Here is a 56,192-nt window from a genome sequence, read left to right on the forward strand (position 1 = left end):
ACCAGCAACAGGGCACGGACCTGACCAGTTTCGTCATTGGCGGGCTGCTCGGTTTCGCCCTTGCGCTGCTCAGCTACTTCGCCTTGCAGGCCGGCAGTCGGGTGTTTTCCTGGAGGCGTTTCTTCACCGTCAGCGAAGCCTTGCTGTTGCTGCTCGGCGCCGCCCTGCTGATGGCCGGGCTCGACCGTTTCAGCGGTCAGCTGATGGGCATGGATGTGCCGGAAGTGCTCTACACGGTCTTCGGCGATCCGCTGTGGGACACCTCTTCCGTCCTCGATGATGGCGGCACGCTGGGCAGCACCATCGCCGGACTGACGGGTTACCGCGCAATGCCTTCGCTGGCGTCGGTGATCCTCATGGCCCTGTATTGGCTGGCCGTCTGGGCCTGGTTGCGACCCAGTCCGGAGGCTCGCCTGGAGGCCCGCACCGCATGATCGTCCATACCCCGTGGCTGGCGCGTATCGGTGATCTGCTGCGCCAGCATGCCAAGACCATCCGCCTGATCCAGTGGCTGGTGGTCGGTTTCTATCTGGTCCTGCTGCTGATACCGGCGGTGCTGTCGCTGCCGCCTTCCGAGGCGCGCATGCTCGACAACATCACCGTGTTCGCCCAGTTCCTGTTCTGGGGCCTGTGGTGGCCGTTCGTGTTGCTGTCGATGGTCATCTTCGGCCGGCTCTGGTGCGGGCTGCTTTGCCCGGAAGGCGCGCTCAGCGAATGGATCAGCTGGCGCGGACTGAACAAGGGCACCCCGAAATGGATTCGCTGGAGTGGCTGGCCCACCATCGCCTTCGTCTTGACCACCGTCTACGGTCAGTTGATCAGCGTCTACGACTACGGTCGTGCCGCGGCGCTGATTCTTGGCGGCTCGACGGTCGCGGCAATGCTGGTCGGGTTCTTCTACGGTCGCGGCAAGCGCGTCTGGTGTCGGCACCTGTGCCCGGTCAGCGGCGTATTCGGTCTGCTCGCACGCCTTGCACCGCTGCATTACAAGGTCGATGAACAACGTTGGCAGGCCAACGAAGGCCCACGGTTGGCTACGCCCAATTGCGCCCCGCTGATCGACATCCGACGCATGCAAGGCAACAGCGAATGCCACGCCTGCGGCCGCTGCAGTGGTCAGCGGGGCGCGGTCGCGCTTGCCGCGCGGTCACCGAATCAGGAAATCCTCATCGTCGGCGAGCAACCGCAGCATGGGCATTGGGACAGCACGCTGTTGCTGTTCGGCATGATCGGCCTGGCGATGGGCGCTTTCCAATGGACGGTCAGCCCGTGGTTCATCGCGCTCAAGCAAACCGCTGCCGAATGGCTGGTCGACCGCGACATCTTCTGGCCGCTCCAGGCCAATGCGCCCTGGTGGCTACTGACCCATTATCCGCAAGCCAACGACGCCTTCACCTGGCTCGATGGTGCGGCCATCCTCACCTACATCGGGGCGTGCTCGCTGCTGATTGGCGGTGCCCTGTGGTTGCTGCTGCGCGTAGCGGTGCGGCTGATGAACCGGGCCGAACGCGTATTTCACCACCTGGCGCTGAGCCTGACTCCGCTGGCCGGGGCCGGGCTGTTCCTCGGTTTGTCAGCGACGACGGTCAAGCTGCTGCGCTACGAAGGGTTCGTGCTCGCCTGGGCGCAACCGGTCCGCGCGCTCTTGCTGGCCGGTGCCATCGCCTGGAGTCTTCACCTGGCCTGGCGGGTCATCAGCCGTCACGGTGCCAATGGTCTACGCCGGGTATTGGCATTCAGTTGCGTGGGGGCGGCAACCGCGGTAGTCGGTTACGGCTGGTTCCTGCAGTTCTGGGGCTGGAGTTGACTCGTTCGTTACCGAGGATGGGCTGAAGCCCACCAGCTCGGATAGCGCCTGGTGGGCTGCAGCGCAACGGCCCCTGCCCTTGCGCAACCCCGGCTCGGCACCGTTCCGGTGATGGGCTCAACCGCGCAGAACGAAAGAGGGAAACAGTCGACCGAGCCGATCCCAGAGTTTCTGCTGATCGTACGGTGGGCGGCTTTCGGCGAGGGTTTCGTCGCACATCGTCGCGGTGCGTACGTACTGAACGGCGAAACGCTCGACACCCAGTGCCCGCAGGCGTTGTGCCAGATCCCATAGCTGCTCGGCATCGAACAGCTGCCAATGCACGGTGGTTCGGCACTCATGCTCGACGCCGCAGGCCAGCAGCGCTTCGAGGCTCTTCCAGTTGGCCGCCCCGCTGCCTTCGACGCCAGTGATCAGCGTGCTTCGCTCGGGCGCCGCCTTGACATCGAAGCCGACCCAGTCCACCAGCGGCAGGACCTGGCGGAACAGCCTGGGCTTGATTCCCGCGCTGTGCAGACCAACCTTGAAACCCATCGCGCGGACGTCGGCGATCGCCTCGGGTAGCGCCAGTTGCAAGGTCGGCTCCCCACCACTGAAGACCACGGCTTCGAGCAGGCCGATACGCTCCCGGAGAAACGCGAGGATATCGCTCCACCCCCTCTCCTGCTCGCTGCGTGCCGGGATCAGCTGTGGGTTGTGGCAGTACCGACAACGCCAGCCACAGCCCTGGCAGAACAATACGCACGCCAGGTGATCGGGGAAGTCCAGGGTGGTCAGAGGGACCAGCCCGCCGACCCGTAGCCCTGCAGTCACACCACCGCTGCCTGTGCCGCCGCTTCGGTGAAGTGCCGGCGCTCGCGATGTTCGGACTGCTTTCCAGGATTGAATGCCGCGACCGGGCGGTGGTAGCCCATGACGCGGGTCCAGATCTCGCAGCGCTGGCGTTGAGCTTCCGGCAGTCGATTGGTCGGGTTCATGTGTATTGACTCCTTGGGTGGGTAAGGCGTGCTGGACGCCAGGGTGCTGGCGAGCCGTGTGAGGTCGATGTGCCAATGATCGCCGGTGCGCACGCGGCTACATTGATTCGGCGCAGCAAGGTTGCTGTTTGCCGAGCAATTGCTCGTCGCACTTCGGACAGAATTCATGTTCACCGCTCAAGTAGCCGTGCACCGGGCAGATGGAAAAAGTCGGGGTGACGGTCAGGTAGGGCAACCGAAAGCGCTCGAGCGCCGTGCGCACCAGGCGCTTGCAGGCCTGCGCAGAGGAAATCCGCTCGGCCATGTACAGATGCAGCACCGTGCCGCCTGTGTATCGGGTCTGCAGCTCGTCCTGAAGCATCAGCGCCTCGAAGGGGTCATCGGTGAAGCCCACCGGCAATTGCGATGAGTTGGTGTAATACGGCGCCTGTGCCGAACCCGCCTGGAGGATGTCCGGAAAACGCTTGCGGTCTTCCTTGGCGAATCGGTAGGTGGTGCCCTCGGCCGGTGTCGCTTCCAGGTTGTACAGGTGCCCGGTTTGCTCCTGGAAACGCACCAGCGCTGCCCGTACATGGTCAAGCAGATCGATGGCCAGCGCGCGCCCCGCCGTGGTGTGCAGCCCTTCGGCGTCCTCGGTGAAGTTGCGCACCATCTCGTGCAAACCGTTTACCCCGATGGTGGAAAAGTGATTGCGCAGGGTGCCGAGGTAGCGTTTGGTATAAGGGTAAAGTCCGGCATCCATATGGTGCTGAATGACCTTGCGCTTGACCTCCAGGCTGCGCATGGCCATGTCCAGCAATGCGTCCAGATGCGCATATAGCCCGCTGCGATCGCTCTGGTGGAGATAGCCCAGACGCGCGCAGTTGATGGTCACAACCCCCAACGATCCCGTCTGCTCTGCGGAGCCGAACAAGCCGCCGCCACGCTTGAGCAGTTCGCGCACGTCCAGTTGCAGCCGACAGCACATCGAACGCACCTGATTGGGCTGCATGTCGGAGTTGAGAAAATTCTGGAAGTACGGCAACCCGTAACGAGCGGTCATTTCGAACAGCCGATCGGCATTCTCACTGTCCCAGGGAAAGTCATGCGTGATGTTGTAGGTGGGGATCGGGAACGTAAATACACGACCGAGTCCGTCGCCGGCCTGCATCACCTCGATGTAGGCACGGTTGATCAATTCCATCTCGGCCTGCAGATCGCCGTAGGCGAAGGGCATCTCCTGGCCGCCGATACGGGGAACCTGCTCGCGCAGATCATCCGGGCAGACCCAGTCGAACGTCAGGTTGGTGAAGGGCGTCTGGGTGCCCCAGCGCGACGGCACGTTGAGGTTGTAAATGAACTCCTGGATCGCCTGACGGATCTGCGCAAACGTCAGCTTGTCCTTGCGCACGAAGGGCGCCAGATACGTATCGAATGAGCTGAATGCCTGGGCACCGGCCCACTCGTTCTGCAAGGTGCCGAGAAAATTGACCATCTGCCCCAGCGCACTCGAGAGATGTTTCGGCGCCCCCGCCTCGACCCGCCCGGCGACGCCGTTGAACCCCTCGTTGAGCAAGGTGCGTAACGACCAACCGGCACAGTACCCGGCCAGCATGTCCAGATCGTGGATATGCAGATCGCCCTCGCGATGCGCGGTACCGATTTCCCGGCTGTACACCTCGTCCAGCCAGTAGTTGGCAGTGACCTTGCCGGAGACGTTGAGAATCAATCCGCCCAGCGAATAACCCTGGTTGGCGTTGGCTCGCACGCGCCAGTCTTCGCGGGTCAGGTACTCGTTCATCGAAGCGGCGACATCGAGCATCGTCTTGCGATCGCGACGCAACCGGCCATGCTGCTCGCGATAGACGATATAGGCACGCGCCGTCGCGTAATACCCCGACTCCATCAATACGCGCTCGACCGCATCCTGCACCCGCTCCACTTCAACCACCGGTACGGGCAAGCGCGCCAGGACCTCAGCAGCCAGTACAGCGGCCGTGGCGCCATCGAACGCCTCGGTGGCCCGGCCAGCCGCCTCGATTGCCGAGCCGATCTTGGCGAGCTCGAACGCCACCAGACGCCCATCGCGCTTATGCAGCGAGACGGGGCGATTTACTTCCTCATGCGCGGACATCACGACACCACCATATGTAGATAAAATTCCAAGCTAAACCACAATATGGTGTAAATGTAGGGCCTGACCGAGCAAACTGAATTGACCGTTGTCAATTCGGCTCCGGTGTCATTTCAGCGCCAGGCTGCCTTCAGCCGCGACGCTCGCGCTTGTTCGTAATCAAGGAAGGCCCCTCGCCCCGGCTTCTAGCATGCAGCTTCGAACAATCCCGGACGCATCCCGGCGGAGGCCCCATGCTTACCGAAACCTCCCTTGTTGCCGCGCTTCGCCGCCATCATCTGTTCAGCCGACTGCCCGAACCGGCGATGCAGGAGGTCTGCGCATCGGCCAACCTCAAACGGTTGCCCGCGGGCGCATCGCTGTTCCACCAGGGAGACAGGGCGGAACGGTTCTATTTTCTGTTCAGCGGCCAGGTGAAGCTGCACCGCGTGGTCAGCGACGGCCAGGAGAAGCTGGTGGAGGTGATCCGTGGCGGCGAATCCTTCGCCGAAGCGCTGCTGTTCACTGGCGCGCCGAACTATCCGGTCAGCGCCAGCGCGTTGAAGGCCAGCCTCGTCGCCAGCCTGCATGGCCCGCATTACCGGCGCATGCTCGAACAGCACCCAAGCATCTGCCTGGACATTCTCGCCACGCTGAGTATCCGCCTGCACCAGCGGATGAACGAGATCGACACCCTGACGCTGGCCAACGCCAGCCACCGCGTGGTGCGTTTTCTCTACCAGTCGCAGGAGGACGACAGCGGCGTGGTCACCCTCGATATCCCCAAGCGGCTGATCGCCTCCAAGCTGGGTATCCAACCGGAAACGTTTTCCCGCATCCTCCATCGGCTGATCGAGTCGGGAATGATCAACGTGCATCGCCGCCGCATCGAAATACTCGACAGCCAGGGCCTGGCCACCTACCGGGATTGACCTGCGGCGAATTGTCCCAGCTCTTGATGATCGTCAAGGGCCGTCAGGGATCTGGACGGGATACTGCGCAGACCTGTCGGATAAGGAGAACAGCATGCCGACGCCTCGCCTGCCCCTGGTGTATTCCTGCTCGGGCTGCTCCAACGTTGCGCAGTTGGCCAATACGCTCGCGGTGCGCCTCGATCGCGCCGGTCTGGCTGAGATGTCCTGCATTGCCGGTATCGGCGGGCGGGTCGGCTCGTTGGTCAACAAGGCCAACTCGGGTCGACCGATCCTGGCGAACGACGGCTGCCCGCTGCATTGCGCCCGCGCCTGCCTGGCCCAGCACGCGGTGACCGCCGATGTGCACATCACTCTCAGCCGCTACGGTTTGCGCAAGCGCTACCGTGAAGACTGCTCCGGGGCCGAAGCCGATGCGCTGTTCGAAGACATGTGCAACATCCTCGCCAGCGATCGCATGAGACGGCAAGACCGGCCGCATTCGGTGTAGCGCCGCGCGCCCATGCCTGATCAGGCATTGGCCATCCGTTCAGTGCCGGCTTGTGCGACTTCCTCTCCGGCGCTGCGCAACAGCTTCCACAACCAAGGCGGCAACAGGTCCGGGTCAAGGCTGTCGATCAGGTTCTTGATCGCCAGCCCCAGCTCGGTATCGCCCTCGATTACCAGCCGACGACGGAAGAACAAGGTGTCCGGATCTTCCTGGCGACTGGCAAGTAACAAAAACTCCCGCCAGTTGCCTTTGATGGTCACCTCCACCGGCGCCTGCTCGGCGATACGCAATCGCTGGCGATCGCAGGTCAGGGACCAGGCAAGCTTGAGGTCGACCACTTCCAGGCGCATCCAGTGCCCCTCGAGCGCTTCGAAGGCGCCCTCGGCCAGGGGCTCGGCAAACACCTGTCCGAGACTGCGCTCAAGGGCGATGCGCTGCAGCAGGAACGGCGTTCGTGCAGCCAGCGGTAGCAGGTGCTCACCCAGTTTCAACAGCCGCGCACGAGGCTTCAGCATAAGCCGGCCTCCTCTGCGCGCCGCATGCCCGGTTCGCCGTGCCAGTACCCGTTGCAGCCTTCGACGGCGAGCGGTGGCAAGCCACCCTTGCGAACCGTATCGAATGCAGCGATCACCTCGCCCATCCCCGACGCCCGTGGGCTCAAGCGCAGCAAGTCGGCGCCGCTTTCGACCAGCGCCGGGTAGTCCGCCAGCAGGTTGCTGACCGAGGCGGACAGGGTCTGGATGCCGTTGAGGGTAAACAGAGCCTCGCCTTCCTGGCTCAGCAGCGCGATACCTTCGGGATAGTGCTGACAGCAGAACTGGCAATCGTCTTTCGGCCGGTTTTCAGCACGCGCGGTAAAACAGCGCGCCGAATAGGCCAGCGGCAGGTGGCCATAGGCGAACACCTCGATTTCCGGCATCGCGACATCGAGCCGCGACAGCTGCGCGCGCGCGTCCCGGAGCATCGCTCCAGACATTTCAACCGGCGGTACCCAGCGCTGCATACCGCTGCGGACCAGTTCGGCCAGGGCGTAGCCGTTGTAAAGGTTAAGTGCCGGTCCTGCAACGAAGGGTAGGCGCCGCTCGGACAGGTAGTGCACCGCGCCCATGTCGTTGGCTTCCACCAGCAGCTCGCCGTTGTCGCACAGGCGGCGCAAACCCGACAGCTCCGATGCGGCCTCGACCAGCGTCAGGCCGCAGAGCACGGGCTGCGCCGCCGATTGCTGGGCCAGCTCGCGCGCCAGTCCGATCCAATCGTCCAGGCTCAGGTCACGGCGTTTGGAGCAGACGGTCTCCCCCAGGTAAATGACATCCAGCGGCTGGCTGGCCATGTCGGCATAAAAGTCCAGCGTACGCTGGCGATCCCAGTAGAACAGCACGGGGCCGAGGCTGAGTTTCATGGGTTGGCTCCTCGCGGAAAGATTCACTGCCACGCTCGGTGATAAGCGCCGAGCGTCGTTTGCGAGCCCTCGGAGAGCCCACCCAGCACCTCGCGCCAGCCGGGCTGGACTACGTAATGCTGCGGCGCCTGCAGATAGGCATCGAGCGCTGCGCGCCAGACCCGGGTCACCTGCTCGACATAAGCGGGGCTGCGCTGGCGGCCTTCGATCTTCATCGCGGTGACGCCGATGCTTGCCAGTTCCGGAATCAGCGCAAGGGTGTTCAGGCTGGTGGGCTCTTCCAGTGCATGGAAGCGTTTGCCGTTGACCATGAAGCGCCCCTTGCAGAGGGTCGGGTAGCCCGCGGATTCGCCCTCGGCGTAGCGATCGATGAGCACACCGTTCAAGCGCGAGGTGAGGCCTTCCGGCTCTTCGCTCCAGCGCACCGCCTTGGCAGGCGAGCAGACCCCGCACAGGTTCGGTGACTCGCCGGTGAGGTAGGACGATAGATGGCAGCGTCCTTCGGCCATGATGCACAGGCTGCCGAAGGCGAAGACTTCGATCGGTACCGGGCTGCTGGCGGCGACCTGCTTGACCTGCCTGAGCGACAGGACCCGAGGCAATACCGCGCGCTTGATGCCGTAGCGCTGGTGGTAGAACGCCAAGGCTGCGGCATTGGTCGCCGAGCCCTGGACGGACAGGTGCAGCGTGAGCTGAGGATGGCGCTTGGCCGCATAGCCCAGCACGCCGGGGTCTGCGGCAATCAACGCATCGACGCCCATGTCGGCCGCCCGGTCCACTGCTCGCTGCCAGCGCGACCAGCCCTCCGGCTGGGCATAGGTATTGACGGCCACATAGAGTTGACGGCCTTTCTCGCGGATCAGTTGCAGACCCTTGTCCAGCTGTTTGTCATCCAGATTCAGGCCGGCGAAATGACGGGCGTTGGTGTCGTCCCGAAAACCGACATAGATGGCATCGGCGCCCTGCTGGACGGCGGCCTTTAGCGCGGGCAGGCTACCTGCCGGGCAGACCAAGTGCATGGCAACTCCCTAGACGTGCGGTTCATGCTCGCCGGGCCAGCGGCGCGGCGCCCGTCCCGGTCGGACGAGAGGCGGCAGTCTAGGTAGCCGACCCGAGGTCGGCATTGATGAAGGTCAAGGGCGGGAGCAGCGCGTCACCGGCACGCTCGATGAGCCTGGATAGACGGGCATCGCCTGTCGCTCACGACCTGCGGCGTGCTGTCATATGCCCTCGTCTCCCTCGAACTCTTCCGTCGCACGCGCCACCATCTGCCGCCACGAGCCGGACTCTTCGGCCAGCAGGCGCATCGCCTTGAGGCTGGCGACGAATGCCTGCTGATAATGTTGCGGGTCGTTCTCGCTGGCCGCGCGTTCGGCATGGGCCAGCGCCTCGGTCAGCAGCGCGTCGAACTGGTCATGGTCCAGGGCCATGGAAATCTCCTCGTTGGGTAGTGGTCTGCAGCTTAGACCACCCCACAGCCGGTACGACTCGTACCGATTGGCGGCAAAGAGCGACCGCCCGCTTGCCACCTGCGTTGCAGACGAGGCGCCCACCGCACGGGTTACTTGAGCCTCAGGCGCCTCGCCAGCTTGTGCAGGTTGCTGGCGTCGACATCCAGTAACCGCGCCGCCTGCGCCCAGTTTTCGCCACTGGCCTGCAACGCACGGATGATCGCCTGCCGCTGAGCGTCATCGACCACTTCGCGCAGCGAGACGATCCCAGCTTCGGTCGGCAACGGCTGCGGTTCGGCAAGGGGAGCGAGCGAGGCGCCCTGCACGCTGTCCAGGTCGAGCAGATCGGGTTCGAGGGTGAGAATCTCACTGCGCGAGGCACCACGGCTGAGCAATCGCAACGCCGCGCGGCTGATGACATGCTCCAGTTCCCGTACGTTGCCGGGCCAGCCATATCCCAACAGCGCCCGTTCCGCCGCCGGCGACAACCGCATGCTGCGCAGGCCCAATCGGGCGCGGTTCAGTTCAAGGAAGTAGCCGGCCAGGATCAACACATCATTGCCGCGTTCGCGCAGCGGTGGAATCGGCGCCGGGTAGACCGACAGGCGGTGATAGAGATCGGCTCGGAAATGCCCATCGCGCACGCTTTCCCGCAGGTTGCGATTGGTCGCGGCGATGATCCGCACGTCGACCTGCCGCGGCTTGTCTGCTCCGAGCCGCTGAATCTCGCCGTTCTGCAGGGTGCGGAGCAGCTTGGCCTGGACCACCAGCGGCAGCTCCCCGACCTCGTCCAGCACCAGGGTGCCGCCATTGGCCGCATCGAAACGACCGGGCCGGTCCGTCGTGGCACCAGAAAAAGCCCCCTTGACGTGGCCGAACAGCTCACTTTCGGCCAACGACTCGGGCAATGCCGCACAATTGACCAGCACCAGCGGCTTGTTCCGGCGCCGAGAATGACGGTGCAGCCAGCGCGCGAACAGCTCCTTGCCCACGCCGGTTTCGCCTAGCAGTAGCACCGGCAACTCGGAATCGGCGACCACCTCCAACTCCCTCAGCAACTCGGCAACGACCTGGCTCTGGCCGAGAATCTCACTGTCGCCCGGCACCTGCATGGGCTCCAGCGCATCGCTGCGAGCCAGGCGCAAGCCACGATTTTCATGCTCCAGCCGAGTGGTGCGAATCGCCGCCTCGATCACCAACGTATAGCGCTGCAAATCGCGTCGCGCCTCGTCATCGAAGGTGCCGGCATGCAGTGCATCGAGGGTCAGCGCGCCCCAAAGCTTGCCTTCCACGTACAGGCTGACGCCCATGCAATCGTGTACCGGCAAGGGTTCGCCGGCGTGCGCGTCGAGCAATCCATCGTAGGGATCGGGAAGCCGACTATCGGGCTCGAACCAGGTGGGATCGCGTTGCGACAGGATCGCAGCGAGCCGCGGGTGCTGAGCTACCACGAAGCGCCGGCCGAGCACCTCCTGCACCAGCCCCACGGCCGCCAACGGGCGCAGCGTGCCTTCGTCGAGACGCAGCAGCACCACCGCGCCGCAGCGAAAACGCTGGTGCAGGGTATGCACGAGACGCTGCAGGCGAACCGCATTGGGCAGCTCGGTAATAAGGTCGGCCAGCAATGTTTCTTCCAGCATGGTATCTCATACCCTTTGGGTTTTATTTACCCTAAACCAACCGGGTAAGTTCTACCATCTGTAATTTTAATCCTTTTATAATCAATGACTTGTGTATGGCATACGGCTTGCGTTGTGCTCATCAACCTGAACCGTGGAAGCCCTTGCCATGACCACCGCGCTTACCGAGCAAACCCTGGGCAATCTCGCCTGCCTCATCCCCGGGGCCACCCGTGTGTTTCGCCATCACAAGCTGGACTTCTGCTGCGGCGGCAATACCTCGCTGCGCGAGGCGGCCCGGCAGCGCAACCTTGACCTCAAGGCCCTGGCGGATGAACTCGCGGCGCTCAGCCGCGACCCGGCGGCCGAGCCGGACTGGCGAAACGCGCCGATAGGCACGCTGATCGAACACATCCTCAAGCGCTTCCACGAGCGTCATCGCGAGCAGCTCCCTGAACTGATCCGCCTGGCCAACCGCGTCGAGCAGGTGCATGGCAAGACAGAGGGCTGCCCGGCGGGGCTCGCCGAGCATCTCTGGCGAATGCAGCAGGAACTGGAAAGCCACATGCTCAAGGAAGAACAGATCCTGTTTCCCCTGCTGCGTCGCGACATGGCGCTGCCGCAGACCCAGGGGCCCATCGCGATGATGCGCTACGAGCATGACCAGCACGGTGCCGCGCTGGAGCGCCTGGCCGAGCTGACCGATGACATCACCGTGCCGGCGGGCGCATGCAACACCTGGCGCGCCCTCTATCGGGGCCTCGAGGAGCTGCGCGACGACCTGATGCAGCACATTCACCTGGAGAACAACATCCTGTTCCTCAGCGCGTCCGCTCGGCCCAGCGGCAGCGAACCGGATCGACCCGGCGCACCGCTCGCGCGGTAATGGAGAGGACATGAAAGGGATCATCCAACCCTTGGCGTGGGGCTTGGCCGTGGCGTTGATCCTGGCGCTGGCCAGCGGCGTGGCACTGGAGTTGGCCGTCGGCAACCCGGCGGCGAACGCGCACGCCCAGACGCGCTCCCCTGATGCGGTTTCGCCGCCGAACCGCGACACCGGCGCGCATCAATACGTCAGCGCCCATCGCGGGCTAGCCTGATACAACCTCGGCGGTGCGCGGCGACCGATCGCTCAAGCGGGCCGCCCGAGCGCGATCATTATTAGAACAGGATGCTTTGCATGATACTGCACCGCGTACACAACCAGATTCTTCGCAGTCACCATCTGTTCGAGCCGTTGAGCGACGAACAGATGGACCAACTGATGAGTGCGAGCCAGTTGCTCAACCTCGACAAGGGCGACAACTTGTTCCACCAGGGCGAACCGGCCCACTCGTTCTATTTCGTGATATCCGGCGCGGTCAAGATCTACCGGCTGACCCCGGACGGGCAGGAAAAAGTCTTCGAGGTGATCGGCAACCGGCAGACCTTCGCCGAAGCGATGATGCTCATGGACACACCCAATTACGTCGCTTCGGCGCAGGCCGTCTGCCCAACCCAGGTCTACCGGTTTGCCAACGCGGCCTACATGCGCCTGCTCGAAGCGAACCAGAAGCTGTCCTTCGCACTGCTCGGCAAGCTGAGCGTACGCCTGCACCAGCGCATCAATGAAATCGAGACATTGTCGTTGAAGAATGCCACCCACCGCGTGGTGCGCTATCTGATGACCCAACTGGCGCGCCTGAAGGATGAAGGCAACAGCTTCGAACTGCCGATGGCCAAGCAGCTGATCGCCGGCCACCTGTCGATCCAGCCGGAGACCTTCTCCAGAATCATCCGCCGCTTGATCGACGAAGGCATCATCACCCAGGAAGGCCGGCAGATCGTTATTCTCGATCGCCAGCGCCTCGAACAGTTCGAATGATCGCCAGGCGGATGACGACCGTGCGGCGCCGTGGCCGACCCGCCCGGCCGTGCGGCTTTTCCCGTGGTTGATTGCGGTCAACCAGAATCGGTCACAGGCCATGGCAAGCTGCCGCTGATGCAAGAGGACATCGCAATGCCCAAGTGCCTGTACTGCCAGCAACCCCATCCGCCGCAACAATCCGAATGCAGCCAATGTGGCATGCCCCTTCCGGCCTACGCCGACGGTGCACCGGAGCGACGACAGCGCCGATTCGTCTGGTTCTGCACCGGGCTTGCCGTCTTCTGCGCGGTGATGATCGTCTGGCTGCCGCGCCATCTGTTCTAGGGATGGTGGGCTTAAGACCCCTGCGAAATTGGCCGATGTCATCACCTGCGACGCGCGCTGGTCCGGCCTCACGCAGGCCCGCGGGGGATCACGCATCACCGAGTCACCGGGCAAGTTCCGATGGGTGCAAAGCGCGACGGCCGCCCTACGCCTGGGTCAACTGCTTGTATAGCTGTGGCAGACGGAACGGAAGCTGTCGCGGGTCTTCGATCAAGGTGTAGCCGTTGGCGCCAAACATGTACGGCAGGTAGTCGCCCGCCTCCCGGTCGATGGTGATGCAGAACGGCAACACGCCCTGTCGCCGCGCTTCGAGCACGGCTTCACGGGTGTCTTCGACGCCGTAGCGACCTTCGTACAAATCGAGGTCGTTGGGCTTGCCGTCGGTGACCAGCAACAACAGTTTGCGCCGATGCTTAACGTTGCCGAGCAGTCCGGTGGCCTGACGAATCGCGGCGCCCATGCGGGTGTAGTAGCCCGGTTTGAGCGCCTGGATGCGGCCACGCGTGTCATTACCGTAACGCTCGCCGAACGTTTTGAGTTCCTGCATGCGCACCTGATGCCGACGCAGCGACGAGAAGCCATACAGCGCGAAATCGTCACCCACCGCCGACAAGGCCTCGCCGAACAGCAGCAGGCTGTCGCAAATGACGTCGATGACTTTGTGCTCGTCGTCCAGGTGCGCATCGGTCGACATCGAAAGATCGGCCAGCAGCAGGCAGCCCAGGTCGCGACGAGTCTGTCGCTGCTCCATGAACAAGCCGCGCTCGGCGCATTGGCCATGCTGCCGCTCGACGTAGAAATCGAGCCATGCCTGCATGTCCAGCTCCGCGCCCTGCGGCTGTCCGCGCAGCCATTGTCGGTCGTTGCGCAGGTGTTCGAACTGACGCCGCAGCTTGCGTGCCAGCGGGGCTAACCGCAGCGGCAGGCCCATCGGCTCGCAGCCGCGCGGCATCATCATCTGCAAGCTGACAAAATCGGCTTGCATACGCTGCTTGCGGTAATCCCACTCCGGCAGCTTTATGCCGTCGCCGAGCGGAATATCGTCGACGTCCGAGGGTGGCAGGTCGAGGTGGAGCTTGAGGCCGCCGCCCTTCTGCATGCGCTGACGCGACATGGCGATTTCATCGAGGTCTTCGGCGACGCGCGAGGCGTCCTCGTTCTCGCTGTCATCGCCCTGGCGATCCAGTTCGACGTGCTCGGACCAGCTGAACAGGTTTTCCAGACGGAACAGCATCAGGCCGCCCTTTTTGGTGCTGTCCTCGACGCGCCTGGCGCGCTTGCGCATGCCGTTGTGCTCGGCAGGTGGCGCCTGCAGGCGGTTGTCTTGGTCCTCTTCGGTCAGCTCGGTTGCCTGCGGTGCGCCGAGACGTTCGCCCGGATACAACCACATGGGCAGCGGCCAGGGCGCTACTTCGCTGCGCGGAAACTGCCAGACGCTGCCCGGTTCGCGCAGCGCCTGGCAGATGGCCCGCTCCAGCGCCCCCTCGGCGCTCGGCAGCGTAGCCGGGTCCGGTCGTAGTTGCAGATGCGCGTCGACCAGCCGTGCGTAACGTGGCCGCATGGCGGGAAAGCGCTGCAGGATGGCCTGGGTCCAGCGCTGGTTGTCCCGCGCCCAGTGGCGCATCTCGCCCGCTTGCGCCGCGAGCAGCGCCAGCCAGCGATAGAGGTCCTGATTGAGCGAAACTTCGGGATAGACCGCGAGCCGCTGCGGCAGACGCAGGGTGCTCGCGTCGCACCAGGCGACTGGCAACTGCTTGCAGGTGCCAGCGACCTGTTGCAGCAGGTTGCGCCGCAGCATCAGATCACGCGCATTGGCGGCCTCGACACCGATGCCGCTGGCACCGCCCATGGCCCGGAACAGCACCGACAACGACCGCTGCATGCTCTGTAGATCGACGCTCGCCTCGGGGAAATCGGGACTGGCGCGACGCGTGATGAAACGGTGCCAGATGCTGCCGACCCACTCTTCCACTTCGACGGTAAAGGCCATAGCAATCACTCCGTGGCGCAGTGCGTAAACGATAACGGCCCGCACGCGTCAGCCGGGCCGTTTGCAGGTCGCGATGGCACTCAGGCCGCAGCGGCGGTGGCAGGCACATCCATCGGCACCCGGCCACGCTGCCTGAAGCTGTACAGATAGCAGACCAGGCCGATCAGGAAGAACACTCCGGCAATCAGCCGCAGCCAGAAGAAGACGGCCAACTGATCCGCGGTATTCATGAACGACATGGCCGCACCGTCTGCCGGGATGCGTTGCAACCAGACCTGAACCACCCCGGCGCCAGTGAGGAACAGGGTGATCGCGACCATCGACAGGGTCATCAGCCAGAAGCCCCAGATCTCGATGCGCTGAGCCCGAGCATCCGGCGCTTCACCCAGGCCCCGCAGGCGTGGCATGGCGTAGCTGATCAGGGTCATCACGATCATGGCGTAGGCGCCGTAGAACGCCAGGTGACCATGCGCGGCAGTCAGTTGCGAGCCGTGGGTGTAGTAGTTCACCGGCGCCAGGGTGTGCAGGAAGCCCCACACGCCGGCCCCCAGGAACGCGGTCACGGTGGTACCGATGGCCCACAGCGATGCGGCCTTGTTCGGATGCTGCCGACGGCGACGGTTCACCATGTTCAGCGAGAACAGCACCATGGCGAAGAACGGCAGCGGTTCGAGGGCCGAGAAAATCGAGCCCAGCCACAACCAGACCTCGGGAGCACCAATCCAGAAAAAGTGGTGACCGGTACCGATGATGCCGGTGATCAGCGCCATGGCGATGATCACGTACAACCATTTCTCGATCACCTCACGGTCGACGCCGGTGATCTTGATCAGGACGAAGGCCAGCATCGAGCCCATGATCAGTTCCCACACACCTTCCACCCACAAGTGCACCACGAACCACCAGTAATACTTGTCGCGCGCCAGGTTCTCCGGGTTGTAGAACGAGAACAGGAAGAACACGGCCAAGCCGATCAGGCCGGTCATCATCACCATGCTGATAGCGGTCTTGCGGCCTTTGAGCAGCGTCATGCCGATGTTGTAGAGGAAGCCCAGGGCGACCACCACGATACCGATCTTGGTAATCGTAGGCTGTTCGAGGAACTCCCGGCCCATGGTCGGCAGCAGGTCGTTGCCGGTCATCGCGGCCAGCCCGGCGTAAGGGATGAACAGGTAGCCGAGGATGGTCAGCACGCCCGCGGCGGCGAACACCCAGAACAGGACGATGGCGAGCTTGGGGCTGTGCAGTTCGCGGTCCGCTTCCTCGGGAATGAGGTAATAAGCCGCGCCCATGAAGCCGAACAGCAGCCAGACGATCAGCAGGTTGGTGTGGACCATTCGCGCCACGTTGAATGGCAGCAACGGGAACAGGAAATCACCGATGACATACTGCAGGCCCATGATCAGGCCGAACAGGATCTGCCCGACGAACAGCATCAGCGCAAACACGAAGTAGGGTTTTGCGACAGCCTGCGATTGGAATTTGAGATGCGGATTCAGAATGCTCATCGCTCAGCCCTCCTTGTTTGGCGGCCAGTTGTTGGTGTCGATCTTCGAGGTCCACTTGAGGAACTGCGCAAGATCGTCGACTTGCTGCTCGCTCAGGTTGAATTGCGGCATCGCGCGGCGGCCTGGAACGCCGAGCGGCTGTGCTTTCATCCATGCCTGCAGGAAGGGCTTGAAGGCTGCATCCTCGCCACGGCGAAGGAAGACGTTGCCCAGTTCCGGCGCGAAGTAGGCGCCCTCCCCGAGCAGGCTGTGGCAGCCGATGCAGTTGTTGTTTTCCCAGACCGCTTTGCCTCGCACCACCGATTCGGTCAGTTCCGATTCGTTGGATCGTTCTGGAAAGGTCTGTTCTGTGTGGTAGGTCAGGCCCAGGAATACCAGGAAGAAGAAAACGCTTCCCCCGAAGTAAATGTTCCTGGCCATCCCCTTGGTAAAGGTGTCGGACATGGTCGCCTCCTCATGGCGTTGGCGTGGCCAGTTTAAGAAGGCAGCTATCGAAACCTGCTTGATAGCAATCAAGAAAAACCTGAACGAAACACTCGGTCTTTAGCGGGATCGATCGGGAGCTGTTCGGTCTCGGGCGGGCGCCCGGGAATGGCAGGGCGCTGCGTGTCGCCGGTGCCGGCTTGCCTGCGCCAGAAGGGCTAGGGACCGCGCGGTCCAGCGGTTACCCCAGCAGCGCCAGCAGGATGCCGCTGGCCATCGCCAACGGCCAGCCGAGCAGCAGCAGGCGCCACGCCGGCGGCGCATGGCGCAGCTCCATGAATCCATCGGAGATCAACCACGCCTTGACCAGCGCAACCGCCAATACCCCAGCGGCGATCCGCAACGTCGAGCCGGCGCTGCCCAGCACCACGGTTAGGGTGCTCAGCGCGGCCAGCCCGAGCCAGCAGAGAATCAGCACATTCGAAGCGGACATCCCGGACCTCGTCAATCGATTACGTAGACCAGCGGGAACAACAGCACCCAGACCATATCGACCATGTGCCAGTAGAGGACCCCGGACTCGAGGCCGGCGCAGTCGCCCGCGCGATAGGCGCAACGCCGGCAGCGCTCGGCCATCCAGCCCAGGATGACCATGCCTAGCAGAACGTGAAGGAAATGAAAGCCGGTGAGAATCCAGTACAGCGTATAAAAGGTGTTGTACTCGAGCCCCAGCCCCCGTTCGGCAAGGTGGCTGTACTCATTCAGTTTGAGCACCACGTAGACGCATGATGTCACCAGCGCGGCCAACAACAGGGCGGCCCCGCGTCGTGGTTGCGCGTTGCGCACCTGCTCCACCGCCAGGGCGGCGAGCAACCCGGAGGTCAGCAGGCTCAGGGTCAACGCCAGGCCAATGGAGCGGTCCAGTGCCGCGCGGCTTTCGCGAAACGACTCGGGTTCGAGCCTCTGGGTGACGGCGAACGCCAGGATCAGGAGCGCGAAGACAGTCAGCTCGGCCAGGATGAAGAACCACATCGCCAGGTCGCCCGGCAAACGCCGGCCCGCCGGCTCCAGGCGCTCATGCGAAGTGGACATCGACCACGTCCATCAGGGCGGCGACGGTTTGCGGATCATCCGAAAGCGGCTCGGCGAGACACGCCATGCAGGCCTCGCGTGGGTTCATGCCGGAGCCGATCATGCGCGCCGTGAAAATCAGCAATCGCGTCGAGGCGACTTCCTCCAGATCATGCTGCTCGAGGCGCCGCAGCGCCTGCCCGAGCTTGACCACCTGCGCCGCCAGTGCGGCATCCACCCGAGCCTCGTTGACAACGATACGCTGCTCCTCAGCCGCTGACGGATAGTCGAAACGCATGGCGACGAAGCGCTGCCGCGTGCTGGGCTTCATGCCTTTGAGCAGGTTCTGGTATCCCGGGTTGTAGCTCACCACCAGCATGAATCCCGGCGGCGCCTTGAGCGATTCGCCGGTGCGCTCGATAAACAGCTCGCGACGATCATCAGCCAGCGGATGCAGCACGACGGCGGTGTCCTGGCGCGCTTCCACCACCTCATCGAGATAACAGATGCCGCCTTCGCGAACCGCACGGGTCAGCGGCCCGTCCTGCCACCAGGTGCCCTGCGCACCGATCAGGTGACGGCCAACCAGGTCCGCTGCACTGAGATCGTCGTGGCAGGCCACGGTATACAGCGGCAGGCCGAGCCGGTGCGCCATGTGCTGCACGAAGCGGGTCTTGCCACAGCCGGTCGGGCCCTTGATCAGCACCGGCATACCGTGGCGCCAGGCCTGCTCGAAAAGCGCGTGCTCGTTGGCTTGCGGTTGATAGAACGGTGCATCCGTCATGCCGGCAAGGGTCTCAGGCGCGTTCATGGCAATACCTCACTGCGGCGGTTGGTTAAATATTGGCCAACAAACTAACCGTCACTTCGCGGCCCCTCAAGCCGTCCGCCAGCGAAGCTTGATTACGGTCAAGCCCGCTCGAATCCAGGTCGTTCTGAAGCCGCCATAAGCGTTCCGCGCCCCCCTGCGCCCGCCTCGCCGGGCACCGCTTCGCTTCCCTTGGCGCATACCGCCCCGCGACACGGCGTCACGCCAAGGGGACTCTTGATTGCCATCAAGCGCGTTCGCCAAAGGCCTATCTAGGATGCGAATCGCATACAGCAAGACCCGGGAACTGCCACATCGCCGTCATCAGCAGGAACCGCACGAAGCGGTCAGAGGAGAAAAGAGTATGAGCAAACCACTATTGGCGGGCTTCATCGCCGGCTTTTCGCTGCTCGGCCTGGCCGTTGCCCAGGCGGCCGTGAACCCGGAAAACGCCGATGCCGCGTACAAGGGCCAGGCCTCCGCGATCGACCCGGCGAGCGCCCAGGTCGTCCATACCCCTGGCGCACCGGACCTGAGCGCCGCAGAGTTCGAGCACGCCAAGGAGATCTACTTCCAGCGTTGCGCCGGCTGCCACGGCGTCCTGCGCAAAGGCGCAACCGGTAAGCCGTTGACCTCCGATATCACCCAGGAACGCGGGCAGGCCTACCTCGAGGCACTGATCACCTACGGTTCGCCCGCCGGCATGCCCAACTGGGGCACCTCCAATGCGCTGACGCCGGAGCAGATCACCCTGATGGCCAAGTTCATCCAGCACACCCCGCCGACACCGCCTGAATGGGGGATGGCCGAGATGAAGGATTCCTGGAAGGTGCTGGTCCCGCCACAGGATCGTCCCAGCAAGCAGATGAACGCGCTGGACTTGCCGAACCTGTTCTCCGTCACCCTGCGTGACGACGGCAAGATCGCGTTGATCGACGGCACCACCAAGAAAATCGTCAAGACCATCGACACCGGTTATGCGGTGCACATATCGCGCATGTCCGCCTCGGGTCGCTACCTGCTGGTGATCGGTCGCGACGCCAAGATCGATATGATCGATCTCTGGGGCAAGGAGCCGACCAAAGTCGCTGAAATCAAAGTCGGCATCGAAGCCCGGTCGGTGGAAACCTCGAAGTTCAAAGGCTACGAGGACAAGTACGTCATCGCCGGCGATTACTGGCCGCCGCAGTTCACCATCATGGACGGCGAGACGCTCGAGCCGCTGCAGATCGTCTCCACCCGGGGCATGACCGTCGATACCCAGCAATACCATCCCGAGCCGCGCGTGGCGGCGATCATCGCCTCCCACGAACACCCCGAGTTCATCGTCAACGTCAAGGAAACCGGCAAGGTCATGCTGGTCAACTATGAAGACATCGAGAACCTGACCACCACCGTCATCGGCACGGCGCCTTTTCTCCATGACGGTGGCTGGGACGTCAGCCATCGCTACTTCATGACGGCGGCGAACAACTCGAACAAAGTGGCGGTAATCGACTCCAAACAACGCAGGATGGCCGCGCTGGTGGACGTCGGCAAGACGCCCCATCCGGGCCGTGGCGCCAACTTCATCCATCCGACCTACGGCCCGGTGTGGGCAACCAGCCACCTGGGCGACGAAACCATCTCGCTGATCGGCACCGATCCGGACAAACATCCCGATAGCGCCTGGAAAGTGGTCGAGACCCTGAAAGGGCAAGGAGGTGGCTCGCTGTTCATCAAGACCCACCCGAAATCCAGGCATCTGTACCTGGACACCACCTTCCATCCGGACGCAGCGATCAGCCAGTCGGTGGCCGTGTTCGATATACAAAACCTGGCCGGCGGCTACAAGGTACTGCCGATCGGTGAGTGGTCCGGCCTGGACGGTGGCGCCAAACGCGTCGTGCAGCCGGAGTACAACCAGGCCGGGGACGAGGTGTGGTTTTCGGTGTGGAACGGTCAGGATGAAGCGTCCGCGATCGTCGTGGTCGATGACAAAACGCTAAAGCTGAAAAAGGTGATCAAAGACAAAAGATTGATTACCCCAACCGGTAAATTTAACGTCTACAACACTCAGCACGACGTGTACTGAGTGCCCTATCGGGGGAGCGCAGACTCCTCCACTTAGCCTTGAGGAAGTAACTCATGAAGAAAGTTCTGATCCCTCTGCTCGCCCTTGGCGGCGCGATGGTCCTGCAGCCCGCCGTGGCACAGGATGGTGAAACGCTGTTCAAGAGCAAGCCCTGCGCGGCCTGCCATAGCATCGACGCCAAGCTGGTTGGCCCGGCATTCAAGGAAGTCGCCGCCAAGTACGCCGATCAGGACGGCGCCGCCGAGCTGCTGGCCGGCCATATCAAGAACGGCAGCCAGGGCGTCTGGGGGCCGATCCCGATGCCACCAAACCCGGTCACCGAGGAAGAAGCCAAGATCCTCGCCGAGTGGGTTCTGAGCCAGAAATAACAACCAGGAGGACATCGTGATCCAGTCCCGACAGGCAGTATTCGGTTTGGGGCTCGCCCTGGTGTCCCTCCTCCCCGGTTTCTCAGCCCTGGCCGACGTCCCTACAGCCGAACGCCAGGCTCAACTCGAACATCTGCTGGCGCAGGATTGCGGCTCCTGCCACGGCCTGCGCATGACCGGCGGCCTCGGCCCCGCGCTGACACAGGACGCCCTCGCCAACAAACCCCGTGACAACCTGATTGCCACCGTGACCCACGGCAGGCCCGGCACCGCCATGCCTGGCTGGAATGCCCTGCTCGACGAACAGGACGTCGCCTGGCTCGTCGATCTACTCCTGGAAGGATATCCAAAACCATGATTCGTCCTCTGCTGATACTCGCCGCAGCCAGCATTCTCGCTGCCTGCGCGCAGCAACCACTGCGCGGCACGGGTGATCTGGGCGTGGTGGTCGAGCGCACCAGCGGCAGTCTGCAGATCATCGAGAGCAGCACAATGACGCGCCTGGGGCGTGTCGATGGGCTAGGCGATCTGTCTCATGCCTCGGTGGTGTTCTCCCGCGATCAGCGTTACGCCTACGTGTTCGGTCGCGACGGCGGGCTGAGCAAGATCGACCTGCTCGAACAGCGCATCGATCGGCGCGTGATCCAGGCCGGCAACAGCATCGGCGGCGCGATCAGCCAGGACGGCAGCCTGATCGCCGTTGGCAACTACGAGCCGGGCGGGGTCAAGGTCTTCGATGCTCGCACGCTCGAGCCAGTCGCCGATATTCCCGCCACCGCGCTGCCCGACGGCAGCCGCAACTCGCGCGTCGTGGGCGTCATCGACGCACCGGGGCAGCGGTTCATCTACAGCCTGTTCGACACCAACGAAACCTGGCTGCTGGACTTCAGCGCAAGCCGTACGCCCAAGGTCACCCGCTTCGAAAATATCGGCAAGCAACCCTACGACGCGCTGCTGACGCCCGATGGCCGCTATTACGTAGCCGGCCTGTTCGGCGAGGATGGCATGGCCAAGATAGACCTCTGGCACACGCGGCGCGGGGTCGAGCGCATTCTCGACGGCTATGGCAGGGGTCAGCAGAAGCTGCCTGTATACAAGATGCCGCATCTCGAAGGCTGGGCCGTCGCGGGCAACCAGACCTTCGTCCCGGCCGTGGGCCAGCACCGGGTGTTGGTGATGGATTCGCAGAGCTGGAAGCAGACCGATGCCATCGATGTCGCCGGCCAGCCTGTGTTCGTCATGGCGCGCCCGGATGCGCGGCAGGTCTGGGTCAACTTCGCTCACCCCGACAACGGTAAGGTGCAGGTGATCGACAGCGAGACGCATGAAATCATCGCCGAGCTGAAGCCCGGCCCCGCCGTGCTGCACATGGAGTTCACCGCTCGCGGCGATCAGCTCTGGCTTTCGGTGCGCGACGGGAATGAAATCCAGGTCTGGGACCCGTACAGCCTCCAACTGCTCAAGCGCCTGCCAGCCGAAAGCCCCAGCGGGATATTCTTCAGCAGCCGCGCGCACGAGACGGGGCTTTGATATGCAGATCGACGCACTCAGCCGCCGCCTGATCGACCGTTTTCAGCACGGCATGCCGCTGTGCAGCGAGCCCTACCGTGCGATGGCCGAGGCGCTGGACTGCAGCGAAGAAGACATTCTCGCCAGGCTTCGTCACCTGGACCGAATCGGCGGCCTGTCGCGCATCGGCCCGGTGTTCGAACACAGCCGCGCCGGCGCCAGCACGTTGGTGGCGCTGGCCGTGCCGCTGCATCGTCTGGAATCCGTGGCGACACAGATCAGCCGCTACCCCGAGGTGAACCACAACTACCATCGCGAGCATCCCTATAACCTCTGGTTCGTACTCACCGGGCCCGATCGCGCGCACCTGGACCATCTGCTGGCGGAGATCGAAGCGCAAACCGGCCTCAGGCCGCTGGACCTGCCGATGCGGTGTGCCTACCGCATCGACCTTGGCTTTCCCATTGGAGAAGCACCATGACCCTCGCCCTCAACGAGACGCAGGCTCTGCAGTTGCGTCGGCTGCTCGAAGCGGGCCTGCCGCTGGCCGCACGCCCGTATCGTGAACTGGCCGAACGCCTTGGCGCCAGCGAAGAAGCGGTGCTCGCGCAGGTCCGATGCTGGAACGAGAACGGCCTGTTCCGCCGTGTCGGACTGGTTCTCAAACATCGTGCCCTCGGATTCCGCGCAAACGCCATGCTGGTGATGGACGTTGCCGACGATCAGGTCGACGAGGTCGGCCATCGGCTGGGACAGGCGGCAGGTATCAACCTTTGTTACCAGCGCCCGCGTCGTCTGCCGGACTGGCGCTACAACCTGTTCTGCATGGTGCACGGCCGGGAGCGCGAGCAGGTATGCAGCCTGATCGAGCGCCTGCTGGCCGACCACGGATTGAGCGCCGTCCCCCATCGACTATTGTTCAGCACCCACGCGTTCAAACAGTGCGGGGGCCGCTACGCCCCGCCTGCCCACAGTGAGGCTGTCCATGGATGAGTTCGATCGCCGCCTCATCGACCGCCTGCAACACGGCCTGCCGTTGGTCCGTCACCCCTGGAAGACCGTCGCGCAAGAACTCGACGCCGACCCGCAACACCTGCGCGAGCGGGTGCAGGCCATGCTGGACGACGGCACGCTGACGCGCTTCGGGCCGATGTTCGATATCGAACGTCTCGGTGGCGCCTTCACACTCGCGGCACTGGCGGTTCCTGAAGAACGTTTCGACGCAGTCGCCGCCCAGCTCGCCGACATGCCCGAAGTCGCGCACAACTATCGCCGCGCGCATACCTGGAACATGTGGTTCGTGCTCGCTTGCGCAACCCCGCAGGGCATTGCCGACAGCCTCGCCCGTATCGAATCGCAGACCGGTCTGACGGTGCTCGACCTGCCGAAGGAGGAAACCTACCATGTCGGACTGCACTTCCCGCTTTGATCCAGATGCGCTGTCCAGGCGCCTGGTCCGCCTCACCGAAGCCGGCCTGCCGCTGGTGGACGATCCCTGGGCCTGGCTGGCCGAACGGCTGGGGCTGAGCGTGGACGCGACGCTCGAGCTGCTTCAGCAAATGCAGGCCGAAGGCGCCATCCGTCGCATCGCCGCCGTGCCGAACCACTATCGTCTGGGATATCGCCACAACGGCATGACCGTCTGGGATGTCGAGGACAGCGAGATGGCCCGTCTTGGCGCGCGGGTCGGCAACCAACCCTTCGTCAGCCACTGCTATCGACGGCCTCGCAGGGACGACTGGCGCTACAACCTGTTCGCCATGGTGCATGGCCGGAGCGCCGAGGAAATCGACACCTACCGCACGGCGATCCGTCAGTTGCTCGGCGACGCCTGTCGCGCCGAGGACATGCTGGTCAGCAGCCGCATTCTGAAAAAAACCGGCCTGCGCATGGCCGTGTCCCGCTGAGCCTGGGGCGACTGTGAGGCGGGCCCGTCCATCGGTCATCGCCGCACTGCTGCCCGGTCGACGCCTTCGTCCACTACGCGGTCGGTAACCCCATCCGGCCGGTCTGAGGCGCTTGAGCCGAACCAGGCCTGGCGCGCCTTTAATTGTTTCCAATCAAGGATTTCCCCGTGCCGCTCGGAGATGCTCCGCCCATCGACGCACGCGATACGCATGCGGGCCGACGAGGCCGTGTCGCCACGAGGAGAGACGCTCATGTTGAGAATCAGCCACTATCTGCGCGCCCTGGTGCAACCGACACAGCCGGTGCCCGGTGCGCGCAGCCCAGGCGGCACGCGCCCACCGGTGGTGATCTGGAATCTGCTGCGGCGCTGCAACCTGACCTGCCGACACTGCTACGCAACCTCCGCTGACAGTGCGTTCCGCGATGAGTTGACCACCGTCGAAGCCTTGAAGGTCATCGATGATCTACACGACGCCGGCGTTCGCGTGCTGATCCTGTCGGGTGGTGAGCCGTTGCTGCGCGAAGACCTTTTCGAGCTGGCTGGATACGCCCGTCGGCGTGGCTTTTTCGTCGCATTGTCGAGCAACGGCACGCTGATCGACGCACACAACATCGAGCGTATCGCTGCCGCACAGTTCGATTATGTCGGCATCAGCATCGACGGACTGGAAGCCGTGCACGACGACTGGCGCCAGCTCAAGGGCAGCTTCCGCGCCTCGATGCAGGCCATCGACCTGTGCCGCCGCTGGCACATCCGCGTCGGCCTGCGCACCACCCTGACCCAAGCCAACCATGCGCAGCTGCCCGCGCTGCTGGCACTGATGCGCGAACACGACGTACAGAAGTTCTATCTCTCGCACCTCAATTACAGCGGTCGCGGCAGGCGCAGCCGCAAGGCCGACGCGCATCACCAGATGACACGCGACGCCATGTACCAGCTGTTCGAGCGAGCCTGGGACGATGTGCAGAGCGGTCGCGAAACCGATTTCGTCAGCGGCAACAACGACGCCGATGCGGTGCTCATGCTGCAGTGGGCGCAAGCACGGCTGCCGCGCCATCGCGAGCACCTGGAAATCATGCTGCGGGCCTGGGGTGGTAATGCATCGGGAAACGGCATCGCCAATATCGACAACATCGGCGATGTCCATCCGGATACCTACTGGTGGCAACACACCGTAGGCAATGTCCGACGGCTGCCGTTTCGCCAGCTGTGGCTGGAGCAGCCCGATCCGTTACTGGTCAGGTTGCGGCAACACCCACGCGCCCTTGGCGGCCGCTGCGCCGCATGCCGCTGGCTGCCGATCTGCAACGGCAATACCCGCACCCGCGCCTGGGCGCAGGGCAACCTCTGGGGCGAAGACCCCGGCTGCTACCTCAGCGACCAAGAGATCGGCCTGTCGCCTGCGCAGCGCATTTCCTGCGTGGCGATCTGAATACCACGACAGCACTCATAAACGCCCGGTCACGCCACGGCGCAAACGCAGCCAGATGAGTTTTCAGGAGTCAGCATGGATCAGCCCACCCCTTTCCCCGCGCCCCTCGTTGCCACACTCGGTCCCGGCGAAGTCGCCCTTGTCGGCGCCGGCCCCGGCGACCCCGGCTTGCTCACGCTGCGCGCATGGAGCCTGCTGCAACAGGCCGACGCGGTGGTCTACGACCGTTTGGTCAGCGACGACCTGTTGCAACTGTTGCCCGCGCGCTGTGCGCGGCACTACGTTGGCAAGACCAGCGGCTACCACAGCCTGCCGCAGCCCCGGATCAATCAGCTGTTGGTGGATCTGGCGAAGCAGCGTCTGCGAGTGGTGCGCCTCAAGGGTGGCGATCCTTTCATCTTCGGACGGGGCGCCGAGGAACTCGAATACTTGCTCAGGCATGGCATCGACGGCCAGGTCGTTCCGGGCGTCACGGCCGCGGCCGGTTGCAGTGCCTACGCCGGCATCGCGCTGACCCATCGGGACCTGGCCCATTCCTGCCAGTTCATCACCGGCCATCTACAGCAAGACGGCGCCTTGCAGCTGCCCTGGGCGAGCCTGGTCGAAGGCAAGCAGACCCTGGTCTTCTATATGGGTCTGGCCAGTCTCGGCGAAATCTCCCGCAACCTGATCGCGGCCGGTCTGCCGTTCGACACGCCGGCTGCGCTGATCGGCAACGGTACGCGGCAGGACCAGCAAGTGGTGCGCTGCACCTTGAAACAACTGCCGACGATGGCCCAACAACAGCAGCTGAAGCCACCGACCTTGACCGTGATCGGCCAGGTGGTCGGGCTCTTCGCGGACCGCACCATCGAGTTTCCGGCCCGTCTGCGGGCCCACATCGATGCCCGTCCGGCCGCAAGGGAGGCGCTATGCGACTGATTCCGTTCGCACTGCTGGTGCTCTGCGGCGCGGCCCAGGCCACGCCCGAAGCGATATCGCCGGTGCAGGCTGGCGCGCTCTATGAGCAGCATTGTCAAAGCTGCCATGGCTTGAACCGTCTGGGTGGCGCCGGGCCTGCGTTGCTGCCGGAAAGCCTCAGCCGAATCAAGCCGGACGAGGCGCGTGCGGTCATTCGCGACGGCCGCCCGGCGAGCCAGATGGCCGCCTTCGGCGACCGCCTGGATGATGCCGAGATCGATGGACTGGCCCGCTATCTCTATCGACCAGCCGCAACTCCGCCGATCTGGACCGACGCCGATATCCGTGCCAGCCACCGCCTGTTTGCCGATCTCGGGTCGCTGCCCGACACCCCACAGCATGGGGCCGACCCCCTCAACCTGTTCGTGGTAGTCGAGGCCGGCAACCACCATGTACGGATACTGGACGGCGACCGTTTCGAGGAACTGGCCAACTTCCCGTCGCACTTCGCCCTGCACGGCGGCCCGAAATTCTCCCCCGATGGCCGCTTTGTCTACTTCGCCTCGCGCGACGGCTGGATCAGCCTCTACGACCTGCACAACCTGACCCTGATCGCACACGTTCGCGCAGGGCTGAACACTCGCAACCTGGCGGTGAGCAACGACGGTCGCTGGGTACTTGTGGGCAACTATCTGCCGGGCAACCTGGTACTGCTGGACGCCCATGACCTGTCGCTGGTCAAACACATCCCGGCCATCGCTGCCGACGGCACGCCTTCGCGCGTCAGTGCCGTGTACACCGCGCCCCCGCGCGGCAGTTTCGTGGTCGCGCTCAAGGATGTGCAGGAAGCCTGGGAACTGTCCTACGCGGGCGAGCCGGACTTCAAGCCGCGACGGATCATCGCCAGGGACTTTCTCGATGATTTTTCCTTCACCCCGGACTATCGCTACCTGTTGGCCACTTCGCGCAAAGCCCACGGCGGCCAGGTGATCGATCTGGACAGTGGCGAGGCCGTCACCGACATTCCGCTGCCCGGCATGCCGCACCTCGGTTCGGGCATCTACTGGAAGCGCAACGGCCAATGGGTCTTCGCCACACCCAACGTGGCCAGGGGCGTGATCTCGGTGCTGGACCTGCACAGCTGGACGCTGATCAAGGAAATCCCGACCGAAGGGCCGGGATTCTTCATGCGCAGCCATGCGAACTCGGCCTATGCCTGGACGGACGTCTTTTTCGGTCCGAACAACGACGCCGTGCACCTGATCGACAAGCAGACCCTGGCGGTCGCCCATACCCTCAGACCCATGCCGGGCAAGAACGCGGCGCATGTCGAGTTCACTCACGATGGCCGCTATCTGTTGCTGAGCGTCTGGGATACGGACGGCGCACTGATCGTTTATGACGCGAGCAGCCTCGAAGAAATCAAGCGCATCCCGATGAACAAACCGTCGGGCAAGTACAACGTCGGCAACAAGATCGAGTTCGCCGAGGGTACATCGCACTAGTCGAAACGACCGGACGCTCACGCGGGCAATGCCCCGCTACCCTCCGTACGGACTCTCGGCTTCCGTTACTGATGTCAACCTGCTTTCATATCAATCCCTTTGATATGAGCATCCTCGCATGGACATCGATCTCGCCCGTACCTTTCTTGAGATCATCCGCAGCGGCAGCTTCATCGCCACTGCCGAGCGGTTGCACATCACCCAGACGGCGGTGACCGCCCGAGTTCGCAGTCTCGAGACGCAGCTCGGTTGCAGGCTGTTCGTGCGCAACCGAGCCGGCGCCCGACTGACCAGCGACGGCGAACGCTTCGTCGCCTATGCCACGCAACTGGTGCAGACCTGGGAGACGGCCCGGCGCGACCTGCCGCTACCGCGTGGCTACGACACACTGTTGTCGCTCGGCGCCGAAGTGAGCCTGTGCAACCCGCTGATGCTCGCCTGGGTCCAGCGCCTGCGCCAGATGATGCCTGACCACGCGCTTCGCAACGAAGTGGCCAGCGGGAGCGAACTGCAAAAGCAGCTCGACCTCGGTGCGCTGGACGCGGCGCTGGTGCATCAGCCCGAATACTGGCCGGGCCTGCAGGTCGAACAACTGCTGGAGGAAAAGCTGATCCAGGTGGCGCATGCCAGCAATCCGGAACCTTACCTCTACGTCGACTGGGGCCCTGCGTTCCGCCAACAGCATGACCTTGCACTGCCTGGCCATATCCGAGCGGCGTTATCGTTCAGCCTGGGGCCGCTGGCGTTGCAGTATCTGGTGCAGTGCGGCGGTCGCGGTTACTTCCGCACGCGTGTCGTGCAGCGCTACCTGGACGAAGGTGTTCTCAAGCGCGTCGAGCAGGCGCCGGAGTTCAGCTACCCGATCTACCTGGTCTACTCGCGCGCGGCACAGTCACCGGCGCTGTTTCGCGCCATCGAACTGCTGCGCGAGGTGGCCGAAGACGACTACGACTGGTCGCGCTGGACGTACGAAATCTGAGCGCCGCACAGCGACCCACCGTCAATCGGGCAAATGCTTGAGCCAGTTTCGATAGAGCGCGGCGATCAGATCGGTCTGGGTGATCATGCCCAAGAGCCGCTGCCGTGTGTCGACCACCGGCAAGCAGTGCAGACCGCGGTCCGACAGCAGGAATACCAGATCGACCATGTGCGTGTCCTCGGCCACCGAGACCACCGGCGCGCTCATGATCATGCGCAGCTGGACGCCGCGCAGGAATCTCAGTTGACCGAAGTTGATCCGGCCAGAGGTCGGGCGGAAATGCTTGAGCAGGTCAACCAGAGTCACGATGCCCAACAATTCGTGAGTATCGGGCTGCAGCACCGGCAAGGCATGCAGCCGATGCTCGCGCAGGGTCCGCCAGGCGCGCTGTATGCTGCACTCGGCAGTGCCCCAGTAGAGATCGCGGGACATGATATCGGCGGCGGTGATCTTGCCCATGCTTCGCCGCAACGCGTGCTTCTCGGTCTGCTTGATCAGCTGTGCGAGGTCGTCACGGGTGACGTCCACGTACTCGCCGAAATCCGCCAGGGCCCGCTCGATATCGTCCTCGCTGAAGCTCATCCGCTCGCTGGGCAGGGAATCCAGGGTGTGGTGCGGATTGCCTTTCGCTGCGCGAGGCTTCGGATAGGCATGGCCACTGAGGTTGTTGTATATCAACGCCACCGAAACCAGCAGCAGCGAATTGAACGCGACCGGGTAGAGCAGTTGGAAACCATAGGCATGCAGCTCCGGGCTGCCCACCACCGCGACCAAAGCCAGCGCCGCGCCAGGCGGGTGCAGACAACGCAGGCCAAACAGACCGAAGATCGCCAGGGCTCCCGCCAGCCCGGCGGCGGTCGCCACAGGCAGGTCGCTGGCACCGAACGCAACACCGATCGCCGTCGCCAAAAGGCTGCCAGCGATCACCGACCACGGCTGGGCGAAGGGGCTCGACGAGGCGACGAACAGCAGCACGGCGGTCGCAGCCGCCGGCGCCGCCAACGGCAGACTGATCGAAACGCCGAAAAGCCAGGCGCCGGCAGGCAATACCAGCAACAACGCCAGCCCGATGCCAAACGCGGCACGCAGCCATTCGCCGGGGCGCGCTGACAACGGCGCGGGCCCAAAGGATCGGCACCAGTCGATGAGACGTTCGTGCATGCTTCTCGCGTGTGGTTGGGCTGATTGGATGCCCGGCAGTGCCGGGTGATACATCCAGGCGAGGCCATTTCAGCAGAGTGGGAGCGGCCCATGCACCGAACAGGCGCATCGGAATGAAACGCGCACATTGTCGGTGCATCCAACACCCCGCCGCCAATGAATCGTATTGATCTTTAACTGCACTATTTTTGTTATCAACCGGTGTTCAGGTGGCGGTCGTGGCGCCTATCCCTCGCGCTCCGTGTGCTGCGCTCGTAGTGCCGCTTGCAGCTCGGCAAATCGTTGGCCTCGCGAATCAGTGGAGGGTATAGCCGTTGTCGACGACCCAATCCTGGCCGTAAACGCCTCGAGCCCCCTGCGACAATTGATGCAGGATCACATCGGCCACCGCGGCCGACTCGAGAAAATGGCCGGGCAGCAGGCGTTGGCTGACGCCTTCGGCGACCTGCTCGAGCTGCTCGTCGGCCAGCCCGAGGTGGCCCCAGATGGCTGTCGCGGTCGGTCCCGGCGAGACCACGTTGATGCGCACCCCCAGCGGTGCGAACTCCACGGCCAGCGTCCGCGCCTGCGCCACCAACGCAGCCTTGCTGGCAATATAGGCGGCCAGGCCAGGAAAGGTACGGCGCGTCAGGAAAGTCCCGACGAACACCACCGAAGCCTGTCTGGCCAGCTCGGTTCGCAGGGCGCCCAGCGTGTTCAGCGCACCGGCGCCATTGACCGCCCACTGGCGGTCGAAACACGCCATGTCCAGACTGTCTCCCAGCTCGGCAATACCGGCGTTCGGTACCAGATAATGCACCGGCCCCAGTTCGGCGGCGCGACGACTCAGCAGCCGCAGGTCGTCCGAGGACGTCACATCGCCGGCCAGCCAGTGCAGCCGTTCGGGATAGGCGTCCAGCAGCGCGTGCAGACCTCCCGGACTGCGTGACATGGCCAGCACCCGAGCCCCTTGCCACAACAGCGACGTGCACAGCGCCAGGCCAATACCGGAGCTGGCCCCGGTCAGGACGGCCAGGCGGTCCTTGAATTCACTCTTCATCATCTTCTCCGATGCCGGCATTCGCCGGGCGCAGGCTGCCCGTCCCCGGAATGGGCAGGCAGCGGTTGTTCAAAGGATGAGCACAGGCGACGATGGTGACGCGACGCGGTCAGCCAGGATGGCCGTCGACCCGTGCAGTCAGCAGCATCGGTGCATAGCGCCAGGCGTACAGGGCGAAGGCCAGCGTCCAGCAGATTGCCGCGAGCCAAAGGCCGGTCAGCGGCCACAGTCCGGAAAGGAACACCCGCGACGCCGCGCCGAGGTTGAACAGCACGAATGCCCCGACCATGCCCGTGGGCAACTGCAGCGGCCGACCGGTGTGGCCGAGGGTGACGCGGGCGATCATCGCCAGTATCAAGCCGCTCATCGAGCCCACCGATAGGGCGTGCAACGCAGGGCTCGAACTGTCCAGCAAGCCGACGTTCCACAGCCCCAGCCCCGTCGCGGCGACCACCAGCCAGAGCATCGCCAGGTGCAGCGACCAGAGAAGCGGAACGCGCCAGATACCCGCGTCGTACCAACGCGCCAGCCGCAGCAGGTGCCCCGCTGCGATGGCGAAAAACAGCGCGCCTAGAAGCCAGTCCCGCTGCAATGCGGGGCCCGTGGCGTAGAGCATGGCTACCAGGCCGGTGGCGATCAGCAGGGCCACGTCAAGCCATAGCCAGGGTTTCACCGCCTCGGTGCGACCGAGGCCGCGTTGGGTGAAAAAGGGAATAACCCGTCCGCCGATGATGGCCATCAAGGCCGCCACCAGCCACAATCCGGCCAGCACACCCTGGCGCTGCAAGCCGTCGTCGCCCCACGCGATCGCGCAGAGCACTACCGCGTCGGCGCCGATCATCAGGGTGAGCACGACGATGATCGGGTAATTGCGCGTCTGCCTGGCGCGCCACAGCATGCGCGCCATCAACCCTGTCACACCGAGCAGGAAAAGCAGGTCCGCCGCGGCCAGCAACCCGATCGGCGCGCCCATCAACCAGCCCAGACGCGCCGCCAGCCAGAGTCCCGCAAGCGCTGCCAGCGAGTTGCCAGAGACGCCAGGCTGGCCCGTCCAGGTCTGTCCGGCGGTGAGCAGGAAACCGGCGACGATTGCCATGGCGAAACCGAACAGCATTTCATGGCGGTGCCATGACAGCCAGCCGCCGGTGGGCTGAAAACCGGGCCACAGCCCCGTCCACGCGGCGACCCAGAGCGGTATCGCGAACATGGCGAAGAGGCAGCCGACGAGGAAAAACGGGCGAAACGCGAGCCGCCAGAGGGGTGGAATGCTGAGGGCTTTTCGCCGATCGATGACGTGCACGAGGCCTCCTGACACTTCTTGCGCGACGGCCAGCAAGGCGGTAAGCCGCTGGGCCGAAGATCCTGGCTCCAAGGTGCCTGGAGCCAGGGTTACGTTCTACAGGGTAGAAGCCGCTCACGGACTTGATTGCAATCAGCTTTTCAAGGAGCCGGGCGGCCGCATACATTCGGTCCAGCGGGGGCGGTTATTTCAGTTCCTGCTTGGCCGCATCGCTCGATGCCGTGCCTTCACGGTCGTTCATCGAGTTGCGAAAGCCGCTGATCGCGCCACCCAGGTCCGAGCCAAGCCCGCGCAGGCGTTTGGTGCCGAACAGCATGACCACGATCAGCAGCACGATCAGGAGCTGCCAGATGCTGATTCCCATCATTTCAGTGACCTCGAGTAGTCGTTGCCGATCAGTGACCGACGTGAGCCTGATGACCGGACGTGCCATGCGGCATTCCCGACGTTTGCTGGAGCACCGATGAGTCAATGTCCTCGAAGCGCAGCACCCGGCCACCGTGCATGGCCGCCAGGGCCTTGGCCGCGGACTCGTCGGCGAACGTCGCCAGGACCGCGCCCATCGCGCCCTTGAGTGGCGTGCCGGCGACATAGTAGGCCGCGGTTGCGTCGATCAGGTAGTGATCATCTGGACCTTCCCAGGTGCTGCGCCCCATGTCATGCACGTAAAGCCTGGCATCGAGCATGCGGTTCTCCGGCTGCAGCCACCATCCGAGAAGCTCCGCCGTCGAGCAGAACTTCCTCACCGAGCCGTGCTGCACCGCCTGCCCCTTCGGTCCAGGGAAATCGCCAATCGCCATGCCGCAGACGTGACACTCGTCGCTGGCGTGAAACGCGACCGGTTCGAGCACCTGTCCGGGCTGCTGGGTTTCGTTGCAGCCGGCCAACCCAAGCAACACGATGGAAACCAGGACCTTGGCCGCCCGGATATTTAACGCACTCATCATTGCAGTTCCTTTAACCGAGTCATCAGACGAGCCGACGGCGGAACACGCCATAGGCCAACAGCAGCGATACGCCGACCCACAACAGCAGGCACAGCCAGAGCGCGGCGGCTTTTACCGGCAACGCACTGCCCAGCGACAAAACGCCCATGGCGCTGCCCTCTTCGAAGCCGGACAGGTTGATCAGCCGGTAGATGTCCGCCGGGTTGAGCAGCAGCAACCAGGGCAGCACGTCGGGGCTGAACCTGCCCTCGCTGAACACCAGCAACGCCAGCAGAACCAGGTCGAATACCAGCACGAACAGGAACCAGACACCCAGGGCCAGCCCGGCGGCGCTGGACTTCTCGCTGACCCTGCTGCTCAGCACGTAGGCCATGGCCAGGAACACCCAGCCAAGCAAGGTCGACGAGACCATGAAGCGGCCAAAGGCCCAAACCAACAGCCCAAGCTCGACGTCGTCTACCAGCACGGCGATGGCCAGCAGGGCGCAGCCGAAGCCGATCAGTACCGCCAGGGCGAGGATCAGGCCATGGCCAACGAACTTGCCCAGCAGGATTTGCCCACGCCCAAGCGGGTAGGTCAGCAGCAGCATCAGGGTCCCGCCCTCGTCCTCGCCGACGATCGCATCGTAGGCCAGCAGCAGCGCGATCAGCGGCATCAGAAAGGTGGCCAGGCTCGCCAGGCTCGCGATGGTCGCCGGGATCGAGGTGAAACCCAGTTGACCGGAGGCTGCGGCTCCGAGCCAGGCGATGCCCACCGCGAGGCCCGCGAACAGCAGGCTGATGGCAAGCAGCCAACGGTTGCGCAGACCGTCGCTGAGCTCCTTGCGGGCGATGTACCAGACTGGGTTCATAACGTGCCCTCCGTCGCGCGCGCACTGTCTGCGCGCGTCATGTAGTAGCGATACAGGTCTTCGAGCGACGGCTGATGGATCTCGATGTCGTCCGGCCCGCCTTCGCCGAGCAGTTGGCGCAGCAGCGGCAGCTTGTGGCCGTTGACGGCTGAAACCTCTACGCTGCGCTCGCCCAGCGCGCGGGCGCTATGGCCCTCCGCGTCCCAGCGCCGCAGCCAGCCGGCACCGTCTGCGATACCACTGGCGCGGATGCGCACCGGCAGCCCCGCCTCGACCCGCAATTGCGTCAGGCTGCCGACTGCCTGCAATTGGCCCTTGGCCAGAATCGCCGCGCGATTGATATGAGCCTCGACGCCAGGCAGCACGTGCGAGCAGAGAATGACGCTGGTGCCGCGCTGGCGCAGACGGTCGATCACCTGATAGAGGTCACTCGTGGCAATGGGGTCCAGGCCTACGGTCGGCTCGTCGAGCAACAACAGCCTCGGCTCACCGAGCAGCGCCTGCGCCAGCCCGAGCCGCTGGCGCATGCCCTTTGAATAGGTTTTCAGCCGGCGCTCGGCCGCGTGACCGAGACCGACCTGTTCGAGCAGCTCATCGACCTGCTTCAGCGGTGCACGCTTCAGGCGCGCGAAATGGCGTAGCGTTTCGCGGCCGCTGAGCTGTGGATAAAAGGTCACGTTCTCGGGCAGATAGCCGAGCTGCCGTCGCACGGCCGGGTCGGTGGGCTGCGCACCCAGCACCTGGACCGAACCTTCGCTCGGGGCGAGCAGGCCGAGAATCAGCTTCATGCTGGTGGTCTTGCCAGCACCGTTGTGGCCGAACAGGCCAAGCACTTCGCCTTCTGCGACGCTCAGGCTCACATCGTGCAATACGGTCAAAGGCCCGTAGCGCTGGTGCACACCGTGGATCTCGACTGCGCTCATGGCGTTGCCTCCTGCTGTGTGCGAATCAGGGATGGAAGGGCTGGCCGCATCAGCGGATAGCTGTCCTGCACGCCCGGCGACTTGACCACCGGGAAGGCACGCTGGACCCAGCGCAGCAGTTCGATGCTCGGGCTGTTCATCAGCAGTCGCACCTGCGGATAGAGCCAGAGCAGGCGGTCGACGTTGTCGTTGGGCTCATAGGCGACATCGCCAACGCCGTCGCCGTTGCGGTCCCAGCCGAGGTAGTCGCTCCAGTAATTGCCGCGGCCTTCGAACGACCATTGCTGGGTGCGGCTGGCGACGTATTTGACCTGTTGACGATTGCCGATGAAGGCATTGCCGGCGATGCGGTTGTCTTCGGAGCCGGCGGTGAGGTGAATACCCAGCGCGCTGTTTTCGAAACGGTTGCCTTCGATGATGTTGAACAGCGAGTTGTAGATGAACAGCGCCTTGCCCTCGGCGCCAGCGATCATGCTGTCGCCGGTCGAGCCGCTGCGCACATCGCTGACCCGGTTGTCGCGGATGGTCGAATAGGTGATGTAGTTCATTAGGATGCCGTAGTTCTCGTCCTGCTCGGAACGATTGCCGATCACGGTCAGCTTGCGGCTCTGCATCAGCGCATAGCCGGTACGAGTGCGCCGGGTGAGATTGCCGATCACGGCGTTATCGTTGGCGAACATGTAGTGCACGCCGTAACGCACGTCCTCGAGCACGTTGCCCTCGAGGTGATTGCCGTTGGAGGTATCGATGTAGATGCCGTCGCGCGCGTGGCGCACCTGATTGGCGACGATGCGCGCGCCGCTCACGGCATAGAGGTGAATGCCATTGCCACGGTCCTGCGAGCGTACCCGTGTGTCGCCCTCGATCCGGTTGCCAAGCAGGCTGGCATCGCGCGAGCCATCGACCCAGATGCCGAAGCCTGCGCCGTACAGCTGGTTGTCGCGGATCACCACCCGTTGCGCCTTCGGCCGGATGAAGATGCCCGCGTTCATCGCGGTGAGGTCGCGCCCCCAGTCGCGCAACGTGCAACCTTCGACGATCACGTCGGAGGCCTCGATCGACAAGCCGTTGCCCTCGCCTTGCGCCTGCAGCACGGCACCGGGCGCGCAGGACAGCCGGATCGGCTGGCCGATACTGAACTGCCCGCGGTGTTCGCCCGCAGGCAGCCGCCAATGCTGCTCGCCCAACCGCTCCAGCGGCAGTGTGGTTATGGGTTGCGGTGCCGCCAGGGCCGCACCGCCAGACAGGGCCAGCGACACAGCGGCCAGCAACCGAAGTCCGGGTGTCGCCTGATATCCGAGCACTGCGTTATTCCTCTTCATTTTCCAGGCAGGTGGCGTATCGGCCCGTCCATGGACCCGGCGCCTGGTGCGGCGACACTTCGCGGTATCCACGCGCCTGCGGGAAGCGCGTGGACGCCGCCCCAGGCGTTACGCAGGCTCGACCAGCATGCGGCCGACCATCTCCATGTGCAGCGCGTGGCAGAACCAGCTGCAGTAGTACCAATGCAGGCCGGGCTTGTCGGCGATGAAGGTGATGGACGAGGTCTGCTGCGGGCTGATCTCCATGCTTGCGCCGTGGTTGGTCATGACGAAACCGTGGGACACGTCTTCGATCTGATCGATGTTGGTGATCACCACGGTGACTTCATCGCCTTGCCTGACGGTGAATTCGGTCATGCCATAGGTGGGTGCCATCGAGGTCATGTACACGCGTACCTTGTCGCCCTCGCGGATGACCTTGTTGTCGGTCTCCAGGTTGACGCCGTCTTTCTTCGCCATTTCCACGGTCGGGGCAAAGAACGGATCGTTACGGTCCCAGACTTTCCGCGGCCTGATCTGATCGCGGCGGGCCAGGATGCAGTCGTGCGGTTCGGCGTAGGTCGGACCGTCGTGCACCAGCTTCATCTGTTCGCCGGAGATGTCGATCAGTTGGTCGTTTTCCGGGTGCAGCGGGCCGGTCGGCAGGAAGCGATCCTTGGAGAACTTGCACAGTGCCACCAGCCACTTGCCATCGGCTTCGCTGGTTTCGGTCAGCGATGCATGCAAATGGCCCGGCTGGTACTGCACGTCGAGCTTCTGTTTGATGTAGTTGACCTTTTCGCCGTTATAGGCGCGCACCGCGTCGGCCATGTTCCACTTGACCACCTGGCTGTCGATGAACAGCGTGGTGTAGGCGTTACCGCGACCGTCGAAGGTGGTATGCAGCGGGCCCAGGCCCAGTTCCGGCTCGGCCGCGACCACCTCGCGCGGATCCTTCAGTTTGCCGTCGAAGAGCTCGTCGAGCTTGGCGATCTCGATCATGGTGACTGTCGGCGACAGCTTGCCGGCAGCGATGAAGTACTTGCCGTCGGATGACGTGTTGCAGCCATGCGGATTCTTCGGCACAGGGATGTAGCGGGTGAACGCCGAGCCGGCGCGACCGTCGACCACCGGCACCTTGGAGTCGCCTAGGGTGCTGAACTGGCCTGCCTTGATAGCCGCCTCGATGCGCGGGATGTTGAACACCACGACCCAGTCGCGCTCGTTGCGCATCATGCCGCCCAGGTCGTAGGCTTTCTCCGAGTTGTAGCAGGTGGATGCGGCGTACGTGCCGGTGTAGTCGGCATCGGTGTTGTCCAGGTTGCCGTCGACGATGACCTGGAAGGCCATTTCCATCTTCTCGGCATCGATGACGTTGAACAGGGTGTAGCTGTTCTCCGATTGCAGGTCGAAGGAGCTGCCGTCATTGGGGTGCGGGATCACGAATTCAGCGTTGGCGAACACGTACCGGGTGTGCGGCACCTTTTGCAGACGCAAGCCGTGGATGGCCTGGACGTTCGGCACCGTGAGCATCTTGTCGCACTTCATGATGTCCAGGCGGATCCGCGCGACGCGGCTGTTGGCCTTGTCGTTGATGAACAGGTATTTGCCGTCGTACTTGCCGTCGGTCATGGAGATGTGCGGGTGGTGGCAGTCACCGTTCAGGAACTTTGCGCTCTCGCCCATGATATGGCGGCTTTCGTTGGTCAGTCCCCATCCGGTGGCCGAGTCGACGTTGAACACCGGAATGCGCATCAGCTCGCGCATGGACGGCACGCCCACGACGCGCACCTCGCCCTGGTGCCCGCCACTCCAGAAGCCGTAGTAATCGTCCAGTTCACCTGGCGCCACGTGGATCTTCTGCTGCGCATCCTTGACCGCCGCCGCCCAGGTTTCACGGCTCATCACCGCACCGCCGAATGCGGTCGCGGCCACTGCGGCCCCGGTCAATGCGCTGGCGCCGAGGAAGCCGCGGCGACTCAGGCCGCTTTTATCGAGTGCTTTCCGGTTGCTGGTTTCTTTGTCGCTCATGTGATTGCTCCTTGGGACAACATCAGTCGGGTCAAACGATCGGTTGCGAGCCTTCGCGGTCAGGCGCATCGCTGTGAGGTATCTGCGCCACGGGAATCAGCGATGGGCCGGCCGGCGCTTTTCGGCGCTTGGCGCGTTTGTTCTGCAGAATCAGCGGCGGGCATTTGCCGTCGTTGTGGTAGGTCATCTGGCAATCCAGGCAGTAGTGGCACTCGTTGGCATTGATGTGCCCATCCGGATGGATGGCCTGGATCTCGCACTCCCTGGCGCAGAGCTGGCACGGGTCGCCGCACGCCTTGCGCCGCTTGAGCCAGTCGAACAGGCGGAACTTGCTGGGGATCGCCAGCGCGGCGCCCAGCGGGCAGATGTAGCGGCAGTACAGCTTGCGGGTGAAGAGGTTGATCACCAGGAGCGCCACGGCGTAGGCGACGAACCACCACTGGCGGTCGAACTTGAGCGTGATGGCCGTCTTGAACGGCTCCACTTCGGCTGCTTGTTCGGCCATCGTCATGGATTCCAGGGAAATACCGAACAGCACCAGCAGTACGATGTATTTGATCGCCCATAGCCGCTCGTGCACGGCGAAGGGCAGTTCGTATTGCGGAATTTTCAGCCTGCGCGCCGCTTCGTTGATCAACTCCTGCAGCGCGCCGAACGGGCACAGCCAGCCGCAGAAAACCCCGCGCCCCCAAAGCAGGATGCTCGCGGCGGTAAATACCCAGAGGATGAAAATCACCGGATCGGTGAGGAACAGTTCCCAGCGAAAATCCTGGATCAGCGCGTGGACGAACGTCAGCACATTGACCACCGACAGCTGCCCCAGCGCATACCAGCCGATGAACACCACGGTGAAGACCAGGTAGCCACGACGCAGCCAGTGCAGGAAGCGCGGGCGGCGGGTGAAGGTGTCCTGCAGGAACAGGATGACGGTCAGCAGCAACAGTGCCGCCAGAATCACACCGATCTGGAAAGACTTCTGATACCAGACGTTGACCCAAAGCGGCCGGTTGGCTTCTTCGGCAGCGGCCAGCTCCTCGGCGGTCGGCTGCGGCCGCTCGAGGTACTGTTCCGGCATCTGATAGGCCAGTTCGAAACTGGTGAACATGCCGCTGATCGGCCCGGTCTGACGGCGTACCAGCAGCTCCAGCGTCCACGGCGAGCCAGGATCGAAGGCCGCATGCGCACGCACGATGAACACCGCCATTTCGCTGAAGTCCGGCATGCCTTCGGCGTAAACGTCGTCCAGACGCTGGAAATCCATGTCGCGGAAGCTGATGACGTTGCCGGACTGGCGCAGTTGTACCCGATCGAAAATACCTCCGCGGACATAACCCGACCCCTTGAAGGAGTAGTCGCCGCTGGCCATGACAGCGATGGCGTGCTCGCCCGGCTTCAGCGCCTGCCGGAGATAGCGGTACTGGTTGTCGCCCAGCAGCGTGCGGCCAATGGTTGGCGGGTCGAGGTGGGTGACATACAGATCGATGAAGGTCTCGTCGACTTGCCCGGGCGCAGCCTGGTCGACGCTTTCGGCTTCGGTGCCCTTGAAGGCCTGGTCGATGGCCCCCCTGGTCAGGTGCAGACGACGGATCGCGCCATTGCCGGTCAGCTCGCTCCAATTGGCAGGCTCGTAATAATCCTCGCGCACGGTGGCAGGCTTGCGCGCCAGACCGACGGTGCCATCTACCAGGCCCAGCGACAGCGCGACTTCATGGGCGGCACGCATGACCACCTCGTTGACCACCATCACCGTGACCGTGGCGCCGGTAACCGCATCGATGGTCACGGCGCGGTCGTCACTGGAGCGGCCGACCACGACCCGCTGATCGACCCGGATACCGCCGTACCGGGCGGTGAACGCGTGCAGCTTCTCTTCCGGGATGCCAATCAGCAGGATCGGCTCATGGTGCTCGAGCACATAGGCGTCGACGATCACACCCTGCGGATCGAGCAATACCTGCAGGTTGATCGGCTTACCGGAATAAGCCGGGATGTCCACCACGTCGATCGTCTGGAAGGCATAACCGAGTACATCCCGGCCCCTGGTCAGCGTCCGAACCCGGTAATCGCCCTCAGGCGCCGAACGCTCGGCATCGGGGAAGAACCGCTCGATGCGTTGCTGCGCGACGGCGTATTCCTCGGCCCGCAGCGTGACGAAGCTCAACATCAGCGCCAACAGCAGGACGAAGCCAAGCTCCCACGCACGCCTGGCGCCAACCGCGAGAGAGAGACGGGACTTCATGAGCTACCCACTTCAACGACTGAATGTGGGGCGATGGTAGGGAGCGGCCCTGGGCTACTCCTTGATGGCAATCAAGCTTGGCCGGCGGCGGTTATTTCGTTGAGCCCTGTCAATGATTCAGGGGGCGGAGCGCCGGTCCAGGCATCACCTGCACCGGCCTCGGCACGAGCACCGGACTCAGCGACGACCTGGCGGGGTGAGATACGCCGCGGTGGCGCCACGGGTGGCTTCGCTGGCCTTGATTTCCATGCGTGCGATGCTGCGCAGGTGTACCTGATCCGGTCCGTCGGCGAAGCGCAGGGAACGGCCGCCGGTCCACATGTCCGCCAGCGGCGTGTCCGGGGTCAGCCCCATGGCACCGTAGACCTGCATGGCACGGTCGATGATGCGCGTCTGCATGCCCGGCACCAGCGCCTTGATCATCGCGATTTCCTTGCGCGCCGCCTTGGCACCGACTTCGTCGATCATCCAGGCAGTCTTGAGCACCAGCAGGCGCGCCTGTTCGATCTCGATACGCGATTCGGCGATCCAGTCACCGATGTTGGCGTACTGCTGCAGGTATTTGCCGAATGTCTTGCGCTCCTGGCACCGCTCGACCATCAGCTCCAGCGCCAATTCGGCCATGCCGATCGAGCGCATGCAGTGGTGAATCCGCCCCGGTCCAAGCCGGGCCTGGGCCATCATGAACCCCTCCCCCTCGCGCCCCAGCAGATGGCTGGCCGGGACCCTTACGTTGCGCAACAGCAGTTCGCAATGGCCTTCGGGGGCAAGGTGATTCATCACTGGAATGTTGCGTACCCGCTCCACTCCGGGGGTGTCGAACGGGACCAGGATCATGCTTTGCTGATGATGGGTATCGGCATCCGGGTCGGTCTTGCCCATCACGATCAGCAGTTTGCAGTTCGGATGCGAAGCGTTGGTGATGAACCACTTGCGACCGTTGATCACGTAGTCGTCACCGTCGCGGCGAATCAGCGTCTGGATGTTGGTCGCATCGGACGAGGGAACGTCCGGTTCGGTCATGGCGAACGCCGAACGGATGCGACCTTCGAGCAGAGGGGTCAGCCAGCGCTCGCGCTGCGCCGGGGTGGCGAACAGGTGCAGCAATTCCATGTTGCCGGTGTCCGGGGCGTTGCAGTTGAACACCTCCGATGCCCAGTGCACCCGCCCCATGATTTCGGCCAGCGGGGCATATTCCAGATTGCTCAGTCCCATACCCGGCTCATCATCGCCGAGCGAGGGCAGGAACAGGTTCCAGAGGCCTTCGGAGCGCGCCAGCGCTTTAAGGTCCTCCATGAACGACACCGGGTATCGACCCGCATTGACCTCTTCGTGCCAGGCACCGATACGCGGGACGATGTACTGGTCCATGAATACGCGAAGCTGCTGGCGCAAGGCTTCGACGCGCGGGCTGTAGGCAAAGTGCATGGCAAAAACCTCGGCTGCTCGGAGGGCGGGATGCGCCCACGATAGCCCTGCGAGCAGGCTCTGCAAACGAGGCTCAGAGCGCTGAATCAGCCCTCATCACCAGGCCGCCAAAACCCGGCGACATTGATCCCGGTCATCGCCAGCCGGACGCCGATGCACTAGCGACCCTGTGAGAGACGAGCGCCGGGAACAGGCGTGCTGCCGTCACCCATGGATGTAGAACATCCCCTTGGCCAGCAACACGATGCCGATCATCTGGGCGAAGATCGCCCAGTGGATGCGCCGGTAGCGAGCGGGTGTCATGCGCCCGCTGCGCAACAGCATGGCGACCAGGCCGAAGGTCAGGAACACGCCGACCGCCAGGCCAATCTTCAACCAGAGCAGGGTCGCGAAACTGCTGCCCAACGGACTGGCCAGTGCCTGACGGTGATACCAGGCAAGACCGATGCCCGCCCCGTAGACGAACAGCACGACCCCGTGCAGCACCACACGCAGCCGAGCCCCGACGGCCCGGTCGACCCGCTGCATCAGCTCCGGTTCGATCTGCTGGCGCACGCGAGCGAGCACCACTACCTCGACGAACAGGGTGCCAATGAAAAAGATGGCCGCCAACAAGTGGATAACATGCAACAGCGGATAGCTCATCGCGACTCCCTCGGTTGTCCCGGCAGGCAGCCTAACAGGGCCACCCGCGCCTTGAACCGCTACGGTCAGTGATTCAGCGCAGTCAGGCTGGCGCCTTCACGTCGCACCTGTTGCCCGACGACGAGCCCGCTCGCCGAGGTTCGCACGCGCGACCGGGAGCCCTCCTCGGTTTCGACGGTATACAAGGTGTGCTCCAGGCCCGCCGCCTTCTGCACACCCTGGCCGACGAAATAGCCCATGCCGCCCCCAACCAGGGCGCCGACGGGCCCGCCGGCCGCCGCTCCCAGCATGAACCCGGTGAGACCGCCAAAGCCGCCACCTACCGCTCGGTCCTGGCGAACCTGCACCACCTCATCGGCATTGACCGCCGTGCTTGCCAGCAGCATTGCGCCTGTCATCCAAGCGACTAGATTGTTCATGTGAAGCTCCTTGAAGGGTTGTGATTTCCCATTAGCCCAATCAGGAAGCGTGCCGACTTTTTATCTTTTATAAACAGTAACTTGAGCACTCAAAGGTTATTTTAACCCTCTTGGAGCAGGTTTTTATCACCGTCGTAACGGTAATTTATACCCTGATAGCGTTTGCCTCATGACAGCGGAGCCAGCCAAGCATGATTGCCTGCAAACGAGCCTATGAGCCGAGCGAAGCCAGCGACGGTTATCGCGTGTTGGTCGATCGCATCTGGCCAAGAAATCTCTGCAAGGAGGCGTTGCCGCTGGATGGCTGGCCGAAGGACCTGGCGCCTTCGACCGCGCTGCGCCGGATCTTCAAGGCTGGCGAGCTGGGCTTCGACGCCTTTCGCGAGCGATACCGCAGGGAACTGGCCAACCACCCGGAGCACTGGTGGCCGCTCTTGGATATCGCCGCCCAGGGGCCGCTGACGCTGATCTACGCGGCTCGCGACCCGCAGCAGAACAATGCGCGGGTATTGGCCGAATGGCTGCAAGAGGAGCTGGAGCGGCATGGCGCCCCAGCATCGCCAACATGTTATGCCGGCGAGCGGATCACCTGAGCGCTAGTGCTTGCGGTTGACCGTCAGCGCGGCACGAATCACATCGGCACCGATATCGGCCTCGTAGGACTGCCAGACCGGCATCATCTTCTCGCGCCACGCCTGGCGCTGCTCAGGCGTCAGGGTGATCAGTTTGCTGCTGCCACTGGCCAGGATCCGCTCACGGTCGCGCTGGTTGAGCGCCGCGGCTTCCTGATTGACCGCCTGGGTCACCTCCAGAATGATGCCTTCAAGCTCCGAGCGGACCGCGAATGGCATGCTCATCCAGAACTTCTGGCTGGTCACCAGCATGTAGTTGAGTACGCCGTGGTTGCTCTCGGTGATGAACGGCTGGACCTGGTGCATGTTCTGGCTGGCAATGTTCGACCAGGGATTCTCGGCGCCCTGCACGACACCGGCCTGCAGCGATTTGTAGACATCGGCGAAGGGCAACACCACCGGCTTGGCACCGACCGCCTTGAACTGCGCCTCCAGTACCGACGACGGCTGCACGCGAAAGGCGAGCCCGCCGGCATCGTCTGGCAGGCGCAGCGGCTGGGTCGCGGACATCTGCTTCAAGCCGTTATTCCAGTAGGCCAGGCCATAAATGCCCGAATCAGCCATCGAGCGCAGCAATTCGCGGCTCATTTCGCGCTTCTGGAAGCGCTGCACCGCCGCCTGGTCGTCGAACAGGAACGGCAGATCGAAGACCTGCAGCTTCTTGGTGTACTGACCAAACTTGGACAGCGAAGGTGCGAGAATCTGAACCTCGTTATCGAGCAGCGCCTGCATCTCGTCGGCATCGCCGACAAGGGTCGAGTTGGGATACACCTCGACCTTCACCTTGCCGGCCAGGCGCTCATGGGCCAGCTTCTGGAACAGCAATGCCCCTTTGCCCTTGGGCGTGTCATCGGCCACCACGTGGGCAAACTTGATGACGAAGGGCTCTCCCTCGGCCGCGACGGCCGGGACACTCAACCCACACAGGACTACGACCAGCACAGCAACACAAGACTTGAACATCTGACCCCCAACGGGAAAAGCCCGAAACCGGCGCCTTGTGGGCACCGTCCGAGTGGTTTATCGATCGCGACAGGATTCGGCTCGCGCGAATGCGCGGCCCATCCATTCTTTTCGAATGACCTGCTCTACCTGGCAACGCAGTGCCGGCGGCTGGCCTTTATTGGAATGAGGATCGTGAAGAGACCGATGCCAGAACGGAATCACACGAAGGGGAGAGTCTTGGCCATCGACGCACGCGATACAAGCGCAGGAAACTCCAACCAGCTCTCAAAACAGCCTATTGCGTGCGTCGGATCGGCAGAACTTTCTCACCGAATGTCGCTTCTACTGGCAACCAGTTGCCACGGCCGATGCCATGAACTCGCCCCTTTCGCTACCCGAACCTATCGACTGCCTGATCGTCGGCGGCGGCCCCGGCGGGCTGACCGCCGCGCTCTATCTGGCCCGCTTCCGGCGTAGTTGCCTGGTGGTGGACGCCGGATCGAGCCGGGCCTCCTGGATCCCGCGCTCGCACAACTATCCGGGCTTTCCGCCGGGCATCAATGGCAATGCGCTGCTGGTGCGGCTGCGCGAGCAAGCCAGCGGATACGGCGCGAGGCTCGAGCACGGCCGGGTCGATCACATCGAGCCGCATGCCGACGGCTTCACCGTGCGCTACGACGACCAGACGTGCGTCGCGCGGCGCATCATCCTGGCCACCGGCATCGAAGACACCTTGCCGGACATGCCCGACGTCGACCAGGCCATCGCCGACGGCAAGGTGCGGCTGTGCGCGATCTGCGACGGCTATGAGGTCAACGGTGACAACGTCGCGGTGTATGGCGAAGCGGAATGCGCCATCAGTCACGCGGTGTTCCTGCGCACCTTCACCGACCAGGTCACGGTGGTGGTCCATGGCGAGCAGGACGCCTGTGACCAGGCCATTGCGCTGGCCGAGCATTACGACGTGCGCCTGATCAGCGACCGGGTCGAAACGCTGCGCCCCTGCGAAACCGGTATCGAGATGACCACCTGCGGCGGCCAGACCCATCACTTTGACATCATTTACCCCAGCCTCGGCGCACGGTTCCGTTCGGATCTGGCCCACCAGCTGGGCGTGGCCTGCGATGAACAGGGAGGGATTCGGGTAGACGACCATCTGCAGACTTCCCTGCGCGGACTCTACGCCATCGGTGACGTGACCCTGGGGCTGAAGCAGATGAGTGTCGCCATCGGTCAGGCCGCACAGGCCGCCACCGCCGTGCACAACAGCCTGGAGCCCAAGCCCTGGGGCGGTTCGGAGGCGACGCGCTGAACCGCAGGGACGCGCCTACGCAGCACCGTCACTGCAACGGCCCAACGGCATTGACGGTCTAGGCTCAATACACGCCCTGTTGGTTTCTGGAGCCTGTCATGTCGCTCAGTGTCTTCGACCTGTTCAAAATCGGTATCGGCCCGTCCAGTTCACACACAGTGGGGCCCATGCGCGCCGCGCTGCGTTTCGTCGAAGGGCTCAGGGACGACGACCTGCTGGCGAGCACCGAACGCATGAAAGTCGAGCTGTATGGCTCGCTCGGCGCCACCGGCAAGGGCCACGGCAGCGACAAGGCGGTGATTCTCGGCCTTGAAGGCGAACGCCCCGAGACGGTCGATACGGCATCGATTGCACAACGCATGGCGGCCATCCGTGAATCCCACGAACTGCGCCTGCTGGGTGAGAGAAGCCTGCGTTTCGATATCAGCAGCGATCTGCTTTTCATCCGCAAGCCGCTGGCCTTCCACCCCAACGGCATGGCGTTTCGCGCGTTCGATGGCGCCGGACTGCAACTGCGCAGCCGCGAGTACTACTCGGTAGGGGGCGGTTTCGTCGTCGATGAGCAGGTGGCCGGCAGCGACCGCATCGTCGAGGACCGCACCCCGCTGCCCTACCCCTTCCATAGCGCCGCCGAGTTGCTGGCGCTGTGCAGCGAGCATGGATTGTCCATCAGCCAGCTGATGCTGGCCAACGAGGCGGCCTGGCGCCCGGAAGCAGAAACCCGCGCGGGGCTGCTCGACAAATGGAAGGTCATGCAGGACTGCGTCGCCGCCGGCTGCCGCACCGAAGGCGTGATGCCCGGCGGGTTGAAGGTGCAGCGCCGGGCGGCTCGCCTGTATCGCCAGCTCAGCGAACACCCGGAAGCTAACCTGCGCGACTCACTCAACGTGCTCGACTGGGTCGATCTGTACGCATTGGCGGTCAACGAAGAGAACGCCGCCGGGGGCCGGGTGGTGACCGCGCCTACCAACGGAGCGGCGGGCATCATCCCGGCGCTGCTGCACTATTACGTACGATTCATCCGTGGCGCCAACGACGACGGTGTGGTGCGCTTCCTGCTCACGGCGGCGGCAATCGGCATCCTTTACAAGGAGAACGCGTCCATCTCCGGCGCCGAGGTCGGTTGCCAGGGCGAAGTCGGCGTGGCCTGCTCGATGGCCGCCGGCGCGCTGTGCGAAGTGCTCGGCGGCACGCCGCGACAGGTGGAAAACGCGGCCGAGATCGGCATGGAACACAACCTCGGGCTGACCTGCGATCCGGTCGGCGGGCTGGTCCAGGTGCCGTGCATCGAGCGCAACGCCATGGGTGCGGTCAAGGCAATCAACGCCGCGCGCATGGCGTTACGCGGCGATGGCAGCCACTTCATCTCGCTCGACAAGGTGATCCGCACCATGCGCCAGACCGGTGCCGACATGAAGAGCAAATACAAGGAAACCGCGCGCGGTGGCCTGGCCGTCAATATCATCGAATGTTAAGACAGACGTGGCCGATCATCGTCGTGGCCTAAACAGCGGCAATCGGCATCGACACCCTTTATCATCCTCTCGGCAGTACGCCTTGCGCCCGACTGAATTCGCAAGACAGGTCTGCTGTCTTCTCTCCATGCCGCCATAAGAACAACTGCCGGATCACACCGCCGAGGACTCGATGAGCACCACCCTTGACCCGTCTACGCCCAAAAATACCTCGCTGATCAGAAGCACACTGAAGTTCCCGGTGGTCGGCATCGGTGCGTCGGCGGGCGGTCTCAAGGCGTTGTTGACGCTGTTCGAGCACATGCCGAACGACTGCGGCATGGCCTTCGTCGTGATCATGCATCTGTCGCCCAAGCATGAAAGCAATGCCGACAAGATCCTCCAGAACGTCACCCGGATGCCCGTTCTGCAGATCACCCAGCCGGTGCCCATCGAGCGCAACCATATCTACGTGATCCCGCCGGCGATGGATTTGTCGATGAACGACGGCTACCTGCGCCTGCTCAAGCCCACCCGCGAACGCGGTCCGCAAGTGGCCATCGATCTGTTCTTCCGCGCGCTGGCGGACGTTCATCACAGCCACGCGGTGGGCATCGTATTGTCCGGCAGTGGTTCGGACGGATCGGTGGGGCTGGCGCGCATCAAGGAGCAAGGCGGCATCACCCTGGCCCAGACGCCGGAAGATGCCGAGTACGATTCGATGCCGCGCAGCGCCATCGAAACCGGGATGGTGGACATCGTGCTTCCGGTCGTCGACATGCCGCAGCGACTGGTCGAGCTGGGGCGAAACCTGGAGGCACTGCTGGCGCGCAAGGAGCCGCTGCCGCCGTTGAGTGACAGCGAACAGGCCGGAGCCGCCCAGGGCGAAGTCGAATATGCCCAGGCCCACGCCCAGTCCAAACCCAACGAGCTGGCGCTGCGCGAGATTCTCGCGGCGCTGCGCGCGCGCACCGGCCACGACTTCCGGCATTACAAGCAGGCGACCGTGCTGCGCCGTATCGAGCGGCGCATGCAGGTCAATGCGCTGCGCGACATGCCCACCTACGCCAGGTTTCTGCAAAGCCACCCCGAGGAGACACCGGCCCTGCTGGCCGACATGCTGATCGGAGTCACGAACTTCTTCCGCGACCGGGAAGCCTTCGAAGCGCTGGAACGCGACATCATCCCCTCGCTGTTCGAGATGAAGATCGGCGCAGAGGACAAGGCGTTGCGCGTCTGGTCGGCGGCCTGCTCGACGGGCGAGGAGGCTTATTCCCTGGCGATGCTGCTGGCCGACCAGTCCGCGGCCAGCGGCGCCAGGGAGAAGCTACAGATACAGGTATTCGCCACCGACATCGACGACCGTGCCCTGGAAACCGCGCGCGCCGGTGTCTATCCGCAAGCCATCCTGACCGACGTGACGCCACCACGGTTGCGACAGTATTTCATCAAGGAGCAGAACCACTACCGGATGCAGAAGGAACTGCGCGAACGCATTCTGTTCGCGCGCCACAATATTCTGCGCGACCCGCCGTTCTCGCGGCTGGACATGATCTCCTGCCGCAACCTGATGATCTACCTGGACCGGGACATCCAGCTCGAAGTGCTGCGCATGTTCCACTTTGCCCTCAACCCGGGCGGCTACCTGTTCCTCGGCAGTTCGGAGACCGCCGACGCCTGCAGCCAGCTGTTCACGCCGGTCGACAAGAAGAACCGCATCTATCGGGCCAGGGAAGTCAGCGCCTCCCTGCGCCGCGCCCCGACAGGGCCATTCCAGGGCGCGGCCCTTACCACCCCGATCCGGGTGCCCCCTAGCGAGCCGTCCAAGCGCAACAGGAAGTTCTCCTTCGCCGACGTTCATCAGCGGGCCCTGGAGCAGTACGCGCCGCCGAGCGTGATCGTCAACCAGGAGGCCGAGATCGTCCACATGTCCGACCGGGCCGGACATTTCCTGCGTTATGTCGGCGGCGAGCCCTCGCTGAACCTGACGGCACTGGTGCACCCGCAGCTGCGGCTCGAACTGCGCACCGCGTTGTACCAGGCCACGCACACCGGCAAGAGCGTCGAGGCGCGGCGGGTGAAACTCGAGCGCGACGGGCGTGCCTTCTACGTCAACATGGTGGTTCGCCCGTTCCGTGATAACGAGGCCGGCAGCGATTACATGCTGGTGTTGTTCGACGAGGTGGAAGACTGCATGGGCAGCAACGTCGTGGAGGACAGCAGTGCCAAGGACAGCGTGCTCACGCAGCTGGAGGCCGAGCTGCAGCGGACCAAGGAGCAACTGCAGGTCACCATGGAGCATTCCGAAACCTCGACCGAAGAGCTGCGCGCCTCCAATGAGGAATTGCAGGCCATCAACGAGGAGCTGCGCTCGGCCACCGAGGAGCTGGAAACCAGCAAGGAAGAGTTGCAGTCGATCAACGAGGAGCTGACCACGGTCAATTTCGAACTCAAGACCAAGGTCGACGAAACCAGCAAGATCAACGATGACCTGCAGAACCTCATCTCGTCGACCGACATCGCCACCCTGTTCGTCGATCGCGCCATGCGCATCAAGTGGTTCACCCCGCGTACACGCGACATCTTCAACGTGATCGGCAACGACGCGGGACGATCGCTGATGGACATCACGCACCGCCTCAACTACCCGCAGTTGCACAAGGATGCAATCAAAGCCTTCGAAGAGCTGCGCCTGGTAGAGCGCGAAATCAGCAACCTGAACGGGGATCGCTGGTACCTGGCGCGCTTCCTGCCGTACCGGACGCTGGACGACCGCATCCAGGGCGCTGTGCTGACCTTCATCGACATCACCGACCGCCGCCGCGCCGAGGAACAGGTGCGCGCCGGCGAGGCCCACATGAAGCAATTGGCGCAGAGCACCAAGGGCTACGCCATCATCACGCTGGATTGCGAGGGGCTCATCACCACCTGGAACCGCGGCGCCGAGCACATCTTCGGTTACAGCGAGCAGGAGGCCATCGGCCAGCCGGTCGAGATGATCTACACCGAGGAGGACCGCCTGGCCGGGGTGCCTGAAGCCGAGCGCACGCGAGCACTGGAGCAAGGCCAGGCGGCGGACGAGCGCTGGCATGTGCGCAGGGACGGTACGCGGTGCTTCTTCAGCGGCCTGGTCAATCCGTTGGTGGACAATCAAGGCACGGTCACCGGCTTCGCCAAGATCGCTCGCGACCTCACCGAAGACCGCCAGCGCAGTTCCGAACAGCAAACCGAGCTGGAGAACATCCAGGCCTCCAACCTGCAGAAGGACCAGTTCTTCGCGGTGTTGTCGCATGAACTCAAGCACCCGCTGAACCTGATCCAGCTCAACAGCGATCTGATCGCCCGCTCGCAGGCCGCGAAAAACTCACCCAGCCTGCGCAAGGCAACCCAGGCGATCCAGAACGCGGTCCGCAGCCAGTCGCGGATCATCGACGACCTGATGGACGTCTCGCGCATTCGGACCGGCAAGCTCAAGCTGCACTTCTCGACGCTGAATTATCAGGACGTGCTACGCGGCATCGAGGCGGTATTCGCGCCGCTGGCTCAGGCGGAAAACGTCACGTTCGAATCCTTCAAACCCGACCAGCCCATCTATGTGCACGCCGACCCCACACGCCTGGACCAGATCATCTGGAACCTGCTCAACAACGCCTGGAAATTCACCAAAGGCGGCGAGCGTATCTGCATGCAACTCGAACGCGAAGGCGACCAGGCGCGGCTGGACGTCATCGACACCGGGGAAGGGATAGCCGCGGATTTCCTGCCCAAGGTGTTCGACATGTTCGGCCAGGCCGAGATGCAGCATGCACAACGCTCCAAGCATGGCCTGGGGATCGGCCTGGCGCTGGTCAAGCAACTGGTCGAGGCGCATGGCGGTCGTATCGACGCCTTTTCCGAAGGGCTTGGGCGCGGCGCGCGCTTCAGCGTCTGGCTGCCGATTCATCTGCAGACCGAACTCGAGCTCAGTGAACTGGCCCAGCATGACGCCCCAGGCGGGCTGGCGGGAATCAGGATTCTGCTGGTCGATGACTCACCGGACATTCTCGACACCATGCGCGAGCTGCTCGAAAGCGAGGGTGCCCAGGTCACCACCGCCAGCGGCGGCGCGCAAGGCATCGAGCAGGCCGAGGCCACGCGCTTCGACGTGATCGTGTCGGATATCGGCATGCCGGTGATCGACGGTCACCGGATGATGACCGAAATACGCAAAGGCACCACCAACGCCCACACGCCGAGCATCGCCCTGACCGGCTACGGCACGCTGCGCGACGTGGAGAAGGCGAAAACCGCGGGCTTTACGCTGCACCTGCGCAAGCCGATCGATCTGCAGGCGCTGATCGGCGCGGTGACCCAGGCGGTGCACTGACGCCAGTGGCCGGCAGCCGATCCGCACGGCCCGTGCGCCGATGATCGACATGCGCCGCGGGGCATGCATCCGCGGCGTCTCAAGCCTCCTTGCCGATCCCGTAGTCGCGCAGCTTGTTGGCGATGGTGGTATGCGAGACGCCCAACCGCTTGCCCAGCTGGCGGCTGCTCGGGTACTGCTGGTAAAGGGCCTCCAGCACCGCCTTTTCGAAACGTCCGACGATGCCTCCAAGGTCGCCCTCGAGCGAAAATTCGCCCAGGGGTTGCGGTGTGCCGTAGTCCGGCAAGCGAATGTGCTCGGGCTTGATCACGCCGCCCTCGCACAGCGAAACCGCCTGAAACAGCGTGTTTTCCAGTTGCCTTACGTTGCCCGGCCAGTGATAGGCGGCCAGCCGCTCCAGCGCTGGCGGCGACAGGCTCGGCAAGGCGCACCCGATCTGCCGGCTGGCCTGATCGAGAAAGTGCAGCGCCAGCGGCTCCAGCCCGTCCAGGCATTCGCGTAGCGGCGGGATGTGCAGCGACAGCACGTTGAGTCGATGGTAAAGGTCCTGACGGAATTCGCCCCTGGCGCAAAGCTCGGACAGATCCAGTTGCGTCGCGCAGATCACCCGTACGTCCAGATAGACCTCTTCGTCGCTGCCCACCCTTCGGAAGCACCCGTCCTGAAGGAAACGCACGAGCTTGGCCTGCAGCCGCGTGCTCATTTCGCCGACGCCGTCGAGGAACAGCGTACCGCCAGCGGTCAGCTCCAGCAGACCCAGCTTGCCTTCGGGCCGAGCGCCTTCGAAGGCGCCGGGGCCATAGCCGAACAACTCGGTCTCGGCCATGGATTCAGGCAGGCCGGCGCAATTGAGCGCCATGAACGGTGACTGCCCGCGCGGGCTGGACAGGTGACAGGCCCGCGCCAGCAACTCCTTGCCCGTACCGGTCTCGCCCTCAATCAGCAAAGGCGCGTCCAACGGCGCCATGCGCCGGGCCTCACGGACCACCGCCGCCATGACTTTAGAACTCTGGAAAATACTGTCGAAGCCTCGCAGCTCCTGCTTGCGCACGTTATAGATACGCTCGCCGACGCGGTCGGCACGGTGCAGTGTCAGGACGGCTCCGGCCAGTGCTTCGCTGTCGTCATGTTCCGATTGCAGCGGTGCGATGTCGGCGAGGAACACGTCCCCCTTGATGGTCACCCGCAAGCCGTTGATGCGCGCCTTGTTGGCACGCACCAGCTCCGGCAGATCGAAGTCCTCGGCGTAGCGCGACAGGCTCATGCCGGGCACCTCGTCGACCCGCACCCCGAGCAACTGCGCCGCCGCGCGGTTGGCGGCGACAATGGCGCCGGCCATATCGATGGACAGCACCGGAAACTCCAACGCGCCGAGCAATGCATTGAGTTCCAACGAGTGTCGTTCGCTGGGCATCAGGCCGACCTTGCGCACCTCGAACACGCCTTGCAGCGCTTCTATTTTCGGCCGCAGGGCCTGCAGTTGCAGATTCATCAGGTTCGGGCAATGCAGGTAAACGGCATTGCCGTGCTCACCACCAACCTCGCCACGCGCCACGTTGATGCCGTAATCGACCAGCAGTTCGAGCATGTCCCGGAGGATGCCGATGCGGTTCTGGCACAGGATTCTGATTCGCATGCGAAAAGCGCCTGTCTTGTTGTTATGGTCCGGCGATTTTTCTACCGATCGCCGCGAATGTTCGTAAAGATTATTTGACAGCTCAGCCTGCGGGCAAGGCGATCATCACGCTGCCGTACCGATTCGTCATCTTTTCGTTACGCGCCGGACGGCACAAGGCGGCTCCACGCCTTGGCGGCGCTCTACTCAGCGCGCGTGCCGCGCGTTCAGATGAGGCATCCATAACGACAAGAACCACGCGGCCATCCCGCCCAGGAGGTCAGATGAAAACCACCCGATACGTCGCCCGCGAACCGGATGCACAAGGCCGAATCCACTATCCGGACGCTGAGCATGCGGTCTGGCAAACCCTGATCGAACGCCAGCTGAAACTGCTCGATGGCCGCGCTTGCCAACCCTACCTGGACGGCATCGAACAGCTCGCACTGCCCCGCGACCGCATCCCGCAACTGGACGAAATCAACCGCGTGCTGCGGGCCACGACCGGTTGGCAGGTGGCGCGGGTGCCGGCACTGATCCCCTTCCAGACCTTTTTCGAACTGCTGGCCAGCAAGCGCTTCCCGGTTGCCACCTTCATCCGCACCCCGCAGGAGCTGGACTATCTGCAGGAGCCGGACATCTTCCACGAGATTTTCGGCCACTGCCCGCTGCTGACCAATCCCTGGTTCGCCGAATTCACGCACACCTACGGCCAGCTCGGCCTCAAGGCCAGCAAGGAAGAGCGCGTCTACCTCGCGCGGCTGTACTGGATGACCATCGAGTTTGGCCTGGTGGACACACCGGCCGGTCGCCGCATCTACGGCGGCGGCATCCTCTCCTCGCCGAAGGAAACGCTGTACTGCCTCTCGGATACACCCGAGCACCAGCGCTTCGATGTGGTCGAAGCGATGCGCACGCCGTATCGCATCGACATCCTGCAGCCGGTGTACTTCGTCCTGCCGGAGCTCAAGCGGCTGTTCGACGTCGCGCATGAAGACATCATGGCCCAGGTGCGCACCGCCATGCGGCTGGGGCTGCATCAGCCAAAGTTTCCGCCTAAAGCGGCGTAGGGAATGCTTCGCCGTGTTGCACCCAGGCCGCGCGCGGTGGGGTGAAGCCCACCGATGCCCTCAAGGTCTCTGCGAATCGCGTGCGAAGCAAGCCGAACGGTGGCGTGAAGGCAGAGCGCCGCCCGGGCTACCCTAAGGCTGACGACCCGCCACCGACCATTCACCGAACGACAGAAGGATCAACCATGACCGCCCTGACCCAAGCCCACTGCGAAGCCTGCCGCGCCGACGCGCCGAAGGTCTCCGATGACGAACTGGCCGAGCTGATCAAGCAGATTCCAGACTGGAACATCGAGACCCGTGACGGCCACATGGAGCTGGAAAAGGTCTTCGCCTTCAAGAATTTCCGCCATGCCCTGGCCTTCACCAACGCCGTCGGCGAGATCGCCGAAGCCGAGGGGCATCATCCCGGCCTGCTGACCGAATGGGGCAAGGTCACCGTCACCTGGTGGAGCCACTCGATCAAGGGCCTGCACCGCAACGACTTCATCATGGCCGCCCGCACCGATGACCTGGCCAAAACCGCCGAGGGCCGCAAGTGAAGCATTTCGGGAAAGTGGCACGGGTCCCGGGCGACCCGATTCTCGGGCTGCTCGACGCCTATCGCGCCGACCCGAACCCGGCCAAGCTCGACCTCGGCGTTGGCGTCTACAAGGACGCCCTGGGCCTGACGCCGATTCCCAGGGCCGTGAAGCAGGCCGAGCAGCGGCTGGTCGACAGTGAGCAGACCAAGAGCTATATCGGCGGCCATGGCGACCCGTTGTTCGGCGAGCAGATGCTGCGCCTGGTCCTTGGCGAAGGTTCGCCGGCACGGGTCCAGCACCGCGCCGGGTGCACCCAGACACCCGGCGGCACCGGCGCGCTGCGGCTGGCCGGCGACTTCATCGCCCGATGCCTGCCGGGACGAAGCCTGTGGCTCAGCGACCCGACCTGGCCCATCCACGAGACCCTGTTCGCCGCGGCCCGGCTCAGGGTCGAACACTACCCCTACGTCAACCCGGACAACCAGCTCGACGTGCCCGCCATGCTCGCCACGCTGGAGCGGATTCCCAGCGGCGACGTCGTGTTGCTGCACGCCTGC

Annotated in this window: 56 protein-coding genes (2 of these 56 cut by a window edge); 27 read left to right on the top strand and 29 right to left on the bottom strand. The window is 63.8% G+C overall.

The window, feature by feature from the left end; translation table 11 throughout:
* Positions 1–434, top strand: partial view of an FTR1 family iron permease gene (locus tag GQA94_RS20995; protein WP_158189829.1) — the 3' portion only. The gene continues 424 nt to the left of window position 1, outside the view; only the last 434 of its 858 coding nucleotides appear in the window; its start codon lies beyond the left edge, outside the window; the stop codon is at positions 432–434.
* The gene (locus GQA94_RS21000; protein WP_158189830.1) at positions 431–1,807 is read left to right on the top strand and encodes a 4Fe-4S binding protein; all 1,377 of its coding nucleotides are present in this window, start codon (positions 431–433) and stop codon (positions 1,805–1,807) included. The genes GQA94_RS20995 and GQA94_RS21000 overlap by 4 nt, the downstream gene beginning before the upstream one ends.
* A gap of 117 nt (positions 1,808–1,924) precedes the next feature.
* Here the strand turns inward: GQA94_RS21000 and GQA94_RS21005 are convergent, their stop codons facing one another.
* From GQA94_RS21005 to GQA94_RS21015, 3 genes are all read right to left on the bottom strand, one after another.
* Complete coding sequence (locus GQA94_RS21005) at positions 1,925–2,620, bottom strand: anaerobic ribonucleoside-triphosphate reductase activating protein (RefSeq protein ID WP_158189831.1); 696 nt, start codon at positions 2,618–2,620, stop codon at positions 1,925–1,927.
* Positions 2,617–2,784 (bottom strand): anaerobic ribonucleoside-triphosphate reductase, encoded by a 168-nt coding sequence (nrdD, locus tag GQA94_RS21010; protein ID WP_158189832.1) that lies wholly within the window; start codon positions 2,782–2,784, stop codon positions 2,617–2,619. Before nrdD ends, GQA94_RS21005 begins: the two co-directional genes overlap by 4 nt.
* Before the next feature lie 97 nt (positions 2,785–2,881).
* Positions 2,882–4,897 carry a ribonucleoside triphosphate reductase gene (locus GQA94_RS21015; RefSeq protein WP_158189833.1) on the bottom strand — a complete coding sequence of 672 codons (2,016 nt, stop codon included), beginning with the start codon at positions 4,895–4,897 and terminating at the stop codon, positions 2,882–2,884.
* Positions 4,898–5,130: 233 nt separating this feature from the next.
* Between GQA94_RS21015 and GQA94_RS21020 the strand changes: the two genes are divergently transcribed.
* Positions 5,131–5,808 (top strand): Crp/Fnr family transcriptional regulator, encoded by a 678-nt coding sequence (locus tag GQA94_RS21020; protein WP_158189834.1) that lies wholly within the window; start codon positions 5,131–5,133, stop codon positions 5,806–5,808.
* Between the two features lie 94 nt (positions 5,809–5,902).
* Positions 5,903–6,298, top strand: a complete 396-nt coding sequence (locus GQA94_RS21025; protein WP_158189835.1) for a putative zinc-binding protein — start codon at positions 5,903–5,905, stop codon at positions 6,296–6,298.
* 20 nt (positions 6,299–6,318) lie between these two features.
* Here the strand turns inward: GQA94_RS21025 and ubiT are convergent, their stop codons facing one another.
* From ubiT to norR, 5 genes are all read right to left on the bottom strand, one after another.
* Complete coding sequence (gene ubiT, locus GQA94_RS21030) at positions 6,319–6,813, bottom strand: ubiquinone anaerobic biosynthesis accessory factor UbiT (RefSeq protein WP_158189836.1); 495 nt, start codon at positions 6,811–6,813, stop codon at positions 6,319–6,321.
* Positions 6,807–7,697: a U32 family peptidase gene (locus tag GQA94_RS21035; RefSeq protein WP_158189837.1), complete on the bottom strand. Its 891-nt coding sequence runs from the start codon at positions 7,695–7,697 to the stop codon at positions 6,807–6,809. The genes ubiT and GQA94_RS21035 overlap by 7 nt, the downstream gene beginning before the upstream one ends.
* 23 nt (positions 7,698–7,720) lie before the next feature.
* Positions 7,721–8,716, bottom strand: coding sequence for a ubiquinone anaerobic biosynthesis protein UbiU (gene ubiU / locus GQA94_RS21040; protein ID WP_158189838.1), 996 nt, complete (start codon positions 8,714–8,716; stop codon positions 7,721–7,723).
* 201 nt (positions 8,717–8,917) lie between these two features.
* On the bottom strand, positions 8,918–9,127 hold the full coding sequence (locus GQA94_RS21045) for a hypothetical protein (RefSeq protein ID WP_158189839.1): 210 nt from the start codon (positions 9,125–9,127) through the stop codon (positions 8,918–8,920).
* A 131-nt stretch (positions 9,128–9,258) separates the two neighbouring features.
* A complete protein-coding gene (gene norR / locus GQA94_RS21050) occupies positions 9,259–10,788 on the bottom strand; it encodes a nitric oxide reductase transcriptional regulator NorR (RefSeq protein WP_158189840.1) in 1,530 nt (509 codons plus the stop codon).
* Between the two features lie 148 nt (positions 10,789–10,936).
* On the opposite strand from norR, the gene ytfE reads away from it, so the two are divergent.
* The 4 genes from ytfE to GQA94_RS21070 all read left to right on the top strand — a co-directional run bounded on the left by ytfE (position 10,937) and on the right by GQA94_RS21070 (position 12,958).
* Positions 10,937–11,653, top strand: coding sequence for an iron-sulfur cluster repair protein YtfE (gene ytfE, locus GQA94_RS21055; protein ID WP_158189841.1), 717 nt, complete (start codon positions 10,937–10,939; stop codon positions 11,651–11,653).
* A gap of 10 nt (positions 11,654–11,663) precedes the next feature.
* Positions 11,664–11,867 carry a hypothetical protein gene (locus tag GQA94_RS23305; RefSeq protein ID WP_199270078.1) on the top strand — a complete coding sequence of 68 codons (204 nt, stop codon included), beginning with the start codon at positions 11,664–11,666 and terminating at the stop codon, positions 11,865–11,867.
* 80 nt (positions 11,868–11,947) lie between these two features.
* Complete coding sequence (locus GQA94_RS21065; protein ID WP_158189842.1) at positions 11,948–12,631, top strand: Crp/Fnr family transcriptional regulator; 684 nt, start codon at positions 11,948–11,950, stop codon at positions 12,629–12,631.
* 135 nt (positions 12,632–12,766) lie between these two features.
* A complete protein-coding gene (locus tag GQA94_RS21070) occupies positions 12,767–12,958 on the top strand; it encodes a DnrP protein (protein WP_158189843.1) in 192 nt (63 codons plus the stop codon).
* 145 nt (positions 12,959–13,103) lie between these two features.
* Here the strand turns inward: GQA94_RS21070 and GQA94_RS21075 are convergent, their stop codons facing one another.
* From GQA94_RS21075 to GQA94_RS21100, 6 genes are all read right to left on the bottom strand, one after another.
* Positions 13,104–14,948, bottom strand: coding sequence for a nitric oxide reductase activation protein NorD (locus GQA94_RS21075; protein WP_158189844.1), 1,845 nt, complete (start codon positions 14,946–14,948; stop codon positions 13,104–13,106).
* Between the two features lie 80 nt (positions 14,949–15,028).
* A complete protein-coding gene (locus GQA94_RS21080; protein WP_158189845.1) occupies positions 15,029–16,456 on the bottom strand; it encodes a cbb3-type cytochrome c oxidase subunit I in 1,428 nt (475 codons plus the stop codon).
* 3 nt (positions 16,457–16,459) lie between these two features.
* Positions 16,460–16,900, bottom strand: coding sequence for a c-type cytochrome (locus tag GQA94_RS21085; RefSeq protein WP_158189846.1), 441 nt, complete (start codon positions 16,898–16,900; stop codon positions 16,460–16,462).
* Positions 16,901–17,120: 220 nt separating this feature from the next.
* Entirely contained in the window at positions 17,121–17,372 is a 252-nt protein-coding gene (locus GQA94_RS21090) for a cytochrome C oxidase subunit IV family protein (RefSeq protein ID WP_158189847.1), read from the bottom strand.
* An 11-nt stretch (positions 17,373–17,383) separates the two neighbouring features.
* Positions 17,384–17,971 (bottom strand): cytochrome c oxidase subunit 3, encoded by a 588-nt coding sequence (locus GQA94_RS21095; RefSeq protein ID WP_158189848.1) that lies wholly within the window; start codon positions 17,969–17,971, stop codon positions 17,384–17,386.
* Entirely contained in the window at positions 17,955–18,761 is an 807-nt protein-coding gene (locus GQA94_RS21100) for a CbbQ/NirQ/NorQ/GpvN family protein (protein WP_158189849.1), read from the bottom strand. Before GQA94_RS21100 ends, GQA94_RS21095 begins: the two co-directional genes overlap by 17 nt.
* Positions 18,762–19,122: 361 nt before the next feature.
* On the opposite strand from GQA94_RS21100, the gene GQA94_RS21105 reads away from it, so the two are divergent.
* The 12 genes from GQA94_RS21105 (at position 19,123) to GQA94_RS21160 (ending at position 29,434) form a co-directional block, all read left to right on the top strand.
* On the top strand, positions 19,123–20,832 hold the full coding sequence (locus GQA94_RS21105) for a nitrite reductase (protein ID WP_158189850.1): 1,710 nt from the start codon (positions 19,123–19,125) through the stop codon (positions 20,830–20,832).
* Between the two features lie 53 nt (positions 20,833–20,885).
* Positions 20,886–21,200, top strand: coding sequence for a c-type cytochrome (locus GQA94_RS21110; RefSeq protein WP_158189851.1), 315 nt, complete (start codon positions 20,886–20,888; stop codon positions 21,198–21,200).
* 16 nt (positions 21,201–21,216) lie between these two features.
* Positions 21,217–21,558, top strand: coding sequence for a c-type cytochrome (locus GQA94_RS21115; protein WP_199270079.1), 342 nt, complete (start codon positions 21,217–21,219; stop codon positions 21,556–21,558).
* Entirely contained in the window at positions 21,555–22,730 is a 1,176-nt protein-coding gene (locus tag GQA94_RS21120) for a cytochrome D1 domain-containing protein (RefSeq protein WP_158189852.1), read from the top strand. The genes GQA94_RS21115 and GQA94_RS21120 overlap by 4 nt, the downstream gene beginning before the upstream one ends.
* Position 22,731: 1 nt before the next feature.
* Positions 22,732–23,190 (top strand): Lrp/AsnC family transcriptional regulator, encoded by a 459-nt coding sequence (locus GQA94_RS21125; RefSeq protein ID WP_158189853.1) that lies wholly within the window; start codon positions 22,732–22,734, stop codon positions 23,188–23,190.
* Positions 23,187–23,702, top strand: coding sequence for an AsnC family protein (locus tag GQA94_RS21130; protein ID WP_158189854.1), 516 nt, complete (start codon positions 23,187–23,189; stop codon positions 23,700–23,702). Before GQA94_RS21125 ends, GQA94_RS21130 begins: the two co-directional genes overlap by 4 nt.
* Positions 23,695–24,138, top strand: a complete 444-nt coding sequence (locus GQA94_RS21135; protein ID WP_158189855.1) for an Lrp/AsnC family transcriptional regulator — start codon at positions 23,695–23,697, stop codon at positions 24,136–24,138. Before GQA94_RS21130 ends, GQA94_RS21135 begins: the two co-directional genes overlap by 8 nt.
* Positions 24,113–24,616 carry a nitrite reductase gene (locus GQA94_RS21140; protein ID WP_158189856.1) on the top strand — a complete coding sequence of 168 codons (504 nt, stop codon included), beginning with the start codon at positions 24,113–24,115 and terminating at the stop codon, positions 24,614–24,616. Before GQA94_RS21135 ends, GQA94_RS21140 begins: the two co-directional genes overlap by 26 nt.
* A 252-nt stretch (positions 24,617–24,868) precedes the next feature.
* The gene (gene nirJ / locus GQA94_RS21145; protein WP_158189857.1) at positions 24,869–26,050 is read left to right on the top strand and encodes a heme d1 biosynthesis radical SAM protein NirJ; all 1,182 of its coding nucleotides are present in this window, start codon (positions 24,869–24,871) and stop codon (positions 26,048–26,050) included.
* A 75-nt stretch (positions 26,051–26,125) separates the two neighbouring features.
* Positions 26,126–26,971 carry a uroporphyrinogen-III C-methyltransferase gene (gene cobA, locus GQA94_RS21150; RefSeq protein WP_158189858.1) on the top strand — a complete coding sequence of 282 codons (846 nt, stop codon included), beginning with the start codon at positions 26,126–26,128 and terminating at the stop codon, positions 26,969–26,971.
* Entirely contained in the window at positions 26,962–28,455 is a 1,494-nt protein-coding gene (locus tag GQA94_RS21155; protein ID WP_158189859.1) for a nitrite reductase, read from the top strand. Before cobA ends, GQA94_RS21155 begins: the two co-directional genes overlap by 10 nt.
* Positions 28,456–28,573: 118 nt before the next feature.
* Positions 28,574–29,434, top strand: coding sequence for a LysR family transcriptional regulator (locus tag GQA94_RS21160; RefSeq protein WP_158189860.1), 861 nt, complete (start codon positions 28,574–28,576; stop codon positions 29,432–29,434).
* A 21-nt stretch (positions 29,435–29,455) separates the two neighbouring features.
* Here the strand turns inward: GQA94_RS21160 and GQA94_RS21165 are convergent, their stop codons facing one another.
* The 13 genes from GQA94_RS21165 to GQA94_RS21225 form a co-directional block, all read right to left on the bottom strand.
* The gene (locus GQA94_RS21165) at positions 29,456–30,595 is read right to left on the bottom strand and encodes an HPP family protein (RefSeq protein ID WP_158189861.1); all 1,140 of its coding nucleotides are present in this window, start codon (positions 30,593–30,595) and stop codon (positions 29,456–29,458) included.
* 295 nt (positions 30,596–30,890) lie between these two features.
* Entirely contained in the window at positions 30,891–31,634 is a 744-nt protein-coding gene (locus GQA94_RS21170) for an SDR family NAD(P)-dependent oxidoreductase (RefSeq protein ID WP_158189862.1), read from the bottom strand.
* Between the two features lie 109 nt (positions 31,635–31,743).
* Positions 31,744–32,934, bottom strand: a complete 1,191-nt coding sequence (locus GQA94_RS21175) for an NnrS family protein (RefSeq protein WP_158189863.1) — start codon at positions 32,932–32,934, stop codon at positions 31,744–31,746.
* Between the two features lie 184 nt (positions 32,935–33,118).
* Positions 33,119–33,301, bottom strand: a complete 183-nt coding sequence (tatA, locus tag GQA94_RS21180) for a twin-arginine translocase TatA/TatE family subunit (RefSeq protein WP_199270080.1) — start codon at positions 33,299–33,301, stop codon at positions 33,119–33,121.
* 28 nt (positions 33,302–33,329) lie between these two features.
* Positions 33,330–33,878, bottom strand: a complete 549-nt coding sequence (locus GQA94_RS21185; RefSeq protein WP_158189864.1) for a nitrous oxide reductase accessory protein NosL — start codon at positions 33,876–33,878, stop codon at positions 33,330–33,332.
* A gap of 25 nt (positions 33,879–33,903) precedes the next feature.
* Positions 33,904–34,731 carry an ABC transporter permease gene (locus GQA94_RS21190; RefSeq protein ID WP_158189865.1) on the bottom strand — a complete coding sequence of 276 codons (828 nt, stop codon included), beginning with the start codon at positions 34,729–34,731 and terminating at the stop codon, positions 33,904–33,906.
* Entirely contained in the window at positions 34,728–35,654 is a 927-nt protein-coding gene (locus GQA94_RS21195; RefSeq protein ID WP_158189866.1) for an ABC transporter ATP-binding protein, read from the bottom strand. Before GQA94_RS21195 ends, GQA94_RS21190 begins: the two co-directional genes overlap by 4 nt.
* Positions 35,651–36,976 carry a nitrous oxide reductase family maturation protein NosD gene (locus tag GQA94_RS21200; RefSeq protein WP_158189867.1) on the bottom strand — a complete coding sequence of 442 codons (1,326 nt, stop codon included), beginning with the start codon at positions 36,974–36,976 and terminating at the stop codon, positions 35,651–35,653. The genes GQA94_RS21195 and GQA94_RS21200 overlap by 4 nt, the downstream gene beginning before the upstream one ends.
* Positions 36,977–37,084: 108 nt before the next feature.
* Positions 37,085–38,986 carry a TAT-dependent nitrous-oxide reductase gene (gene nosZ / locus GQA94_RS21205; protein WP_158189868.1) on the bottom strand — a complete coding sequence of 634 codons (1,902 nt, stop codon included), beginning with the start codon at positions 38,984–38,986 and terminating at the stop codon, positions 37,085–37,087.
* 31 nt (positions 38,987–39,017) lie between these two features.
* Positions 39,018–41,225: a transcriptional regulator NosR gene (nosR, locus tag GQA94_RS21210; RefSeq protein ID WP_158189869.1), complete on the bottom strand. Its 2,208-nt coding sequence runs from the start codon at positions 41,223–41,225 to the stop codon at positions 39,018–39,020.
* Positions 41,226–41,402: 177 nt separating this feature from the next.
* The gene (locus tag GQA94_RS21215) at positions 41,403–42,653 is read right to left on the bottom strand and encodes an acyl-CoA dehydrogenase family protein (protein WP_158189870.1); all 1,251 of its coding nucleotides are present in this window, start codon (positions 42,651–42,653) and stop codon (positions 41,403–41,405) included.
* A gap of 204 nt (positions 42,654–42,857) precedes the next feature.
* Positions 42,858–43,298, bottom strand: a complete 441-nt coding sequence (locus GQA94_RS21220) for a CopD family copper resistance protein (protein WP_158189871.1) — start codon at positions 43,296–43,298, stop codon at positions 42,858–42,860.
* A 65-nt stretch (positions 43,299–43,363) separates the two neighbouring features.
* Positions 43,364–43,717 carry a hypothetical protein gene (locus GQA94_RS21225; RefSeq protein WP_158189872.1) on the bottom strand — a complete coding sequence of 118 codons (354 nt, stop codon included), beginning with the start codon at positions 43,715–43,717 and terminating at the stop codon, positions 43,364–43,366.
* A 191-nt stretch (positions 43,718–43,908) separates the two neighbouring features.
* Here GQA94_RS21225 and GQA94_RS21230 point away from each other — a divergent pair, with 191 nt between their 5' ends.
* Positions 43,909–44,310, top strand: coding sequence for a DUF488 domain-containing protein (locus GQA94_RS21230; protein WP_158189873.1), 402 nt, complete (start codon positions 43,909–43,911; stop codon positions 44,308–44,310).
* A gap of 3 nt (positions 44,311–44,313) precedes the next feature.
* Here the strand turns inward: GQA94_RS21230 and GQA94_RS21235 are convergent, their stop codons facing one another.
* Positions 44,314–45,312 carry a TRAP transporter substrate-binding protein gene (locus GQA94_RS21235; RefSeq protein ID WP_158189874.1) on the bottom strand — a complete coding sequence of 333 codons (999 nt, stop codon included), beginning with the start codon at positions 45,310–45,312 and terminating at the stop codon, positions 44,314–44,316.
* Between the two features lie 355 nt (positions 45,313–45,667).
* On the opposite strand from GQA94_RS21235, the gene GQA94_RS21240 reads away from it, so the two are divergent.
* From GQA94_RS21240 to GQA94_RS21250, 3 genes are all read left to right on the top strand, one after another.
* A complete protein-coding gene (locus GQA94_RS21240; RefSeq protein ID WP_158189875.1) occupies positions 45,668–46,606 on the top strand; it encodes an NAD(P)/FAD-dependent oxidoreductase in 939 nt (312 codons plus the stop codon).
* A gap of 98 nt (positions 46,607–46,704) precedes the next feature.
* Positions 46,705–48,081, top strand: coding sequence for an L-serine ammonia-lyase (locus GQA94_RS21245; RefSeq protein WP_158189876.1), 1,377 nt, complete (start codon positions 46,705–46,707; stop codon positions 48,079–48,081).
* Between the two features lie 172 nt (positions 48,082–48,253).
* The gene (locus GQA94_RS21250) at positions 48,254–52,426 is read left to right on the top strand and encodes a CheR family methyltransferase (RefSeq protein WP_158189877.1); all 4,173 of its coding nucleotides are present in this window, start codon (positions 48,254–48,256) and stop codon (positions 52,424–52,426) included.
* A 79-nt stretch (positions 52,427–52,505) separates the two neighbouring features.
* Here the strand turns inward: GQA94_RS21250 and GQA94_RS21255 are convergent, their stop codons facing one another.
* Positions 52,506–54,062 (bottom strand): sigma-54-dependent transcriptional regulator, encoded by a 1,557-nt coding sequence (locus GQA94_RS21255; protein WP_158189878.1) that lies wholly within the window; start codon positions 54,060–54,062, stop codon positions 52,506–52,508.
* Between the two features lie 263 nt (positions 54,063–54,325).
* Between GQA94_RS21255 and phhA the strand changes: the two genes are divergently transcribed.
* The 3 genes from phhA to GQA94_RS21270 all read left to right on the top strand — a co-directional run.
* Entirely contained in the window at positions 54,326–55,111 is a 786-nt protein-coding gene (phhA, locus tag GQA94_RS21260) for a phenylalanine 4-monooxygenase (protein WP_158189879.1), read from the top strand.
* Between the two features lie 185 nt (positions 55,112–55,296).
* The gene (locus GQA94_RS21265) at positions 55,297–55,653 is read left to right on the top strand and encodes a 4a-hydroxytetrahydrobiopterin dehydratase (RefSeq protein WP_158189880.1); all 357 of its coding nucleotides are present in this window, start codon (positions 55,297–55,299) and stop codon (positions 55,651–55,653) included.
* On the top strand, positions 55,650–56,192 hold the start of the coding sequence (locus GQA94_RS21270; RefSeq protein ID WP_158189881.1) for an amino acid aminotransferase. It continues 654 nt past the right edge of the window; the window shows 543 of its 1,197 coding nt (coding positions 1–543); its start codon is at positions 55,650–55,652; the stop codon falls past the right edge of the window. The genes GQA94_RS21265 and GQA94_RS21270 overlap by 4 nt, the downstream gene beginning before the upstream one ends.

It is taken from the genome of Stutzerimonas stutzeri, from assembly GCF_009789555.1.
GTDB classification, from domain to species: Bacteria; Pseudomonadota; Gammaproteobacteria; order Pseudomonadales; family Pseudomonadaceae; genus Stutzerimonas; species Stutzerimonas stutzeri_R.

Excerpts from the sequence above, each read along its gene's own strand:
- nrdD (WP_158189832.1), bottom strand. The coding sequence starts at position 2,784 with ATGAACCCGACCAATCGACTGCCGGAAGCTCAACGCCAGCGCTGCGAG.
- GQA94_RS21110 (WP_158189851.1), top strand. The coding sequence starts at position 20,886 with ATGAAGAAAGTTCTGATCCCTCTGCTCGCCCTTGGCGGCGCGATGGTC.
- GQA94_RS21065 (WP_158189842.1), top strand. The coding sequence starts at position 11,948 with ATGATACTGCACCGCGTACACAACCAGATTCTTCGCAGTCACCATCTG.
- nirJ (WP_158189857.1), top strand. The coding sequence starts at position 24,869 with ATGTTGAGAATCAGCCACTATCTGCGCGCCCTGGTGCAACCGACACAG.
- GQA94_RS21160 (WP_158189860.1), top strand. The coding sequence starts at position 28,574 with ATGGACATCGATCTCGCCCGTACCTTTCTTGAGATCATCCGCAGCGGC.
- tatA (WP_199270080.1), bottom strand. The coding sequence starts at position 33,301 with ATGATGGGAATCAGCATCTGGCAGCTCCTGATCGTGCTGCTGATCGTG.
- GQA94_RS21135 (WP_158189855.1), top strand. The coding sequence starts at position 23,695 with ATGGATGAGTTCGATCGCCGCCTCATCGACCGCCTGCAACACGGCCTG.
- GQA94_RS21230 (WP_158189873.1), top strand. The coding sequence starts at position 43,909 with ATGATTGCCTGCAAACGAGCCTATGAGCCGAGCGAAGCCAGCGACGGT.
- nosZ (WP_158189868.1), bottom strand. The coding sequence starts at position 38,986 with ATGAGCGACAAAGAAACCAGCAACCGGAAAGCACTCGATAAAAGCGGC.
- GQA94_RS21190 (WP_158189865.1), bottom strand. The coding sequence starts at position 34,731 with ATGAACCCAGTCTGGTACATCGCCCGCAAGGAGCTCAGCGACGGTCTG.
- GQA94_RS21235 (WP_158189874.1), bottom strand. The coding sequence starts at position 45,312 with ATGTTCAAGTCTTGTGTTGCTGTGCTGGTCGTAGTCCTGTGTGGGTTG.
- GQA94_RS21240 (WP_158189875.1), top strand. The coding sequence starts at position 45,668 with ATGAACTCGCCCCTTTCGCTACCCGAACCTATCGACTGCCTGATCGTC.
- GQA94_RS21095 (WP_158189848.1), bottom strand. The coding sequence starts at position 17,971 with ATGTCCACTTCGCATGAGCGCCTGGAGCCGGCGGGCCGGCGTTTGCCG.
- norR (WP_158189840.1), bottom strand. The coding sequence starts at position 10,788 with ATGCTGGAAGAAACATTGCTGGCCGACCTTATTACCGAGCTGCCCAAT.
- GQA94_RS21025 (WP_158189835.1), top strand. The coding sequence starts at position 5,903 with ATGCCGACGCCTCGCCTGCCCCTGGTGTATTCCTGCTCGGGCTGCTCC.
- GQA94_RS21000 (WP_158189830.1), top strand. The coding sequence starts at position 431 with ATGATCGTCCATACCCCGTGGCTGGCGCGTATCGGTGATCTGCTGCGC.
- GQA94_RS21090 (WP_158189847.1), bottom strand. The coding sequence starts at position 17,372 with ATGTCCGCTTCGAATGTGCTGATTCTCTGCTGGCTCGGGCTGGCCGCG.
- GQA94_RS21070 (WP_158189843.1), top strand. The coding sequence starts at position 12,767 with ATGCCCAAGTGCCTGTACTGCCAGCAACCCCATCCGCCGCAACAATCC.
- GQA94_RS21200 (WP_158189867.1), bottom strand. The coding sequence starts at position 36,976 with ATGAAGAGGAATAACGCAGTGCTCGGATATCAGGCGACACCCGGACTT.
- GQA94_RS21140 (WP_158189856.1), top strand. The coding sequence starts at position 24,113 with ATGTCGGACTGCACTTCCCGCTTTGATCCAGATGCGCTGTCCAGGCGC.
- GQA94_RS21080 (WP_158189845.1), bottom strand. The coding sequence starts at position 16,456 with ATGAGCATTCTGAATCCGCATCTCAAATTCCAATCGCAGGCTGTCGCA.
- GQA94_RS21100 (WP_158189849.1), bottom strand. The coding sequence starts at position 18,761 with ATGAACGCGCCTGAGACCCTTGCCGGCATGACGGATGCACCGTTCTAT.
- GQA94_RS21085 (WP_158189846.1), bottom strand. The coding sequence starts at position 16,900 with ATGTCCGACACCTTTACCAAGGGGATGGCCAGGAACATTTACTTCGGG.
- GQA94_RS21035 (WP_158189837.1), bottom strand. The coding sequence starts at position 7,697 with ATGAAACTCAGCCTCGGCCCCGTGCTGTTCTACTGGGATCGCCAGCGT.
- GQA94_RS21245 (WP_158189876.1), top strand. The coding sequence starts at position 46,705 with ATGTCGCTCAGTGTCTTCGACCTGTTCAAAATCGGTATCGGCCCGTCC.
- GQA94_RS21265 (WP_158189880.1), top strand. The coding sequence starts at position 55,297 with ATGACCGCCCTGACCCAAGCCCACTGCGAAGCCTGCCGCGCCGACGCG.
- GQA94_RS21185 (WP_158189864.1), bottom strand. The coding sequence starts at position 33,878 with ATGAGTGCGTTAAATATCCGGGCGGCCAAGGTCCTGGTTTCCATCGTG.
- cobA (WP_158189858.1), top strand. The coding sequence starts at position 26,126 with ATGGATCAGCCCACCCCTTTCCCCGCGCCCCTCGTTGCCACACTCGGT.
- GQA94_RS21250 (WP_158189877.1), top strand. The coding sequence starts at position 48,254 with ATGAGCACCACCCTTGACCCGTCTACGCCCAAAAATACCTCGCTGATC.
- GQA94_RS23305 (WP_199270078.1), top strand. The coding sequence starts at position 11,664 with ATGAAAGGGATCATCCAACCCTTGGCGTGGGGCTTGGCCGTGGCGTTG.
- GQA94_RS21120 (WP_158189852.1), top strand. The coding sequence starts at position 21,555 with ATGATTCGTCCTCTGCTGATACTCGCCGCAGCCAGCATTCTCGCTGCC.
- GQA94_RS21020 (WP_158189834.1), top strand. The coding sequence starts at position 5,131 with ATGCTTACCGAAACCTCCCTTGTTGCCGCGCTTCGCCGCCATCATCTG.
- GQA94_RS21105 (WP_158189850.1), top strand. The coding sequence starts at position 19,123 with ATGAGCAAACCACTATTGGCGGGCTTCATCGCCGGCTTTTCGCTGCTC.
- GQA94_RS21225 (WP_158189872.1), bottom strand. The coding sequence starts at position 43,717 with ATGAACAATCTAGTCGCTTGGATGACAGGCGCAATGCTGCTGGCAAGC.
- GQA94_RS21125 (WP_158189853.1), top strand. The coding sequence starts at position 22,732 with ATGCAGATCGACGCACTCAGCCGCCGCCTGATCGACCGTTTTCAGCAC.
- GQA94_RS21170 (WP_158189862.1), bottom strand. The coding sequence starts at position 31,634 with ATGAAGAGTGAATTCAAGGACCGCCTGGCCGTCCTGACCGGGGCCAGC.
- ubiT (WP_158189836.1), bottom strand. The coding sequence starts at position 6,813 with ATGCTGAAGCCTCGTGCGCGGCTGTTGAAACTGGGTGAGCACCTGCTA.
- ubiU (WP_158189838.1), bottom strand. The coding sequence starts at position 8,716 with ATGCACTTGGTCTGCCCGGCAGGTAGCCTGCCCGCGCTAAAGGCCGCC.
- GQA94_RS21155 (WP_158189859.1), top strand. The coding sequence starts at position 26,962 with ATGCGACTGATTCCGTTCGCACTGCTGGTGCTCTGCGGCGCGGCCCAG.
- GQA94_RS21165 (WP_158189861.1), bottom strand. The coding sequence starts at position 30,595 with ATGCACGAACGTCTCATCGACTGGTGCCGATCCTTTGGGCCCGCGCCG.
- GQA94_RS21130 (WP_158189854.1), top strand. The coding sequence starts at position 23,187 with ATGACCCTCGCCCTCAACGAGACGCAGGCTCTGCAGTTGCGTCGGCTG.
- phhA (WP_158189879.1), top strand. The coding sequence starts at position 54,326 with ATGAAAACCACCCGATACGTCGCCCGCGAACCGGATGCACAAGGCCGA.
- GQA94_RS21075 (WP_158189844.1), bottom strand. The coding sequence starts at position 14,948 with ATGGCCTTTACCGTCGAAGTGGAAGAGTGGGTCGGCAGCATCTGGCAC.
- GQA94_RS21045 (WP_158189839.1), bottom strand. The coding sequence starts at position 9,127 with ATGGCCCTGGACCATGACCAGTTCGACGCGCTGCTGACCGAGGCGCTG.
- GQA94_RS21255 (WP_158189878.1), bottom strand. The coding sequence starts at position 54,062 with ATGCGAATCAGAATCCTGTGCCAGAACCGCATCGGCATCCTCCGGGAC.
- GQA94_RS21220 (WP_158189871.1), bottom strand. The coding sequence starts at position 43,298 with ATGAGCTATCCGCTGTTGCATGTTATCCACTTGTTGGCGGCCATCTTT.
- GQA94_RS21195 (WP_158189866.1), bottom strand. The coding sequence starts at position 35,654 with ATGAGCGCAGTCGAGATCCACGGTGTGCACCAGCGCTACGGGCCTTTG.
- ytfE (WP_158189841.1), top strand. The coding sequence starts at position 10,937 with ATGACCACCGCGCTTACCGAGCAAACCCTGGGCAATCTCGCCTGCCTC.
- GQA94_RS21215 (WP_158189870.1), bottom strand. The coding sequence starts at position 42,653 with ATGCACTTTGCCTACAGCCCGCGCGTCGAAGCCTTGCGCCAGCAGCTT.
- GQA94_RS21015 (WP_158189833.1), bottom strand. The coding sequence starts at position 4,897 with ATGTCCGCGCATGAGGAAGTAAATCGCCCCGTCTCGCTGCATAAGCGC.
- nosR (WP_158189869.1), bottom strand. The coding sequence starts at position 41,225 with ATGAAGTCCCGTCTCTCTCTCGCGGTTGGCGCCAGGCGTGCGTGGGAG.